The sequence below is a fragment of the Microcoleus sp. AT3-D2 genome, assembly GCF_036705715.1.
Taxonomy (GTDB): domain Bacteria; phylum Cyanobacteriota; class Cyanobacteriia; order Cyanobacteriales; family Microcoleaceae; genus Microcoleus.
On sequence record NZ_JAUBVE010000032.1, the window covers coordinates 1 to 57,671 of the forward strand.

General features: G+C 44.9%; 48 protein-coding genes, 1 tRNA gene and 2 pseudogenes (1 of these 51 running past the window's edge). 21 read left to right on the top strand and 30 right to left on the bottom strand.

The window, feature by feature from the left end:
• A pseudogene (locus QUB44_RS15285) lies at positions 1-154 on the top strand (IS630-like element ISAcma34 family transposase); the annotation flags it as partial.
• A 159-nt stretch (positions 155-313) separates the two neighbouring features.
• Here the strand turns inward: QUB44_RS15285 and QUB44_RS15290 are convergent.
• The 9 genes from QUB44_RS15290 to QUB44_RS15330 form a co-directional block, all read right to left on the bottom strand.
• Positions 314-778: a GNAT family N-acetyltransferase gene (locus QUB44_RS15290; protein ID WP_333368898.1), complete on the bottom strand. Its 465-nt coding sequence runs from the start codon at positions 776-778 to the stop codon at positions 314-316.
• Between the two features lie 18 nt (positions 779-796).
• Positions 797-949 carry a hypothetical protein gene (locus tag QUB44_RS15295; RefSeq protein ID WP_333368902.1) on the bottom strand — a complete coding sequence of 51 codons (153 nt, stop codon included), beginning with the start codon at positions 947-949 and terminating at the stop codon, positions 797-799.
• Between the two features lie 92 nt (positions 950-1,041).
• On the bottom strand, positions 1,042-1,863 hold the full coding sequence (locus tag QUB44_RS15300; RefSeq protein WP_333368905.1) for an alpha/beta hydrolase: 822 nt from the start codon (positions 1,861-1,863) through the stop codon (positions 1,042-1,044).
• A 32-nt stretch (positions 1,864-1,895) separates the two neighbouring features.
• Positions 1,896-3,095, bottom strand: coding sequence for an FAD-dependent monooxygenase (locus QUB44_RS15305; protein WP_333368908.1), 1,200 nt, complete (start codon positions 3,093-3,095; stop codon positions 1,896-1,898).
• Between the two features lie 78 nt (positions 3,096-3,173).
• Positions 3,174-3,770, bottom strand: coding sequence for a Uma2 family endonuclease (locus QUB44_RS15310; RefSeq protein WP_333368911.1), 597 nt, complete (start codon positions 3,768-3,770; stop codon positions 3,174-3,176).
• A gap of 67 nt (positions 3,771-3,837) precedes the next feature.
• Positions 3,838-4,254 carry a VOC family protein gene (locus tag QUB44_RS15315; RefSeq protein WP_333368914.1) on the bottom strand — a complete coding sequence of 139 codons (417 nt, stop codon included), beginning with the start codon at positions 4,252-4,254 and terminating at the stop codon, positions 3,838-3,840.
• 64 nt (positions 4,255-4,318) lie between these two features.
• A complete protein-coding gene (locus tag QUB44_RS15320) occupies positions 4,319-4,858 on the bottom strand; it encodes a GrpB family protein (protein ID WP_333368917.1) in 540 nt (179 codons plus the stop codon).
• Positions 4,859-4,890: 32 nt separating this feature from the next.
• The gene (locus QUB44_RS15325; RefSeq protein ID WP_333368920.1) at positions 4,891-5,541 is read right to left on the bottom strand and encodes an MAE_28990/MAE_18760 family HEPN-like nuclease; all 651 of its coding nucleotides are present in this window, start codon (positions 5,539-5,541) and stop codon (positions 4,891-4,893) included.
• Positions 5,538-6,590, bottom strand: coding sequence for a DUF262 domain-containing protein (locus tag QUB44_RS15330; RefSeq protein ID WP_333368923.1), 1,053 nt, complete (start codon positions 6,588-6,590; stop codon positions 5,538-5,540). The genes QUB44_RS15325 and QUB44_RS15330 overlap by 4 nt, the downstream gene beginning before the upstream one ends.
• A gap of 29 nt (positions 6,591-6,619) precedes the next feature.
• On the opposite strand from QUB44_RS15330, the gene QUB44_RS15335 reads away from it, so the two are divergent.
• From QUB44_RS15335 to QUB44_RS15345, 3 genes are all read left to right on the top strand, one after another.
• Positions 6,620-7,000, top strand: coding sequence for a hypothetical protein (locus tag QUB44_RS15335; protein WP_333368926.1), 381 nt, complete (start codon positions 6,620-6,622; stop codon positions 6,998-7,000).
• The gene (cax, locus tag QUB44_RS15340) at positions 7,001-8,122 is read left to right on the top strand and encodes a calcium/proton exchanger (protein WP_333368930.1); all 1,122 of its coding nucleotides are present in this window, start codon (positions 7,001-7,003) and stop codon (positions 8,120-8,122) included. It begins immediately after the preceding gene.
• 1,116 nt (positions 8,123-9,238) lie between these two features.
• On the top strand, positions 9,239-11,308 hold the full coding sequence (locus QUB44_RS15345) for a serine/threonine-protein kinase (RefSeq protein ID WP_333368933.1): 2,070 nt from the start codon (positions 9,239-9,241) through the stop codon (positions 11,306-11,308).
• Between the two features lie 112 nt (positions 11,309-11,420).
• Here the strand turns inward: QUB44_RS15345 and QUB44_RS15350 are convergent, their stop codons facing one another.
• The 3 genes from QUB44_RS15350 to QUB44_RS15360 all read right to left on the bottom strand — a co-directional run bounded on the left by QUB44_RS15350 (position 11,421) and on the right by QUB44_RS15360 (position 14,599).
• On the bottom strand, positions 11,421-11,972 hold the full coding sequence (locus tag QUB44_RS15350) for a GUN4 domain-containing protein (RefSeq protein ID WP_333368937.1): 552 nt from the start codon (positions 11,970-11,972) through the stop codon (positions 11,421-11,423).
• Positions 11,973-12,020: 48 nt separating this feature from the next.
• Complete coding sequence (locus QUB44_RS15355; RefSeq protein WP_333368940.1) at positions 12,021-13,733, bottom strand: calcium-binding protein; 1,713 nt, start codon at positions 13,731-13,733, stop codon at positions 12,021-12,023.
• A gap of 227 nt (positions 13,734-13,960) precedes the next feature.
• Positions 13,961-14,599 (bottom strand): transaldolase family protein, encoded by a 639-nt coding sequence (locus QUB44_RS15360; protein WP_333368943.1) that lies wholly within the window; start codon positions 14,597-14,599, stop codon positions 13,961-13,963.
• A gap of 437 nt (positions 14,600-15,036) precedes the next feature.
• On the opposite strand from QUB44_RS15360, the gene QUB44_RS15365 reads away from it, so the two are divergent.
• Positions 15,037-15,264 (top strand): hypothetical protein, encoded by a 228-nt coding sequence (locus QUB44_RS15365; RefSeq protein ID WP_333368947.1) that lies wholly within the window; start codon positions 15,037-15,039, stop codon positions 15,262-15,264.
• Between the two features lie 179 nt (positions 15,265-15,443).
• Here the strand turns inward: QUB44_RS15365 and QUB44_RS15370 are convergent, their stop codons facing one another.
• Complete coding sequence (locus QUB44_RS15370) at positions 15,444-16,109, bottom strand: ElyC/SanA/YdcF family protein (protein ID WP_333368950.1); 666 nt, start codon at positions 16,107-16,109, stop codon at positions 15,444-15,446.
• 96 nt (positions 16,110-16,205) lie between these two features.
• Between QUB44_RS15370 and QUB44_RS15375 the strand changes: the two genes are divergently transcribed.
• The 5 genes from QUB44_RS15375 (at position 16,206) to QUB44_RS15395 (ending at position 19,782) form a co-directional block, all read left to right on the top strand.
• Positions 16,206-16,877 carry an aminotransferase class IV gene (locus QUB44_RS15375; RefSeq protein ID WP_333368953.1) on the top strand — a complete coding sequence of 224 codons (672 nt, stop codon included), beginning with the start codon at positions 16,206-16,208 and terminating at the stop codon, positions 16,875-16,877.
• Positions 16,878-16,994: 117 nt separating this feature from the next.
• Positions 16,995-18,461: an anthranilate synthase component I gene (locus QUB44_RS15380; protein WP_333368956.1), complete on the top strand. Its 1,467-nt coding sequence runs from the start codon at positions 16,995-16,997 to the stop codon at positions 18,459-18,461.
• A 1-nt stretch (position 18,462) separates the two neighbouring features.
• On the top strand, positions 18,463-18,849 hold the full coding sequence (locus tag QUB44_RS15385; protein WP_333368957.1) for a hypothetical protein: 387 nt from the start codon (positions 18,463-18,465) through the stop codon (positions 18,847-18,849).
• A 164-nt stretch (positions 18,850-19,013) separates the two neighbouring features.
• The gene (locus QUB44_RS15390; protein ID WP_333368959.1) at positions 19,014-19,388 is read left to right on the top strand and encodes a hypothetical protein; all 375 of its coding nucleotides are present in this window, start codon (positions 19,014-19,016) and stop codon (positions 19,386-19,388) included.
• Positions 19,389-19,542: 154 nt separating this feature from the next.
• The gene (locus QUB44_RS15395; RefSeq protein WP_333368961.1) at positions 19,543-19,782 is read left to right on the top strand and encodes a hypothetical protein; all 240 of its coding nucleotides are present in this window, start codon (positions 19,543-19,545) and stop codon (positions 19,780-19,782) included.
• A gap of 116 nt (positions 19,783-19,898) precedes the next feature.
• On the opposite strand, the gene QUB44_RS15400 is transcribed toward QUB44_RS15395, so the two are convergent.
• Complete coding sequence (locus QUB44_RS15400; protein ID WP_333368963.1) at positions 19,899-21,059, bottom strand: quinone-dependent dihydroorotate dehydrogenase; 1,161 nt, start codon at positions 21,057-21,059, stop codon at positions 19,899-19,901.
• A gap of 230 nt (positions 21,060-21,289) precedes the next feature.
• Here QUB44_RS15400 and QUB44_RS15405 point away from each other — a divergent pair, with 230 nt between their 5' ends.
• Positions 21,290-24,208, top strand: coding sequence for a GAF domain-containing protein (locus QUB44_RS15405; RefSeq protein ID WP_333368965.1), 2,919 nt, complete (start codon positions 21,290-21,292; stop codon positions 24,206-24,208).
• Positions 24,209-24,440: 232 nt separating this feature from the next.
• On the opposite strand, the gene QUB44_RS15410 is transcribed toward QUB44_RS15405, so the two are convergent.
• Positions 24,441-24,914 (bottom strand): ABA4-like family protein, encoded by a 474-nt coding sequence (locus QUB44_RS15410; protein ID WP_333368967.1) that lies wholly within the window; start codon positions 24,912-24,914, stop codon positions 24,441-24,443.
• Between the two features lie 178 nt (positions 24,915-25,092).
• Between QUB44_RS15410 and QUB44_RS15415 the strand changes: the two genes are divergently transcribed.
• The gene (locus QUB44_RS15415; RefSeq protein ID WP_333368969.1) at positions 25,093-26,103 is read left to right on the top strand and encodes a leucine-rich repeat domain-containing protein; all 1,011 of its coding nucleotides are present in this window, start codon (positions 25,093-25,095) and stop codon (positions 26,101-26,103) included.
• A gap of 412 nt (positions 26,104-26,515) precedes the next feature.
• Here the strand turns inward: QUB44_RS15415 and QUB44_RS15420 are convergent, their stop codons facing one another.
• Positions 26,516-28,015 carry an NAD(P)/FAD-dependent oxidoreductase gene (locus QUB44_RS15420; RefSeq protein WP_333368971.1) on the bottom strand — a complete coding sequence of 500 codons (1,500 nt, stop codon included), beginning with the start codon at positions 28,013-28,015 and terminating at the stop codon, positions 26,516-26,518.
• Between the two features lie 70 nt (positions 28,016-28,085).
• Here QUB44_RS15420 and QUB44_RS15425 point away from each other — a divergent pair, with 70 nt between their 5' ends.
• From QUB44_RS15425 to QUB44_RS15435, 3 genes are all read left to right on the top strand, one after another.
• Positions 28,086-29,777 carry a hypothetical protein gene (locus QUB44_RS15425; RefSeq protein WP_333368973.1) on the top strand — a complete coding sequence of 564 codons (1,692 nt, stop codon included), beginning with the start codon at positions 28,086-28,088 and terminating at the stop codon, positions 29,775-29,777.
• 185 nt (positions 29,778-29,962) lie between these two features.
• A complete protein-coding gene (locus tag QUB44_RS15430) occupies positions 29,963-30,958 on the top strand; it encodes a pentapeptide repeat-containing protein (protein ID WP_333368975.1) in 996 nt (331 codons plus the stop codon).
• 88 nt (positions 30,959-31,046) lie between these two features.
• Positions 31,047-32,381: a serine/threonine-protein kinase gene (locus tag QUB44_RS15435; RefSeq protein WP_333368977.1), complete on the top strand. Its 1,335-nt coding sequence runs from the start codon at positions 31,047-31,049 to the stop codon at positions 32,379-32,381.
• Between the two features lie 201 nt (positions 32,382-32,582).
• Here the strand turns inward: QUB44_RS15435 and QUB44_RS15440 are convergent, their stop codons facing one another.
• The 5 genes from QUB44_RS15440 to ndhL form a co-directional block, all read right to left on the bottom strand.
• The gene (locus QUB44_RS15440; protein WP_333369017.1) at positions 32,583-34,991 is read right to left on the bottom strand and encodes an ATP-binding protein; all 2,409 of its coding nucleotides are present in this window, start codon (positions 34,989-34,991) and stop codon (positions 32,583-32,585) included.
• A gap of 1,311 nt (positions 34,992-36,302) precedes the next feature.
• Positions 36,303-36,938: a DUF6658 family protein gene (locus tag QUB44_RS15445; protein WP_333368979.1), complete on the bottom strand. Its 636-nt coding sequence runs from the start codon at positions 36,936-36,938 to the stop codon at positions 36,303-36,305.
• Between the two features lie 891 nt (positions 36,939-37,829).
• Positions 37,830-38,627 carry a tryptophan synthase subunit alpha gene (gene trpA, locus QUB44_RS15450; protein ID WP_333368981.1) on the bottom strand — a complete coding sequence of 266 codons (798 nt, stop codon included), beginning with the start codon at positions 38,625-38,627 and terminating at the stop codon, positions 37,830-37,832.
• Positions 38,628-38,825: 198 nt separating this feature from the next.
• Positions 38,826-39,131 (bottom strand): DUF3007 family protein, encoded by a 306-nt coding sequence (locus tag QUB44_RS15455; protein ID WP_333104690.1) that lies wholly within the window; start codon positions 39,129-39,131, stop codon positions 38,826-38,828.
• Complete coding sequence (ndhL, locus tag QUB44_RS15460; RefSeq protein WP_193972727.1) at positions 39,132-39,347, bottom strand: NAD(P)H-quinone oxidoreductase subunit L; 216 nt, start codon at positions 39,345-39,347, stop codon at positions 39,132-39,134. It abuts the gene before it with no gap.
• A 198-nt stretch (positions 39,348-39,545) separates the two neighbouring features.
• Between ndhL and QUB44_RS15465 the strand changes: the two genes are divergently transcribed.
• Positions 39,546-39,630 (top strand) — tRNA-Leu (locus tag QUB44_RS15465).
• Between the two features lie 274 nt (positions 39,631-39,904).
• Here QUB44_RS15465 and QUB44_RS15470 read toward each other — a convergent pair.
• The 5 genes and pseudogenes from QUB44_RS15470 to QUB44_RS15490 form a co-directional block, all read right to left on the bottom strand.
• Positions 39,905-41,818, bottom strand: coding sequence for an ATP-binding protein (locus QUB44_RS15470; RefSeq protein ID WP_333368983.1), 1,914 nt, complete (start codon positions 41,816-41,818; stop codon positions 39,905-39,907).
• A gap of 142 nt (positions 41,819-41,960) precedes the next feature.
• Positions 41,961-42,818, bottom strand: a complete 858-nt coding sequence (locus QUB44_RS15475; RefSeq protein ID WP_333368985.1) for a PhnD/SsuA/transferrin family substrate-binding protein — start codon at positions 42,816-42,818, stop codon at positions 41,961-41,963.
• Between the two features lie 155 nt (positions 42,819-42,973).
• Positions 42,974-43,537, bottom strand: a pseudogene (locus QUB44_RS15480) (7-cyano-7-deazaguanine synthase).
• A gap of 61 nt (positions 43,538-43,598) precedes the next feature.
• A complete protein-coding gene (locus QUB44_RS15485; RefSeq protein ID WP_333368987.1) occupies positions 43,599-45,374 on the bottom strand; it encodes an ATP-binding protein in 1,776 nt (591 codons plus the stop codon).
• A 236-nt stretch (positions 45,375-45,610) separates the two neighbouring features.
• Positions 45,611-48,325: a DNA methyltransferase gene (locus QUB44_RS15490; protein ID WP_333368989.1), complete on the bottom strand. Its 2,715-nt coding sequence runs from the start codon at positions 48,323-48,325 to the stop codon at positions 45,611-45,613.
• A 164-nt stretch (positions 48,326-48,489) separates the two neighbouring features.
• Here QUB44_RS15490 and QUB44_RS15495 point away from each other — a divergent pair, with 164 nt between their 5' ends.
• The 5 genes from QUB44_RS15495 to ureC all read left to right on the top strand — a co-directional run bounded on the left by QUB44_RS15495 (position 48,490) and on the right by ureC (position 53,599).
• Positions 48,490-49,365, top strand: a complete 876-nt coding sequence (locus QUB44_RS15495; RefSeq protein ID WP_333368991.1) for an urease accessory protein UreD — start codon at positions 48,490-48,492, stop codon at positions 49,363-49,365.
• A 162-nt stretch (positions 49,366-49,527) separates the two neighbouring features.
• Positions 49,528-49,830, top strand: coding sequence for an urease subunit gamma (gene ureA / locus QUB44_RS15500; RefSeq protein ID WP_006635319.1), 303 nt, complete (start codon positions 49,528-49,530; stop codon positions 49,828-49,830).
• Between the two features lie 34 nt (positions 49,831-49,864).
• Entirely contained in the window at positions 49,865-50,182 is a 318-nt protein-coding gene (locus QUB44_RS15505) for an urease subunit beta (RefSeq protein WP_333158442.1), read from the top strand.
• Between the two features lie 337 nt (positions 50,183-50,519).
• Positions 50,520-51,647 carry a glycosyltransferase family 61 protein gene (locus QUB44_RS15510; RefSeq protein WP_333368993.1) on the top strand — a complete coding sequence of 376 codons (1,128 nt, stop codon included), beginning with the start codon at positions 50,520-50,522 and terminating at the stop codon, positions 51,645-51,647.
• A 179-nt stretch (positions 51,648-51,826) separates the two neighbouring features.
• Positions 51,827-53,599 carry an urease subunit alpha gene (gene ureC / locus QUB44_RS15515; RefSeq protein ID WP_333368995.1) on the top strand — a complete coding sequence of 591 codons (1,773 nt, stop codon included), beginning with the start codon at positions 51,827-51,829 and terminating at the stop codon, positions 53,597-53,599.
• Positions 53,600-53,702: 103 nt separating this feature from the next.
• Here ureC and QUB44_RS15520 read toward each other — a convergent pair whose 3' ends face one another.
• The 4 genes from QUB44_RS15520 to QUB44_RS15535 form a co-directional block, all read right to left on the bottom strand.
• Entirely contained in the window at positions 53,703-54,335 is a 633-nt protein-coding gene (locus QUB44_RS15520) for a hypothetical protein (protein WP_333368997.1), read from the bottom strand.
• A gap of 238 nt (positions 54,336-54,573) precedes the next feature.
• The gene (locus QUB44_RS15525; protein ID WP_333368999.1) at positions 54,574-56,268 is read right to left on the bottom strand and encodes a calcium-binding protein; all 1,695 of its coding nucleotides are present in this window, start codon (positions 56,266-56,268) and stop codon (positions 54,574-54,576) included.
• Positions 56,269-56,636: 368 nt separating this feature from the next.
• Positions 56,637-56,969, bottom strand: a complete 333-nt coding sequence (crn3, locus tag QUB44_RS15530; RefSeq protein WP_333369001.1) for a CRISPR-associated ring nuclease Crn3/Csx3 — start codon at positions 56,967-56,969, stop codon at positions 56,637-56,639.
• A gap of 52 nt (positions 56,970-57,021) precedes the next feature.
• On the bottom strand, positions 57,022-57,671 hold the 3' portion of the coding sequence (locus tag QUB44_RS15535; RefSeq protein ID WP_333369003.1) for a DUF192 domain-containing protein. It continues 280 nt past the right edge of the window; the window shows 650 of its 930 coding nt (coding positions 281-930); the start codon falls outside the window, past its right edge; its stop codon occupies positions 57,022-57,024.

Genomic DNA, 57,671 nt, shown 5'->3' on the forward strand with positions numbered 1-57,671 from the left:
CTCTCCAGAATTAAATTTAATTGAAATTTTATGGCGGTTTATTAAGTATGAATGGATTGAGATATCTGCTTACAAGAATTGGGGTACTTTTGTTACCTCTGTGGAAAAAATCCTGAAAGAATTTGGAGAAAACTATGTAATTAATTTTGTCTAGCTACTTATCTTTGTCTAAAACCTCGCGGAGCCGTGCAGTTTCCTGCTCAAAAAGAATCGCCCAATGCGGATCGTACTCGACGATGACGACTTCATCCATTTATTTGCTGATGAACTTTACTACTTAGTCGGCATGGTAGAGAACTAACCTAACACAAAGTCACGCATAGTCTATCTCACTCAATTGTAAATGATGCGTCGTATGGTGCCAATTGGGTTGAGTCTTGAATCCCAATTTTTTATAAAACCTGTCGGCTGTTGGCGTATCTGTTCGCAACGTCAATAACTGGTAATGCAGATTGGCTTCGTAAATCAGCCGCTCGACCAATAAACGCCCCACCCCCTTTCCCCGCCAAACTGACTCAACATACAAATGCCGCAATCGTCCAACTTTTGGATCGTTGAAATAAGGATCTCGATTCAAGCCGCAAATTCCGATCGCTCTTTTCTGCGATGACGCTATAAATAAAGCTTCACCAACCTTCTCGAAGCAGTTATAACCATTACGATAATCTCGAACCAGTCTTTCAACAAACTGAAAACCTTGGGACAGACTTTCCTCAATTAAATGGATAATTAATCCCTCATCAAACTCCAAAATTTTAGCGATGTCAATATGCTGCATACTTTGAAAAAAGATTTGTTAAGTAAGGAGTGCATCGACTTGACCAGATTTATGGGTTCTGACAAAGAACATTGTGATATCGTTCCAATAACCTGCTGCGGTTGAAGCTTCATTTATTTCTGTAAAATATTCCATCTTGCACTGCTGCCACTGTTCATCTGACCATTTCACATTTTGAAGCCCGAATGCACTCTTGGCATTGCCAGTCCACGCAGCTTCCGCATCTTGCAAGTAGAAGCCAAATTACTCAAGCGAGGAGTCATTCATATCGATTCTTTTCCCAAACAGATATCAAGTTCCCTAGCAAAGGCCTCCGGCGCATCCAGCATCAGCCAGTGTCCAGTATCGGGGATCGTAGTTGTCGTCAGCGTGGGACGGAGGATGTGGAGGCTGAAGGGAAAAGTGTTTGAGGGAGCAATAATGGCGTGGGCCGGTGTTCCAGGGGCTGCTAGGTAGCGATCGAGAGCATCAACAGCTTCAAAGGCAAACATCCCGCGATACATTCCACGCAGACAATCCCGTGGAGTCGCCGCCAAGCAAGCGAGTATCCGATCGCGCGTATGGGCCCTGCTTCCTGTCAGCGCCTCATTGAAGCCCGCTTCCACAGCAGCCCGCCAATCCTCCGTCTCCAGAACCCTCTGGTAGGGGACGATGCGTCCCTCGTGCACCTCTGCAGACACCTTGGTAAAATCTCCAGGTGGGTCTACCAGGATTAACTGCGCGATGCGGTGCGGTGCGGCGGCTGCTGTGGCCAGGGCAATAAAAGCACCGAAACTGTGGCCGACGATCGCCACTCGATCAAGTCCCAGCCCATCGAGCACGGCGAAAACATCCGCTACACAGGAGGCGGGCGCATAGTTGCCGTCCTCCGGCGGTGCAGAATCACCGTGTCCCCGCACGTCAAGGGCGATCGCGCGTCGGGTACGGGCGACATGGGCAAGCTGCGCCTCCCAAATGCTCGCGGAAACCGCCATACCGTGGACGAACACCACCGGCAGCGGTTCCGACTCCGCAGCGGTGACAGGGGGGCTGGCTTCGATGATGTGAATAGTGCCGATCGGTCCTTTGATATTTGTCGATCGCATACAATTTTCTCCTAATTTTTAATTTCCTCTTTTCACACAACCAATTTTACCTCTGTTACTCCTTGGCGCAATTCATACTGTCCTTTTACCCAAAATTGTTTAATTTTTTCACCCAAAAACGGAGCAGCTTGCATCATCAATAAACGCAACAATCCATTTTTTCGCAGTTGTTCGCCTTTCCACGCTTCTTGTGCTTGAAGTTGTTGGGCGCGAATAATTTCTGGTTCGCGTTCTGCCTGAATCCGCGATAATGCTAAGTCAATATCCTCGTAATTAGCCCCTGCTTTCAATAAAGGTACAAGGTGATTGGCGGCAACAATTACATCGCGTAACGCCATGTTAATTCCTTGAGCGCGCACCGGAGACATCGGATGTGCCGCATCCCCCAAAAGTATGATTCCTGGTCGATGCCAGCGCGGACAGCGACCAACCACAACAGATAATCGCATCGGAGATTCGATCGTATCGGCACAGTTGCGGAAATGTTCTGCCATCCACGCAGGAGATAGCGATGCGAAAGTTTCTGCCCAGTCTGTGTGTTTCCGATCGGTTTTGTCATCTGCCGATAGCACCCAAGCCAGATGAAGTTTTCCTAATTCTGCCCCATGAAAGACACTAAATCCGCTACCGCCATTCAGGATGGAATAAAATACATTATCCGCCACAAACCGAGGATGAGCGGCAAGTTTAAACCACAGAACATCTATACTATTCTGCTGTTTTACTAACTCTAATTCTGCACGCTGTCGTACAACAGAGTTTCTACCATCTGTACCGATGACAAGTGCAGCAGGAATCTCTCGCCCATCTCCTAGCTTTACACCCGCAATGCGATCGTTGCTGTACAGTAAATCTTTTACGGGAACACCTGGGATAAATTCAAACTCTGGATGCAACTTAGCTTCTGAAATTAGTGTTTCTAGCAAAGGCGGTTGCGATACCAGTGTACAAGGTCTATTTGACCCCATTGGCTCATCAACTCGAAATAGTTGCCGATCGCCCACAACGAACTCCCAGGCATCAATTTGTCGGTGTGGAACACCTTCTAGCATTGTGGATAAGCCCATTTGTGCGATCGCATCCAATCCACTCGGCATTAACGCTTCACCGCGAAACACTCGGTAGGCATCTTTGGCAGCCTCAACCAAGGTTACAGCAATACCTCGTTTCACCAGCAGTAAAGCAAGTGCCGCACCAGTTGGCCCTGCTCCCACAATTACAACTTGCATCATTGCCATTCCCCATTGCTTTTTGCAGATATTGAGATGTCAACAAAGGTGGAAAAAGGAGGCGCAATCCCCTATTCCCAGCTATTTCTGGAGTGCCTGTTGAAAAGTCTTAACTGCATCAACATGATTCACCATATTGATGCAGCGCAACAACAAATCCAAATCGATCCCTTTCACCTCCTCACTACTAGAAACCTTTTCATAATCAAGTGTATTGCCCTCTCCCCGCAGGTGATAAACCTCTAACAATCCATCTTCCCAGAACCACACTTCCTTTATCTTCAGCCGCTTGTATGCCTCCAGTTGGTTGATGCCACCACTGGAAAACACGATCTCGATCGCCAAATCGGGTAGCCTGCGACCAGGAGCAAGTTTATAAGATTTATCGGCCTCTCGCTTGACTTTTCCCGTTTCACTTTCCAGAGTCATTGAGCCAGTTGGAGTAAAGTCAAACCCCGCCATCAGCAGGTACAGTTCCAACAATGCACCAATTCTTTCTTTAACGGTTTCGTGGGGTTCTCCAGGCATTAGTTTAATCTCCAAAACTCCATCCAGGAAAGAAAGTCGATATCCTGGACGGTCTAACAATTGCTCAACTGCTTTGAACTCTCTCCAAGTGAGTTCCTCGAACAGAAGAGGTGATTCTTTTCTGGGTGGTGCGATGATTGCTGCGGTCATTTGATTCTCCAGTCTATTTCCAGATGAGAAACGATCGGGTTTGGAGGGCAATTTGCTTATTATAACTTTAAGTAGCAGCCTCCACTGTAAATCCGATTTCTTGCCCGTAGGATAGTTCCAGCGTGTGACCGTCCGGATCTCGCAAAAAAGCCCAGTAGCCGATCGGATATCCAGAATCTTTTGGTTCTTCAAGCAATACGCCTTCTTGACGTGCTTTGTCGCAGAGTTCGTCCATATATTCGCGACTTTTGCAACCTACTCCGAGGTGTGCAAAGGGAGATAAAACGGGATGTACTGAGTCTGTTTGAATTAGCACAATTACAAAAGGGCGAGTGCGATCGGAGAGCCAGACCACAGCAACTCCAGCTTCTGCATCAATGCGGCGGTGAACGACCTGCATTCCAGCATAGTTGGAGTAGAATTCAATACTGCGATCGACATCAGAAACGGGCAGTGCGATGTGTGTGAGACCGATATCACTCATATGTTATGTTACTCCAGTCATATTAGGTTTAACATCAAGAATTGCCACTTCCCATATCATAATTTTAATGAGATGCTCGCCACTTTGCCGCTTTCATATCCATTGCTTTAATGAACCCATCTTTTCCGTCCATGTACCCCTGAATATTATCATGGTATTTGTTTGCGAGTTCTCGTTTTAGTTCGCTATATTGCTGCGCGTCCTCTGGATGGGAAATCATATAATCTCGAAACGCTAAATGGCGCTCTATCTGCGCTGAGTTCACTTCAAACCCGTGAAGGTGGTGTGTTCTAATTCCTGCTTCATTACCCTTGCGAAAAAAACGACGACCGGATATCCCAAACTCACCCATTGCTTGATAACCTAATGCCTCAATTTCTGAGCTCTGTGTATCGACTTTTATAATATCTTTAACCTCAACTAACATATCGATTATCGGCTTTGCATGAATTTGGGGAATAGCTGTGCTACCAATGTGATGTATAGCAACCACATTTTCCCTAAGTGCAAGTGCAATCAGTTTCGACTCAGTTTCAAAGGCGCTTCGCCAAGTTGGATCGTGCGGGACGACTTCTACTTTTAAAAAATCTAGTTTTCTTGACATGGTTGATAATTATTGGCTCCTGTTGTCATTATCTAAGGTGAATCCCGCCTAAATTTTTTCTGAATAGCAGCATTTTCTATCTGGTTCCGAAATATATCGAGCATTCCTATAATGTGTCTGTGTAGCTCTAGATAGGCATCCCTATCAAACACCGAATACTCACCGTGGGCAATTTCGTTCCTTGTCTTTACAAGCTTGATATCAATTATTGGCGATTTAGTAGAGTATATTGAAAAGTCAATTCCGAGAATATAAGTTATTTCTTTTAAAATGTCAGAAGATAAATTCGATCCAGTAGATATTACATCTTTAGGTAGGATACATCTCTGATTTAATTCGGAAAGAAAGAACTCACAAACAGGTATATACAATGATGGCTTATTTGTCTCTTTTGCCTCTTTAAGTTTTTCTTTCATGGCCAAATCTAAAAAATTACTAGAAAGCTCCTGATACGTAAGCTTTTTTGAGATAACATATTCTAGATAAGAGTTGGCTGCTAGCTTGACAAAACCTTCCCAATGGGAATAGAGAATACATACTCCACTCCGAACTAATACTTTATGTCTTTGGTCAGAAACATTTTTCGCTTCTATCAAAGATTTCATTTCTGACAGTTCCATCTTTCGCCAAGCAAGATCCGTTGCCAATCTATCGCTTAATTCTTGCTCTGTTCGGATGCTCATGAAGGGGAAAAGACCTTTCTACCTAGCGGAATAAGATACGGTAAGCGTCTTGCTGCATTCACTCCAGCTCCCGACCATTGTTTATAAATTGGATCTGACCAAATATTTTTTATACGATTAGGTATTTGGTCTGTTGGAATTGGATTTTGATAGTTGTATCCAATTCCTAGTGCTACCACCTCATATGCAGATAATAGAAACCCTCCCAGGAATTTATCATTCTCCGGTTTATATCGCTTGAAGCTGTCCTCTCCCAGAGCTTCATTAAGCATACTGAATGTCACCTCAAACGCTGTCTCTATGTGGCGGCTATCCAAATCTTTTTTAATAGCCATTTCACGCATTCTAGCCGTTAGGAACTCGCTAACATCACCGCCCAGCGTTTGAATACTGGTATTATCTCGATCGAAGAAAAGAATAAAACGCAATACTAATTCCATATCATACTGTTCTTCATAGAGGCGATCGCTCAAAGCAATGCAGCTTTTAAATGACTCGCGATCGGCAAGTGAACGCATTAAATTATATAAATTTTTATTCAACATTAAAAGAATGCAATTTCTTACTTCTTGCGGTGTAGCAATCGATCCTCCTGTATTCAGCCGCTGAAAGAGCTCATATTTAATCATTTCATCACTTTCTTTTGCAACAATATTGACGTGTATTTTGGCTCGCTTAATCAATAAACGCTGCGCCTGAGTTAAAGAGTTATCTTTATCGTCAGGATCGTTCCATTTTTTACCTTTTAACGAAGGTAAGTAAGTTGTTTCTTGTAAGGCGACAGCAGAAAATGTATCTTGCTCTTGATTGTCTGGTTTCAAAATACCTACAAATTCATATATGGTTGAGAGTCTCTGCAAACCATCGATCACATCCCAAATCCCATCATCTCTTTGACTGACAAAAATTGGTGGAATCGGTATACCTAAAAGAATTGATTCTATAAACCTGGATTTTTGAGAATCCGACCAACGAAAAAACCTTTGAAATTCTGGGTGAATATCAATTTCCTTACTCTCATAAAGACTGATCCACTCGCCAATAGACATTGAGTAGCTATCTGTCCGAATGTCTTGCCTTGTTTTGTCAATCTCTTCTTGTAGAGGCATGGCTGAAGCAGTCCAAAGTATTATGTATAGCTATACTTGCAGAATGGCAATATTTAAAGATTATATCACTAGACGAACATCTGAAAAAACGATCGCCCAGAAATACTCAACTTTGCTCTCAAGACAATGCGGAAGCTGATGCGATCGAGCGGGTAGAATACAAAAATCCATTGAACCGATCGGCTAAACAAATCGCTTTCTTAGTTTGTCACATCTGTGAAAGCGGCAATGCAGCGATCGCCCGATCGCCCACCCTCAGCTTTAAGCGAACACCCAAATCCCAAGCCCTCACCCTTTTTTTCATTTGGTCACAGGCTATGATTGACGGTTGGCAGCTTTTGAGAATCTAAATGCTAAACACAAATACAATAATTTCCAGCCTGCTGTTATTTATCCCGGTTTCCATCGCCGGACACTTTCTCGGCTGGGAACCCTCCACAATCTTCGTCACCTCGGCTTTAGCCATCATCCCCCTAGCCGCGTGGATGGGGACGGCCACCGAAGAAATCGCCGTCGTCCTAGGTGCCAATTTGGGGGGTTTGCTGAACGCTACCTTTGGAAATGCCACGGAACTGATTATCGGCATCGTCGCCCTCAACGCCGGACTAATAGATGTTGTTAAGGCCAGCATTACCGGTTCAATTATGAGCAACCTGCTGCTGGTGATGGGATTGGCGATGCTGCTGGGCGGCTTGCGCTACAAAGAACAAGATTTTCAGCCGACAGTCGCCCGGTTAAATGCTTCAGCGATGAACTTAGCCGTGATTGCCATTTTGGTGCCAACTGCAGTTAATGCCACCTCTATTGGCATCCCCGCAGAAACTATGCAGAACCTCTCTAGCGCTGTCGCTGTAGTGCTGATTGTCGTCTACGTGCTGACGCTGCTGTTTTCGATGAAAACCCACAGTTATCTGTACGATGCAGGGGTGGCAGAAATAGAAATGCTTGAAGATTTAGCCGAAAATAACTTAGCACCAGACAGTCCTGACCACAAAGTCAATCTGCCGTTGTGGATTTCGGTGCTGTTGGCCTGTACCCTGATGGTAGCTGTCGAGTCGGAACTGTTGGTGGGTACTCTCGAAGAAGCGACAGCGCGTTTGGGACTGACATCACTGTTTACCGGGGTGATTTTAGTGCCGATTATTGGCAATGCGGCCGAACATACGACGGCGGTGACGGTGGCGATGAAAAATAAAATGGATTTGTCGGTTTCTGTGGCTGTGGGTTCGAGTTTGCAAATAGCTTTGTTTGTTGCCCCGGTGTTGGTTTTGGCAGGTTTTGTCTTGGGCAAACCGATGGACTTGAACTTCAACCCGTTTGAACTTGTAGCGGTTGCGGTGTCGGTGCTGATCGCCAATTCTATCAGTTCTGATGGCAATTCTAACTGGCTAGAAGGTACTTTGCTGTTGGCAGCTTATACGGTTTTGGCGCTGGCGTTCTACTTCCATCCGGTAATTGAGGGACTTGTTTAAAAGGCTTTCTTGTGCTGAAGGAAGAGGGAAGAGGTTCGAGGGAAGAAGGCAGATTTTTTCACTCCCTCACTCGTTCACTCTCCCACTCTCACTTCTTTCTTCGAGAGTGGTGGTTGCGATCGTACAATTGAAATGTGGATGCTCTCTCGTTATTATTTCTGGTCTGTTTGTACATTATGTGCTGCGATCGGGGATTTGTGACCTCGATCGGCTGTGACAAACAACAAAACCTTTGGCCTCAAGCCGATCGTTAGATCCCACGGCCACCGGTTATACAAAAACACGGGAGGCTGAAGTCTAGCGAGACTAAAGCCTCGCTAGACTTCAGAGACGTTGGAAGATTTCAATCAAGGGTGCTGATGAGTCTTTTACTAGGTGTGCTACGATCGTCATAAGTTGAAAATTGAGTCTAACTAGACAAAGTAAAACCTCGTACTCTTATTGTTGAGTACGTCGTCCCACAAACACCGTGTTGCCGTCTACGAAAACTCGTATTTGAACAAAAACCGAACTAGATTTAAAGAGGACTAATCAAATACGGTATGCCATACCAGAATTAACGATTTTAGAAAAGACACCTCTAATGCGGCTTGAGTAATCTTGTCAAGGCAAGTAGCGCAAGCTGAATCAAAAATCTCACTCACCAAGAGTGCACAGAGGTTAATCTAATCGCTTAATACTTGATTAAACTTCCTCCGAGCTACTTATGACAAGCATATTGACAGAGGCGCAGTTTTGTGCAACATTCTCAGAATAATGCCCAAAATCTGCAGGAAAAATTTTCTGGAAGAGTAAACGACGGTCGATTTAAAACTGGCCAGCCTATAAAAAGGTCGAACGGGATACCACGATTCGTTAAATTGGTTGAAAATAATGGTTAAACAATGGCTAAAAGCTTCCACAATAATAAATAGTTGTAGAGACTTCAAAAATAGGGTGCTGCTCCACCCGAATTTACGCCTGTGGACAAGTAAGAGCCGACTCTCTTGGCAGAAGCAGGAATCAGACCCTCTAGAAAATACTTCTAGTTGAATGGTGAAGCTTAGATAAGTTTAGCCAAGTTTTGTAGAGCAGTGTCAAAGTAAAACTTGATAGAGCAACCTCAATCAGGGTTATGTGGCTTCTGTGAGTTATTGCCTCAATCCCAAATGCCCGAATCCCTCCGATCCAGCCAACTCTGGTAAATCCGTGTGTATCCACTGCGGGTCAGAACTTTTGTTGCAAGGTCGATATCGGCTAGTCGCGCCTCTCGGAGGCGGCGGCTTTGGCAGAACATTTGAAGTGGACGACAACGGCGCCCGAAGAGTGCTCAAAGTCCTGCTCAAAGAACATCCCAAAGCTGTAGAACTGTTTAAGCAAGAAGCCGACGTGTTGGTCAGGCTCAGACATCCAGGTATTCCAAAAGTCGATCGCGACGGTTATTTTATATTTACGCCCGCTCACAGCACAGAGTCTTTTCACTGCCTCGTGATGGAGAAAATTGCTGGGGCCAATTTGCAAGACTGGCTGAAACATCGGGGCCGCCCCATCAGTCAAGAACAAGCTGTGAACTGGCTCAAACAACTGTCGGAAATTTTAGACCAAGTTCACCGCCTCAACTATTTCCATCGGGATATCAAGCCGCATAATATTATGTGCAAGCCAAACGGGCAGTTAGTGCTGATTGACTTCGGGACTGCTCGGGAAGTTTCGGCTACTTATTTCGCTAAGGTGGGTCAGGGGCAAAATGTGACTGGTATTGTTTCCCCCGGCTACACGCCGCCGGAACAAACTAATGGTAAGGCTGTTCCCCAGTCGGATTTTTTTGCTCTGGGGCGCACTTTTGTTTATTTGCTGACTGGAAAGCCACCAACTGCGTTTCCAGAGAACCCGCGCACGGGCAGATTAATGTGGCGCAAAGGAGCTCCTCAGGTTTCCGACTCCGTGGCTAATGTAATCGATTATCTGATGGCGCCTTTTCCGGGAAATCGACCTCAAAGTCCCCAGATGGTTTTGCAGTGCTTGGAGGAAATTAATCTCGACGGCGCGGAAAGTCAGTTGCCCACTCAGTTGCCGACGACGGGGCAAACTAAAATTCGCGCAACTGCCGGGCCGTCTGGGGCGAAGAAGCAGAGTTCCATAAACCGCCTCAGACCTCTGAATTCGGGATTGAACAAGACCGAGAAAGATGTTTTTGATTGGAAAAAGAAGTTGCTGGCGGGCACGGCTGTTTTGATGGTGAGTATTGGCGCGTCTCAAATTTACGGTTCGCTGCGTTACGGGGTGTTTCCAGCAAACCCGGTGTGGCTGCTTTCTACTTTACCTAGCACTCAATTTTTGCAAAGAAGTTTGGATAATGTCGGGAGTGTAAATGCGATCGCCCTGTCGCCTGACGGTCAAACTTTGGTGAGCGCAAGCTTTGGGACGATTAGAATTTGGAATGTGAGGACGGGACGCCTGGTGCAGACTCTCAATTCGGTCCATTCTAAAAAATCGGTCAAGACGCTGGCGGTGAGCCCGGACAGCTCGATTTTGGCCAGTGGGGGCGACGACAATAATGTGATTCTCTGGGATTTGAAGACGGGGCGACGGATGCGGACGATTGCCGCTCACAAAGCCACCGTCAACGAGATCGCTTTTAGCAGGGACGGTCAAACTCTGGCTAGCGGCAGCGATGACAAAACTGTTCGCTTGTGGAATGTCAGAACCGGCAGCAGGTTGCGGACTTTGAGCGGCCACGCCGGAGGAGTAAACGCGATCGCTTTGAGCCGGGACGGTAAAACTCTGGCTAGCGGCAGCGAGGACAAGACTGTGCGTTTGTGGAATCTCGGCACCGGAGAAGTCAGAAGAATTATCACAGGTCACCGGGGCCCCGTTACTGCTGTGGCTTTTAGCCCGAACGGGAAAATTGTGGCTAGTGCTAGCACCGACAATACGATCCGTTTGTCGAACGTGCAAAACGGGAAGCGCACCCGCACTTTTAAAGGACATTCGAGCTGGGTGAGGACGATCGCCTTTAGCCCGGACAGTCGCACTTTGATCAGCGGGGGCGGAGATATTATAGTTTGGGATTTGAAGACAGGAAAAGAAAGAAGCACTCTTTCAGGTCACAGTAAGTTTGTGAGTTCTGTTGCTATTGCCAGAGATAGCAAGACTTTTGTGACCGGCAGTCCCGATCGCACTATTAAAATTTGGCGAATGCCATAGTCCTACTATTTTAGATTTGAGATTTGAGATTTTAGGTTGAAAAGCCGAGGCGATCGAGAAATCCCATCCCGACTCCGACGTGGAAGTCTGGGCATTGCCCGCCCTACAACTGTTACTTGCCGCAATTGGCAAAAGCAGAAAACAGGTTAAATTCTGTAACCCTCCACGCTTGCCATGTCTGCGCGCCCGCAAAAAGACTGTACCTTGTTATGCTTTTATCGCTGTCAACATAACTTTGCCAACTTAATGAAGCAACAGTTGGATACTGGGCTGGAAACTCCCCTGGTATAGGACTTACTTGCGAGCTCATGTTCCATCCTACTTGCTTGCTAAAATCTTGAATTTGACCTTCGCAAGTTCGACAGTTAGAACCGCCCACTTTCTGCCAAATCTCTAACTGTGGAGTCAATCCATACTTGCCATTGCTCGATCGCATCCACATTTGATCGATCGCCCGGAGGTTCGGACAAGACAGATTAGCGGAGTTGTTGCGGATCAGAGAGACTGTTTCTTGATCCGCTTCGTACCATTTTTTGGCTTCTAATAAGGATTGAAGTTTGCTAAATTCGCTGTTGCTTTCTTGTGAATTAGCGGTAAAAGCTGGTTGCAAAACTGCAAGAAATGTGCCTATTAATGCGAGTGATTGTTTGCGAAGTTTAAACATGATGTTTTTCTGAGTAAAAGTGATTTAACAAATGACTGTTTACCATCTCTAGACCGAGATGAGATCTTCAGAGCCAATAAAATTGGGAGCAACGCCTGTCAAAGAAGCTAAAACTTCACCGCTGCTGGCTACTCTAATTAATGTGCCGTTAGTTCCAGAGGAAATTGATAGCTGTCCGAAGGTCAAGCCATTGATTAATTGAATGGCATCTTGAGAGTTGGTGAAATCAGAGATTGTATCAATTCCCAATCCGGCACCTAAAACAAATACATCGTTGCCCGCGCCGCCGACTAGATTATCGTTGCCCAAGCCACCGTTGAGAGTGTCAAAACCTTTGCCGCCATACAGGATATCGTTACCGTCGCCGCCATTTAAGACATCATTAGCCCGCAAACCGATCAGCACGTCATCACCTTCCAAACCGTTGATGATATCGTTGCCACTGGTGCCAGTCAGGTTGTCGTTGCCGGGAGTCCCGTTGATGTTGTTACTAGAAGTATTGATAACGCCTGGAATGTTGGTTAAGTCAACAATAAAGAGGTCTGAGCCATTGTTGGTATCTCCCGGCACGAGGTTGGAGGCCTTAGATGAAAACGCCACTTTCTGCCCGTTGGCGGAGATGGAGGGGCTGTAGGATTCGCCGTTCCCCTGATTGCCCGCCCCTGAAACAGAGACGCGAGTGGTGGTATTGGTTGACAAGTCGCGCACGAAGATGTCAGTGCTATTGTTCGTGTCCCCCCGCACGAGGTTGGAGGCATCAGATTCAAACACCACAAACCGTCCGTCGGCGGAGATCGAGCTATAGTCGGAGGAGATCGAGCTATAGAGGGAGGAGTCGTTCCCCGGATTGCCTGCTGAGTCAACTGAGACACAGGTAGTGGTATTGGTTAACAAGTCGCGCACGAAGATGTCGCCGCGATTGTTAATGTCCCCCGGCACGAGGTTGGTGGCATCCGATGCAAACGTCACAAACCGCCCGTCGGCGGAGATGGAGGGAATGCCGGAGGAGTCGTTTCCCTGAATGCCTGCTGAATCTACAGAGACGCGGGTAGTGGTATTCGTTAACAAGTCGCGGACGAAGGTATCGCGACTATTGTTAGTGTCTCCCGGCACGAGGTTGGAGGCATTAGATGCAAACCCCACAAACCGCCCGTCGGCGGAGATGGAGGGGAACTCGGAAATGCCGTTCCCCTGATTGCCTGCTGAATCTACAGAGACGCGGGTGGTAGTGTTTGTTAACAAGTCACGCACGAAGATATCACGGGTATCGTTAGTGTCTCCCGCCACAAGGTTGGTGGAATCCGATGCAAACGTCACAAACCGCCCGTCGGTGGAGATGGAGGTCAACAAGGAATAGGAAATGCCGTTCCCCTGATTGCCTGCTGAGTCTACAGAGACGCGGGTAGTGATATTCGTTAACAAGTCGCGGACGAAGATGTCGGCTCTACCGTTAGTGTCCCCCGGCACGAGGTTGGAGGCATTAGATGCAAACGCCACAAAGCGCCCGTTACCGGAGATGGAGGGGAGTACGGACAAGGCGTTCCCCTGATTGCCTGCTGAGTCTACAGAGACGCGGGTGATAATATTCGTTAACAAGTCGCGCACGAAGATGTCATCGGTATTGTTAGTGTCCCCTGGCACGAGGTTGGTGGCATTAGATAAAAACGCCACAAACCGCCCGTCGGCAGAGATGGAGGGGATCTCGGAGTCGCCGATCGCCTGATTGCCTGCTGAGTCAACTGAGACGCGAGTAATCGTCATAAGCCCTGACATTTAAGAGTAGAAGTTTGGAGATGCCGTGCGGTTGATTGAAATTATTCAATAAGCAGCTCTCAAAGTCAATTCATAAAAGTCATAACCTTGACTTCATAAAAGTCATATTTATCAACAACTGTTGCCGACAGTAGACAAAATAGCCAAACTCATATGCAGTCAGCGAGCGAATGATACTTACTCCAGAATTAAAGAAGTTTTCTGTATTGCAAAATCTAATAACTAATTCCCCGCCCATTTTTGGCAAATTCATCAACAGTTTGCTGCGATAATTCATGAACTGCGATCGCCTGCAACAGGTCAAAAGGCAATGTCAAATGATGTGCTCCAGCTAATAAAGTCTTTACCGCTTCTTCCGGCGATTTAATGCTAGCTGCCAAAATCTCAGTATTAGTTCTCTGCAACACATTGGCCATATCCCGCACTAACGCAAAACCGTCTCCCAACAATCTGGTGGCGCGATTCACATAGGCGATCGCATATTTGGCCCCCGCTTCTGCTGAGACAACTGCTTGTGATGCGCTGTATATCGCCGTCACCGCGCAAGGAATGGACGGTGACAAATGTGCTACTGCTTGGAAACCAGCCGCCGTTGCTGGAACTTTCAACACTGTTTGCTGTCCAATTAATTCAAAAGCCGCTTTTCCTTCTGCTACCATGCCATCAACATCAGATGCCATTAGCTGATAATACACTTCCCCAGGAATCAGTTGTGCCAGTTGTTTAAGGGTTTGCTCAGGAGATAACTCACTTTTTGTCAAAAGTGTCGGATTAGTAGTAATTCCCGCTACCCATCCGAACTTGCTCGCCCGTGCGGCTTCCGCTACAATTGCAGTATCAACATAAATTGCCATCGGCTCTACACCTTCAGTTTGTTAAAAATTTCCAGACGGTTGCTTGCAGATTGAGATAAATCCGAGCAAAATTAATTGTTAAGCTTTAACAATATCAGAATCTCGGAAATATTACTGTTAAGTAAATATAACAATTCAGTGATGTGCATCATCGGTAGTAGTGTGTGAGTTTTGAATTTAACAGGACTTAGGCTCAGAAATCCCGTTTCTTACAAAAAATTGGTGGAGGACGACCTATCTGTGAGTAAACCTCGTTTTTGAGGAAAATTGGGTAAGTGCGATTTAAGATAGCTAACAACTGACATCAAAACTTTTAAGTCAGTTGGTAACTGCGATTGTCGGGTACGGGAAACTTGACTCGCCAAATCCCGGATACAAATAAATTACATTTGTATTAAGGGTTATGTATGCAATAACTCCAGGAGGTGACTCAGAAAATGACCGAAGAAAAAAATCAGCAGCCACAAGTCAGCCTTGAGACATCTTCTGAACAACCTCAGTTGGAAAAACCAGCAGAAACTGCTGAAGAATTGTCGAAAAATCTTAAGTCTGAAACTCTGTCTCAAACGATTGAAAATAACGCCGAAGAACGTTTGAAGGCTCTAGGCCGCTTAATGATGGTGAGCCTAACTTGGTCGCTGGCTGGTCTTTCCAAACGCGAGTAAGTTATGGAACACTACCGCAACGGGCCAGCTATGATTTGTGAGTTTTGTTGTAAGTTTTGTTTAACTCAAAACTTACAACTCCCGGACTTACCTGATGTCCGGTTAGTTGTAATAAAACCCGTTTTTAGTGAAGACTTTAGTCCTTAAAGCAAGGACTAAAGTTTTCAACAGACCACTCATCACTTTTCTTTAATTCCTTCAAACGGCCCCAAAAAAGTCGGTTCGGGACGGGTAACGCGCACTTCCCAAAGCGCTTTAATTACTGCCAAAAATTCGCGGAAAGTGTAGCGAATCATGCCCTTTTGGCGAAATTTGCCCCAATCCGGCGTTCCTAAGCCGATCGCCTGTATGCCCAACCGGCGACAGGTATAAACAGCGCGGGCTAAGTGAAAGTTTTGGGTAACTAAAACAGCCTGCGTTATGCCAAAAATCTCTTTCGCCCGGTAGCAACTTTCATAGGTACTAAATCCGGCATAATCGAGAACGATATTATTAATCGGTACGCCTTGGGCTTCGGCGTAGTCCTGCATTGCTTGGACTTCGTTGTAATCGACGGTGCTATTGTCTCCTGTCATCAAAAGTTTGTCCACTCGCCCCGCTTTGTACAAATCGACGGCTGCTTGCACTCGATCGGCTAACATGGGGCTTGGAGTGCCGTCTTCCCAAACTCCGGCACCAAAAACTATAGCGATGGATTCAGCAGGCACGTTAGCTATATCGCTGTGGCGGTAGTTGCGGGTAACAAATCGGACGTAGTAGTTGAGGGCTAGCGGTGTGAGCACTGAGGTTAATATTAACAGCCCGATGGCAAGGCGCCATGGAAATATAAAGGATTTAGGCAACATAAATTCAAGTTATCTTCCTATATAATTACACCAACAGACCGCTGCGCGGGTCTAAAAAATGTCTAGTTACCGAATTTACATTATATTGAAAAAAATATGATTCAACAACAGCCCAACTTTGAATTGCTGGAATCATTTTTATGGGAGCCCAAAAACGGCTATTTTTTGCTAGACAGACATCTTCAAAGATTAGAGCGATCGGCTGATTATTTTAATTTCCCTCTATCGCTAACAGAAACAAGCAAAGCTTTACAAGCATTAAGTATGACTTGCGGGTCTGTCAAACACAAAATACGGTTAACAATATCTTGTGATGGTAAAATAACATTACAAGCTCAGACACTAGATAGCGGTATCTTAAAAATCGGTGCATCTGTGGGAATTGCCCGCAAACCGATCGATTCTCAAAACCCATTTCTTTACCACAAGACAACTTACCGATTGCCTTATACAATGGCTTTGGAGTCGCAGCCCGAATATCAGGATGTCTTGCTGTGGAATCAAGATGGAGTTATCACCGAATCCACGATCGCCAATATCGCGATCGATACACCCGCAGGTTTAATCACACCTCCCGTCAAGTGCGGTTTATTACCGGGGACGTTTCGTTCTCAACTTTTAGAGGAGGGAAAAATCCGAGAAAAATTAATTACCTTAGATGATTTGCACAGTACCCAAACTCTATTTCTCATTAACTCCGTTAGGGGTTGGATACGCCTCAAAAAAGAGGCAAACCGAGATGTTTGGAAAGTTGTAAGTAATGGCTGAGATAACGCTTTCAATCGATTTTAGGAGGGTGCGAACTGTGCACCTTACTACTACAGATTGTGTCAAAATTGACTCGTTGCGTAAGTCCTGAAAGTGTTAACTATAGTGCAATCAATTATGAAACCAATACAACCTTGGCATTGGCGAAAGCTTCCCCTAAATCAGCGCAGCGGAGCTGAGATTTTTCAAATTTTATTTCTCGGTAAAACTGCCGACAGTGCAAGCTCAATATTGGATTGTTTCCCCCGCGATATGGCTGTTCTGCTAGAAAGTCCAGTTGCATCTTCTACTAACTTGGCACGATATTCTATTTGTGCAGGTTCTCCCCGGATAATTGACGGTCAATCTCAGCTATGGACACCGCCAGTCGGTGAAATTTTACCTTTTTTGCGCGCTCTTTTGGACTCTCAAAAGCAAAATTTAGTAGTGAATGTACCGCCGGAAATTCCTTTTAGTGGGGGTTGGTTGGGATGGCTAGGTTATGATTTAGCATGGGAAATTGAACGCCTGCCCCAACTCAATACCGATCCGCTTCCTTTCCCGGTTAGCTGTTGGTACGAACCAGAATCTTTTGCGGTTTTAGACCGTCAAACGCAAATTCTCTGGTTGGCTGCGAGTCAACCTTCTCACCTCGATGTTATGCAGCATCAATTAGAGCAAACCCAGCGAGAAATAATCCAGAATAATTTACCGGAAAATTATCAACAAAATTCCGCTACTCCTATTTTCCAATTATCTCAGAGTGAGTATAAAGAAATAGTGCGAAAAGCTCAGAAGTATATTCATGCTGGCGATATTTTTCAAGCTAATTTATCTTTGCGGTTTGAAGCCCGTACAGATTGCAGTAGTTGGTCAATTTACCGCGCTTTGCAACGGATCAATCCTTCGCCTTTTGCAAGTTATTGGCAAACTCCGTGGGGGGCGATAGTTAGTTGTTCGCCGGAAAGACTCGTTCAATTATTAGGAAAAAAAGTGGATACTAGACCGATCGCGGGAACGAGACCGCGAGGTTTAACCTGCATTCAAGATGAGCAGTTAGCACAGGAATTAATAGAGAATATCAAAGAAAGAGCCGAACATATTATGTTAGTTGATTTAGAGCGCAACGATATCGGGAGGGTGTGTGAATGGGGGTCGGTAAAAGTTAACGAATTTCTGACTATTGAACGCTACAGTCACGTGATGCACCTCGTCAGTAATGTTATCGGTACATTAAGACAAGATTGCGACGCGATCGACTTAATTCGAGGGGTATTTCCGGGCGGTACGATTACAGGTTGTCCGAAAGTGCGCTGTCTGGAAATCATCGAAGAATTGGAACCCGTGAAGCGCAATTTATTTTACGGTTCCTGCGGTTATTTGGACTGGCGCGGCAACCTGGATTTAAATATTTTGATTCGCACCCTTTTATATGCACCAAAAAGTGACGGTACGACGGGAGGAGTTGTTTGGGGACAAGTGGGTGCGGGGATTGTTGCTGATAGCGATCCAGAAAGGGAATGGCAGGAGTCGCTGCATAAAGCTCAAGCTCAAGTTAATGCTTTGAAATTAGCGGAAATATTTGATTATAGGCTTTCTCAGTAACATGAGGTGTTCTTGGGCATTGGGCATTGGGCATTGGGCATTGGGCATTGGGCATTGGGCATTGGGCATTGGGCATTGGGCATTGGGTATGGGGCATTGGGCATGGGGCATGGGGCATTGGGCATTGGAAGAGTACCTGACTTTGCTGAGAACCGCTATAGTTTTTTTTAGCGATCGCACTGTGAGTCAGATTCTGGGTGAACTCATGGATATTAGAGGAGACTGCCAAAGCTGGTTAGCTGCTGGAGAAGCTGACTATCACGATCGGAAAGGAAAAGCACAAGCAATTAACAAAGCTCCTCAACTGCAACAGTCCTGTAGAGAAAAAAGTCCCTTTCTGTACCAAAAATTGCAAGTGGCCCAAGCTCTGAAGCAAAGCGCGGTATGACAAAAGTTCGATTCCAAGCTGATGGCGTAAGTGTCACACGCTCGCTCAACTGGTAGGGTGCGTCAGACGGAGTTATAGAAAAATTATTAGAAAATTGGGAATCTGACGGACATTTATGCTATGATATTTTTATAATAAAATGCTTTTTCACCCTTTAATTCTCGATGTTTGACTATTTAACAAGATTGGAGCAATATGCTCCTGAAGCTTATGATAAAATTCGCAGTTATAGTAACGATGTAGAAGAGATTGCACGCAACACAGGTTGGTTACAGTTTCGCATTCAGCGCATCAAAGAGCACCTATTTTATCGCAAACACCAATTAGATGACAGAGTTGGATTTTTCGATGCAGATCCAGACATTGCTGATGCGTGGACAAGATTGTACGAGAATCAATATAACTCTGAGGATATACGATTACTTGAACATGAATACTTTGAGGCCAGGTTTGAGAGCATCTTCCGCACGAACTGGCGCAGGGCACACGAAGCAACTTTACACTCCGGTCGCTCCTGGAATCCACCACCGCAGCCATAGCAGAAGGTATTGACTTAAATAGGACTTGCGGATTACTACTAAAGGTAGCGTCTGGTCAGGTAGTCTGCGTAAGTCCTAGTACAGTGTTACGCTGTCAGCAAACCAGTTCTGTTAGGGTAGAATTATAAGAAACTAACTCACCACAGAACGAAATATGGCTTTTTACGTTTTACTTTTGAAAGAACAAGAGGATGATACTGCCGTCATTTACCACTTCGGACCAGATGAAGATCATCTTGGAGCCTTGTGGCTAGATAAATCCAGCGGAGCAGTCAAAGAACTTAAAAAAACACCTGTTAATAATTCAGAAGCATTTTTCCCGCGAGCTGCAGTCAAGGTTCGCCAACATTGGAAAGCGGGAATGTTTCCGCCAAAAACTTGCTGGGCATCGTGAGGCTGCAACTGAATAATGAGTTCTTTAATAGGTTCTTCAATGGGTTTTCCAATTTGATACTGAATGATAACCATTACTCCTATGACAACTGAAAGACATGATGGGTTTTCTCTTACCTATTTATTCCCGCAACCTACTGCCTCAGAAATCGAACTAAATCCGCGTTCTTCTAACTTTTGCAACAAACCTTGGAGAATCCGACGCACCATCCAAGGCCCTTCGTAAACCCAACCAGTGTAAACTTGAATTAAACTCGCACCGGCGGCTATTTTTTCCCAAGCATCTTCGGCGGTGAAAATGCCGCCAACTCCAATTATGGGCAATTCGCCTTTTGTATATTGCCAGATAAATCGGATTACTTCTGTCGATCGCTCTCGCACTGGAAGCCCGCTAATTCCCCCGGCTTCTTCGGCGATTGGTTTGCCTGTTTCTCGCAATATTTGTGTTTTCAATCCGTCGCGGCGGATGGTGGTATTTGTGGCGATAATTCCTGCTAGTTGGTAGGTTTTTGCTAAGTCGAGGATTGATACGATCGCCTCCGACTCCAAATCCGGCGCAATCTTGACTAAAATTGGCTTGATTCCCTGATTTTCTTGTTGCAAAATTTCCAAAATTGTGCTAAGCCCAGCAGCATCTTGGAGCGATCGCAACCCAGGCGTATTCGGAGACGAAACGTTCACTACAAAATAGTCGCCCCAATCTTTCAGCAGCTTAAAACTCTCCAAATAGTCGGCTGCTGCCTGCTCTAACGGTGTTACCTTAGATTTACCGAGATTGATGCCCAAGGGGAACGGAGACTGAGCCATGGGGCGCTGGGCATCGAATTTTGACTGTTTCTGTGCTGCCTGAAACCGGGCTGCCATTGCCGCGGCTCCTTGATTGTTAAATCCCATGCGGTTGAGGGCTGCACTGTCCTCCGTCAAGCGAAACAAGCGAGGTTGAGGGTTTCCCGGCTGCGGTTGACAAGTGACAGTGCCAAGTTCGGCAAAGCCAAAGCCAAAATTTGCCCAAATGTCAGCAGCTACGCCGTTTTTATCAAATCCGGCGGCCAAGCCGACAGGATTGTTAAAGCTCAGTCCCCACAAAGATTGTTCGAGGCGAGAATCTTGGACTCCCAAAGATTTCTGCAATCGGGAGAGCATTTGGCTGGTTGCGGGGTTTGACTGGGTTCTGGCTGCGAGTTCGAGAACTTGGAGAGTGCGGTTGTGCAGCCACTCGGCATCGGTTTTCAATACGGAAAACAACAGCGGGCGTACACTTGATTGATAAATATCCAATGATTTGTACTGGGGCAATTTACAAATTAGAAATGAGAAGGGAAATAAAAATATTCACGAGCAGACAGCGAAGGCGAAGTTTTTACTTCAACTTCGATCGACTTTATCCAATGTTTGAGATTGAAGGATAAGTGAGACGATTATATTATAAGTTGATTCTTTGGCATTTTATTTTTTTGAACATTTAAGTTAGTAATTTTAAATTAGACAAGGTGCGGGGAAGCTTGGAAATGGGGCAGCAGCAAAGACCGAAGGATTTAGACGAACAAATCGCGACCCTAGAGCGCGTTCTCCAGACTCTCCGAGAAGAGGAGAATGTTGAAGTGCTACTTTCGACCACACTCGGTTACTTGCAAGCGGAATTTGACTGGCGGTTGATTTGGATCGGGTTGTACGATCGACAGGCGCACAGATTGTTCGGGAAAGGCGGCATAACTCCTAACGGCGACCAGTCTTTTCTCAAACAGCGGTTTGCCCTCAGCCCAGGAGATTTGCTCGAACAAGTGGTGATTCAGCTCCGCCCGGTGGGAGTCCCGGATTTGCGATCGGAAAGTAGAGCCGGAGAATGGCGCAAAGCAGCTCAAACTTTCAATATTCAAGGCACGACTCTGTTTCCCCTGCGCTACAAAGACCGCTGCTACGGCGTGATTTTGCTCGGCACTGAGGTATGGGGAGCGTCGCCAAAGTCCGGGGAAAAAACGCAGTTGGCGATCGTATTTGGAGCGCTGGCAACTGCTCTTTACCAAATAGAAAAAGACTGGCAGCGACAACAAGTTAAACACCCAGATGAGTCTCTTTTAGCGCTGATTTCGCAGTTGGGGGAATTGCGATCGCTCGACCAATACTTGCAAGCTGTTGTCGAACAAACTCATGAATTTATCGAGCCGACACGCACCAATGTTTATTGGTTCGAGCGAGAGCGACGCTATTTTTGGCGCCGAGTCAGCAACCGCGAAGTTACTCCGGGTTTGGGCGGGCCGGCCCGACCGGCTTCGGGCATCACCGTCCAAGACTTGGGCGAATTTTATCAGGCTTTGGGCAGGGAAGAAATGGTTTGGATCGGTGAATCTCAAAGTTCTCTGAAAACTGAGCTAACGGGGCGGTTGATGCAGCAAATCCGCGCTCGCTCTCTGTTGGCGGCGCCGATTGTTTCGGAAGGGGAATTGTTGGGATTTTTGGCAGTCGAAGCCGGCGAACCCCGGATTTGGCAAGACAATGAAAAGCATTATCTGCGGGGAGTGGCGCAGTTAGTGGCTCTGACGGCTCCTGTCTCGGAGATGGAGGAGAAAATTCAGCAAATTGAGATTGATCGAGATTTAACTGCCGGAATAGCTCACGCCATCTACAGCGATGCTGACTGGGAGGCGACTTTGAAAAATACCGCCGAACAGTTGTGCGATCGGCTCAAATGCGAATACTTTTTGCTGCTGCTGTACGGCGAAGAACAAAATCGCTTTGAAATTGTCTGCCAAAATCTGCCCCGCAACCGCAGGTCAGTGCCGTCGCCACTCAACGCCCTCGATGTGGCTGACGTGGGGCTGTTGGAAGAAAGTGCACCTCTAGCTATTGAAAATTGGGAGGAAGACGAGCGGTTGGGCGCTTGGCGGGATGTGTTGGGGGAAGCGGGGGTGCGATCGCTTTTGGCATCGAGCACGAGGGGGAAAAAGAAAGACGGAGAAAACCCCAATCTAAAATCGAAAATCGCCAATGGCAAATCGATCGAGGGTTTGCTGGTTGTCGGACACAATGCAACTCGCACTTGGAGGCGATCTGAGCAAGAATTAGTTCGGCTAGTGGGCGAACAACTCGGATTGATCCTGCACTCGTGGCAGCAGAGTTCGGCAATCGACAAATATCAGCAATTTGAGCGATCGCTCAAATCGGGTTTGGCGGTTTTGCACCATTATCCTGATGAGCAATCTGAGCAAGAGATAGCTGCTGCTTCACCGACGATGTTCCCAGAGTTGCCGCTACAAAAGCTTGATCGTAACTTTGCTCAACACGTTTCCCAGACAATTTCCTGTCCTTTAGTAGCCGTAATTACTTGGAATCCCGGTGACGAGGAAGGTTCCATCGTGGCGACGGTAGCTGCCAATCCCGTATTTGCCCTCAATCCCGAGGCGGTGATTCCTGTCAAAACAGATGCTTTGATCCAACAAACCCTGGCTGCTAACTCCGTGGTGCAACAGAGCACGAGCCAACTGCCACTGGCGACGAAGCGGTGGCTCCGCAGTCCGGGAATTGGCGAGATTCTGACGGTGGCGCTGCGGACGGCCCCAGAACACGCTCCGGCGGGCATTGTGGTGGCTGCGGACGCTCCGGGCCGCCAGTGGTCGGAGTTGTCGGTGAGTTTACTCAGCTCGATGGCGTCTCAGTTGGCTTGGTGGCGCAGGTATTTGGCGGTGCAATCGATCCAGGAGTCGCAGCGATTGGATCTGGAGTTGCTCAACTGGTACAAACAGCGCCGTTTTGAGGAGTTTTACCGCACGGTGGGAGCGGGGGTGAAGGAGTTGGGGGAGTTGAGTCAATCGATTTTGCAGTCGGCGAAGGAACAAAAGGATGCTCTGAAAATTTTGCGCTACCAACAGGTTTTGCGGCAAATGGGCAATGCTTTGGGGTCAACTCATTTGCTGCTGAAACAGGAACATTGGCGGCTGCAATTCGGACAAGATGCGGTGCCTGTGAGCGCTTGGCTGAGGCGATCGCTCGATCGAACTGCCTCCCTGGTCAAACAGTCGAAAGTCTTGCTGGATGTGCACAGAGAAACTGCTGTGTCGATGCCTGCGGGTCAGACTTTGAGCGTTCGCGGGGACAGTATCAAGCTGGATTTGATCCTGTGCGAATTGCTGGCGACGGCTTGCAGGCGCTCTGCTGTTGGCGCCAAGATTGAGATTCGCTCTCAGTTGTTGGGGGAAGATTTGCTAGAATTGTCTGTGATCGATAGCGGCGCGTGCGATCGACAGTTAATTGCTGCCTTCAACGGCGGTTCCGAACCCGATATATTAGCGGTTTCTGCAAATAGGTCGATCGTGCAAAATCTTTTAATTTGTCAGCGAGCAGTACGCTTAATGGGGGGAAACTTTTCTATAGAAATGTTAGAAAACAATTTAATTGTGGCTCGTTTAGTGCTGCCCCTAGCCAATTCTTAATATGGTAAAATTTTGTAAAAGTTCCAAGCTGCGATCGAGGATTGTAGGGGCGTGTTTCACCAACAATAATTGCCTAAAACCCATAATTTCATAAACCCGCCCCACCCAACAGTAAACCGCCATCTACCTCTTTCAAAATACAAGGAACTGGTTTAGCTACGATCTATATTGTTATTGATATCTTGCGCCATGCTTAGGGACGAACGGGCCAGAGAGCCCGTTTCCCAATACATCAATTTTCTTGTGGGTGAACCGGAGAACCCGCCCCTGAAAGACTTTCAGAACTTGGAAAAAACCTTTGAGTAATCCAAGCAGTTAAAATATGAGAAAGCAATCCCATCGGCCCCGCAAAAAAGCACAAAGCCAAAGAATGAACCGTCCAAACTCCTGTCCGCTGTCCTTCCCAATAAATCCAGCGCCCCACAAACAAGTCCATCACTAAAAAATGTATCCATCCCGTAGCTGCCGCCGTTTCCTCCCCCAGAAACTTAGCAATATCTGCTAACTTAGGATTGGACAAAGCAGCCGCATTTTCCGCAGTTAGACTGCTACCAAACAAATATATGTACAAAACGGCGAGCACTGCAAACGGAATAAAGGAATTCATCACTTTTCGGGTAATTCCCCAGTTGGGTAATAAAATCATAATTGCCCAGAAAGGCACAACGAACAGATTACCGACATTAAAAATTAGTTCTGGTGTCATAGCTGGCTCTTGGCTCCTGCGAAGGCAATGCAATTAAGGATGTTAAGATTACTTTACACAATTTTTGCTGAAATTTCTCAAAACCCGAAAAAAATCTCATTCACTAATGAAATAGAATTGCTATACTTATCTAAAATTTCCAATCTCCCATCTAGAATCGATTAAGGCAGCACAGCCCATGACAACTTATAATAATTTTTCCGAGTGGTGCAAGCAGAAAGAAAACATCTCTCCCGGCGCAAAACATACGGTAGAAATACTGTTGCAAATATCAGATACCTCAGAGTGCGATCGAGCCAACGAACTGCTTTCTAATACAAAAGAACTTAACCTCAAAAATCTTCAAATTACCGATATCAGCCCCCTCTCATCTTTCACTCAACTTACTAATCTCATCCTCGGCAGTAATCAAATATCTGACATCGCTCCCCTGCAATCTTTAACTAACCTGAAAACTCTGGTTATAGATGTCAATCAAATATCAGATATCAGTTCGCTTTCCTCTCTAAAAAATCTGACTATACTCGTTCTCGATACGAATCAAATCTCAGACATCAGTCCCCTAGCAGGTCTAACTAATCTTACCGCACTTGTCTTGTTTGACAACAAAATTTTCGACATCACTCCGGTGAAAAATTTAACTAACTTAAATGCGCTGATTCTATACAAAAATCAAATTTCCGATCTCGCTCCTCTGGCAAATTTAACTGAGCTCCAGATACTCTACCTTTACAATAATAAAATATCGGATATCACCCCGCTGGCTTCCTTGAAAAATCTCAAGACGCTGTTTCTCTTCGGCAATGAAATATCTGACCTTACTCCACTGGAATCTCTAACAAACTTAAATAAATTGGTTTTATTCCAAAATCAAATATCCGATATTAGTCCTTTAAAATCGCTCACTAATTTAATTGAACTAAACCTGGGTAACAATCAAATATCAGACATCAGTCCGCTGAAATCGTTAACTAACTTGACTCAACTTTATCTGTTCAACAATCCGATTTCGGATAGCAGCGCGCTACAAGCTTTAAATAATTTATTTTTACTAGACTTGTACAACAATCAAATCTCTGATATCAGTTTCCTGCAATCTTTGCAAAAGTTGACTACACTGGACTTGCGCGGGAATCCCATTGTTAATAAAATTTGTCCTATCAATCCTGAATCTATATGTAGGTTTTAATTAATTATTAAGGTCGAGGCAAGATTGCGGTTTATAGAGTATAATGTCAAAGGTCAATATCAGGAGAAAGTGATGAGCGGACACGATGCTTTAATGTTAGGATTGCTGCTGTTGCCAGGTTTGGCTTTGTCGATCGCAATTATGGGCGCTTTTGCCGCTGGTGGATAATCAGTGTCGGGAACAGGCAGATTTTGTAAAAAGTAGTTTTTCCCTCGTTTTCCTCCTTCCCTGGCTCTGGCTGGGAACGCATTTCACTATTGCTCTGCCTCCTGTTTTTTTGCAAGCGAGGCAGAGCCTCTGGATCTCGGTTTCCAGCCAGAGGCTGGGAACCAGTTAATTTCCCTTCTTCCTTCTTCCTGACATCCGTTACATCCGTTACATAATCCGTTGCCGAACTTCCTTCTTCCTTTGCTTACAAAAATTGTGCTGTAACATCCGAATTTACCAAAGTATTGGCGCACAAAATACCCGATGCTGCGACAGCGGGCACGCCAATTCCGGGCATGGTGCTGTCTCCCACCCGATACAAGCCTTTGACTGGTGTTTGCGGGCCGGGAAATGTGCCTTTTCCGGCGGCAATTGCAGGCCCGTAAGTTCCTTGATATCGGCGTAAAAATCGGGCGTGGGTTAGCGGTGTGCCGATCGACTCTAAGACTATCCGCGATCGCAAATCGGGTATAATTCTTTCTAAAGCTTGAAACAGAGATTGCGCTCGCTCTTGCTTTTTCGGCTGATACAATTCGCCATATTCCCAACCTTCGTAAGGCTCCAATGTATAAGCGTGAACGGCGTGATGTCCGGGCGGCGCGAGAGTTGCATCCCACACTGTAGGAATCGAAATCATGCAAGTATTTCCGGGTACTGTAATGTCACTCTTGCTGTCGTGAACGACGACGTGGTGGCCGGTCAAACCTTCGAGCCCTTCGGCTTTAATTCCTAAATGCAGGTGCATGAAACTGTCTACTGCTGGCATCGACAAGGCGCTTTTTCGATAGCTTTCTGGCAAATCTTCAGGCCGCAGTAATTTTGTATAAGTATCCCAGATTGTGGCATTTGAAATGACAATTGGGGCGCGGATAACTTCACCATTTTTCAAGCGAACGCCGGTGGTTTTGCCGGATTCAACTAAAATTTGCTCGACGGCAGATCCCAGGCGCAATTTTCCTCCCCAGCGCTGCAAACCTCGAACTAAAGCATCGACGATCGCACCGCTGCCACCTACAGGATATTCGATCGCACAGCGCGATCGTTCGCCAATCATAAAAGCTATTTCCGGCGCGACAGTTCCGTGCGCTTTCAAACCCGACAGCAAAAAGCACTCCAAATCTATCAAACGTCGCACCCAAGGGTCACGCACGTCCCGATCCATCAAGGAACCTGCTGAACCCGCGATCGCACCTACTAGCGGCAACAGCTTCAGCAAAGCAGGCGAGTACCGGGACAGCAAAACAGGTATTAACTGCCAGTCGGATCTCAGCGCTAAAGCCGGAATTCCACGCAAAGCTTCATACAAAACCAATAAGTTTTGTTGAAATTGCTGTAATTCTACAGCACCTTGCGGTGCGAACTTAGCTACAGCATCTAAGTAACTTCTGGCATCAGCATAAATCGGCAAACTTCCCTCTGGAAAATGGTAATGCCCTAGCGGATCGTAGGAAATTGCTGCGATCGATTCCTCCAAAACATCAAAAACTTGCCGCAGAGGATTGAACGACCGGGGGTCAGTCAAACCGCAATAAAAAGAAGGCCCCGAATCAAAGTGAAATCCTCGGCGCGAAAAGCTGTGAGCTGCCCCGCCCGCTATAATGTGGCTCTCGCAGACGAGAACCCGCTTGCCGTAACGAGCTAGCATCGAGCCGGCGACTAAGCCGCCAATACCGCTGCCAATTACGATCGCATCAAAGTCTTGCATTTATCAAATGTGGTATAATTGTATTATTTCTTGCTGAGTGTTGACAGGGTATTTTTATGGGAGGAAAACTATGAAAGCTTTATCTATTTTAGATGAAGTTGTTCGCGAATTAGAACAAGACGTGAATCTCTCGCGCATTAAAAAAATAATATTTTTTGCTTGTAAAGAGTTCTGGGAAAACGACCCCGCCCAACTCGCCAGCGCAGATGTAAGAATTTTAATTGAAGAACTGTGCGCCAAATACAGCAGGTTAGAAGACATTGAAGCTGTTTTAAATAGTATAGTCTCTAAGGTCAATAAAAAAACCGAGTATGCTTTAGTAACAGATCTCATAGTATGTCAACTTAGCAGGCTGTATGAATTTGAAGATTTCACCAAATTAGAAGTAAACATATCTAGTTTTGGCGGTCAGGAAGCTCCCGCATTTGAAGAACACTTTAGTTCGGAAATACCCAGCAGCGAAGAAAGGGCAAGAAACCCCGGCAAATTATTTGATGTCAGACAAAAAATTTTGCAGCAAACAAATCCGCTGAGGGCAAAAATCCTAATTTTTTCTACTCTTTATCACGAGTTTACTTTTAGCGATCGCGACTGGCTACTGCTGAAAACTCAAGAACTTGACAATCTACTGCGACAACTGTTTAATGTCTGTGGTAGCCTAGCCGAACTGGAATCTCATTTGTACAGAACTGCTAGCAATCTTGACAACAGAGATGAAAACGACCAAGCTGCGAGCGTAATCATCAAAGCGATGAATCCTTGTTACGCAAAAATGCAACAGGAAGAATCTTATGAAGCCGAATCTTCGGCTAGCGAAGATTACGATCAGACACATTTAAACAACAGTGTTTATGAAGAGAGCGAGCTGGTGGACAGGCGCACCGATTATTTTGATCCAGGCGAGATTACTCACATCCTTCAAGCTGCTCCACCTCATTATCATTATGATCCTCAAAAGAGTTACTTAGTGCCGGACACGGCAGAAAATCTACCGTTTAAAGAACCCGAAACCAGCAATAATTATGCTACCGAGTTCAAACAGGAAATCGTAGAAACATTCCCAGTTGCAGAAATGCCGACTATTATCGAAATTTTAGAACCGGCGGCTCCTGTTATTATAAATATTAGCGATTCCATCAAACGCAAGTTGGGATTGGAAGAAGAAATGACAGAATTAGTCACTCACAGTGCTAACTCCGCAACGGCGCAAATAGAAAATATATTCACCCAGTTAGAAGCTGCTTTGAACGGAAAATTTTCTACGGGAAGTGTAGAGGAGCGTTTGTACTGGAAATATAAAAATCTTAGAGAGTATGTAGGTAAAGTTCAGAAGTTTACCGATAAATTGCTGGAAATTTTGAGTGAATTGGAGTCAAAAGAAAGCGAAAAATATCCTTCTGAAATCACAGGCAACCTAGTTGAAAATATTTCAGACATACCGCAGGAAAACTCTAGCCATAAAGCAAATCAGTATCAGCTTCTGGAAATGGCAAAGCAAGGCAAACCAAAGGCGATCGCCCAATTGATTAATCAATTGCTACAGCCTAAAGGAATTACTGCTACAGTAGGATTTAAAGACGGTTGGCTCCATGTGATTCTGGAGTCTGCGGAAGTACCAAACCAACAGGCTACAGCTACCTACATTCACAAAAAACTGTGTACTTTAAAATCAAAATATCTTACTCATGTGAAAATTCATGGGCGACAGTTAGGTAGCAAAACAGTCTTTTGGACTCAAGAATTTGTCAATCCAACTCATTAAATACCCCGACTCAGGTCTGAGGCTACACAAAAAAACTAAGTCGGCCTGCGCCAACTGAAATTTAAGAAATTTCATCAAATTTCTCAGACTCAAGTCTGGCGCTACAAAAACTAAGTCCGCCTGCGCGAACATAAATTTAAGCAGTCTAGAAATAGCAGATTGTACCTAATTCACAACAAAAAAATATGAATGCCAGCGAAATTTTAAGGCGATATACATCAGGAGAACTAGATTTTCAAGGTATGAATCTCAGAGGCGTATACCTGAGCGGTGCCGATTTAATTGGCGTCAATTTAAGCAGTGCTGACCTCTGGGGTGCAAACTTAGCGATGTCGTATCTGAGCAGAATTAACCTTCAGCGCGCAAATTTAACTAATGCAAAGCTGTGTGGTGCTAACTTAAATCAAGCAAACTTGAGCGGAGCAAATTTGTCCGATGCAGACTTCCACGGAGCGACTTTGCAAGGTGCAGACTTTCGCAAAGCCAACATCTCTTTGGCCGTTTTTATTGATGCAAATTTGAGCGATGCAGATATGCGAGGTGTGAATTTGCAAGGTGCAGATATGCGCGGTGCGTGCTTGCGGGGTGCAAATTTGCGGAAGGAGCCGCGGATTTTTGAGGGTGCAAATTTGCGGGGTACAAATTTGCAAGGTGCAGATTTGCGGGGCGTCAATTTGCAAGGTGCAGATTTGACTAAAGCTAATCTCAGTCACGCTAATTTGACTGAAGCATTTCTGGGAGAAGCAAATCTGACTCAGGCGAATTTGAGCGAAGCTATTTTAGATGGCGTATTTTTGACTGAAGCAACTTTGGTAGAAACAAATTTTTCCTGGGCTGTAATGGCTAATGCTAAGTTGGAAAGAGCTGTGTTACTTGATGCTGAATTAGCTGGCGCTAACTTGCGAGGTGCATTTATGACTGATGTTAAGTTGAGCAATGCTAATTTAATTATGGCTGACTTGAGTCGAGCTAATTTGGTGCGGGCTGATTTGAGTCGAGCTAATTTGAATCAGGCAAATTTGAGCGAAGCTGATTTGACTGATGCTTACCTGGCTAGAACAGATTTGCGGGAGGCAATTTTGCACCGCACAACTTTGATTAGGGCAGATTTGAGCACTGCTAATTTATCAGGTGCTCAGTGGCGCGGTACAATTATGCCGAATGGAGAAATGCACGGGTAATTACTTCTAGTAGCAATTTAACGCTCTCCGCAAAATAGTTAATTTAATAGTTAAGGAAATTCCCTATAAAAAAAAAGAGGGCAATGCTGTGTTAAATCCAGGAAAAATTTTACAAGAACGTTATCAATTGCAACAGCGTTTAGGACGCACAGCGGCGGGTCATCAAACTTGGCTAGCAGTAGATTTAGAGTCTCAAGAACAGGTGACGCTGAAAATGTTAGCTTTTAGCCCGGAAATGCAGTGGGAAGAACTCAAGCTTTTTGAAAGAGAAGCACAAGTTTTGCAGGCGCTAAATCATCCCCGCATTCCTTGCTATCGAGATTATTTTTCCCTGGAGCGGGAAGCCGGAGCAGGATTGCCTTGGTTTGGGTTAGTGCAAGATTATATTCCGGGATTTTCACTTCAGGAATTTTTAGAAAATGGTCAGCATTTTTCCGAAAAACAAGTACGAAAAATTGCCACTGAAGTGCTGGAAATTTTAATTTATTTGCATGAATTGAGTCCCCCGGTTTTGCACCGAGATATTAAGCCGAGTAATTTAATTTTGGGGGAAGATCAGCAGGTTTATCTAGTAGATTTTGGTGCGGTACAAGCTCAAGCGGCGGTGACAGGCGTAACGTTTACAGTGGTAGGAACGAGTGGCTATGCACCCTTAGAACAGTTTTGGGGGCGGGCGGTGGCGGCTTCGGATTTGTATGCTTTGGGAGCTACTTTAATTCATTTGTTAACGGGGGCGACACCTGCGGATTTACCACAGAAAGATTCTCGGATTCAGTTTAGCGATCGCGTGAGTGTCAATCCTACTTTGGTAAGCTGGATTGAGAAGATGACGGAAATCGGGTTAGAAAAGCGTTTCAGCAAGGCTAGAGAGGCTTTAGCAGCTTTGAAATCGGGCAACATACAAGGGGCTAATCTTCAAATTGAGACTGTGAGGAAAATTGCTAAACCGCCTCACAGTCTCATTCAAGTTAGCAAATCAGCGACGGAGTTACACATTAAAATTCCGGCTGTCTTAGTCAGAAAGCCTTTATTATCTGCTTATCTAGGAACAGTAATGCTAATGACATTTATCCCGACAATTATCCCCTTTTTAACAGGAAAATTGAGCATAGGGGTAGTAATTTCGGTACTTATAATAGGTTTATTAGTTAAGGTTATTTTTGAGATAAAGCAAGTTAAATTTAATCGCAAATTTTTTAAAATAACACATCAGGTATTGGGGTGTAAATACTTACAAGAAACAGGAGAAATATCAGAATTCTTGGGTGCTTTCATTCACAATAACTCTCTTTCGGGAAACCAAATCAAGATTCGTGCCGGTAACGATATGGGAACTTACTTTTATGTTTTAGGAAAAAATTTGACAGAGATTGAGGCGGCTTGGTTAGCGCAAGAAATTCAAGATTGGTTAAATTTAAGATAAATTTTTGTAGGCGAAGCCGTGGTGATTAATTTTTTGTATAATAGACATCTCCCAACTAAAAATGGGTGACGAGCTCACTTATAGGGTGTCTAAAATACAACTTTAAAAGAGTTATGCCAAGGCTTTCAAAAAAAGACCAGAATTAAAGTCAGTATATCTTATTACGCGATCGCCCAAAAAACATTGAATTTTAATTCAAATTTATCCCTTCACAGGCAAAACGATCGCAAACTCAGTCCCCATTCCTAGCTCTCCATTCACCTCGATGCTTCCGCCATGTTTCTCTACCGCAATCTGGTGGACAATTGCCAACCCCAATCCAGTTCCTTTTCCGACACCTTTCGTCGTGAACAAATGGTCAAATATCTGCTGTTTAACTTCCTCTTTTATCCCAGTGCCGTTATCAGCAATGTTTATTTTAATGTACCCTTCGCCGACTATATCCGTGCAAATCGTGATGCGGTTGGGATTGGCGGTAATTTCGCTAAAACTGCGTCCTATATTTGACTCTTCTAAGGCATCGATCGCATTGGCAAGCAGGTTCATGAAAACTTGATTCAATTGACCGGGAAAACATTCAATTTTAGGGAGATTGCCGTATTTAGTTATCACTTCGATCTGCGGGCGGTGTTCGTTTGCTTTGAGGCGGTGTTTCAAAATTAAAATAGCGCTATCAATGCCTTCGTGAATATTAAAAGGAACTTTGTAGTCTTTGTCGCCTCGCGAGAAGGTACGCAAACTGTTGCTGATGCTGCAAATGCGCTCGCACCCAAGTTGCATTGAATCAATCATCTTCGGTAAATCTTCCAAAAGATAATCGAGGTCTATCTCTTCGGCGTGGTCTGCTATTTCCGATGGCGATGCAGCGGAGCGATACAATTCTAAGTGTCCTATAACATCTTCCAAACTCCTTTTACCTTCGCTTAAATTGCCAGAAATAAACCCAATCGGATTGTTAATTTCGTGGGCGACTCCGGCGACTAAATTGCCCAAAGCCGACATTTTTTCGTTTTGCACGAGTTGCAGTTGCGCTTGCTGTAAATCTTTTAAAGTTTGTTCTAGCTGTTGGTTTTGCTCTTGCAAAAGTTCCGCTGCTCGCTTGCGATCGGTGGCATCAACACCCAAACCAATAATCCCGATCGTGTCACCTTGGCAATTTTTTAGCTGCACTTTCGTGACTTCTAAATAGTGTAGTTTACCATCAACAAATCTGAGAGATTCGCTGGAGTAATGCGGCAAATCTTGGGCAAGGCAGGCGGCATCTGAAACCAGACACCCCGCTGCATCCTCTCCCAGTATATCTTTGTAATGCTCGACAGCTAGGAAAGCGCTCACAGGCACGCCCACATTTTGAGAAAAGGTTTTGTTCAAAAACTGTACTTTACCACTGGGATTCACCATCCAAATCCAAATCGGAGCGACATCAAGAATCGCTTGGAGCATTTTTTTCTGATCGGCAAGCTGAGCTTCGGTTCGGCTAATTTTTACTAGCGATCGCTCTAATTGTAGGTTGTAATCCTGATATTTTTTGTAGAGCAGAGCATTTTGCAAACAGATGGCTGCCTGGGAACACAGGAGATTGAGAAGCTGCAGGCGATCGCGGGTAAAAACTCTTGCGGTTAAGCGATTTTCCAGATACAAAATTCCGACTAATTTGCCTCGATCAAGAATCGGCCAACACAACAGGCTCTGCGGTTGGTATTTGAGGATGTATGAATCGGAATCCCAATCACGTTGTTGAGCGAGATCCCGAACAATCACAGGTTTCAATAAATTTTTAACGCAGTCAACAATTTGGAGGGGCAAGATATCGCTGTTGTCATCGAGTTTTGCGGATGATAAGTCGATCGCCCACTCGGCTCCCGAATTGTCTATCGTGCTTGTAGCCGCGATTTCCCATTGATTGCCGTTTGGCAAAATCAGCGCTCCTTTGCCAGCTCCTGTATTTTTCATCGCCAGTTGCATCAGTTTGGCAATCAGTCGATCGAGTTCTCTTTCACTAGAGAGGGCTTGACAAGCTTTTAGCAGTGTTGAAAAATTCCCGAAATCTGAGACACTCGCCGAAACAGACGGAGGAATGGATGGATGAATGGATGGATGAAGCGATGGATTTTGCCCAGGTGTTGGAAAATTTGCTAATGGATTTGCAGGGAGTTTTGCGGGTTCTAAAATCGGTTTTAATAATTGAGGATAACGTTTTTCTAAGTCGTCAATTTTTGCTCTATCTCCCCAGCAGACATAGCAATCATAAGCATCTATCATGTAGATTCGGGCAATTTTTTCTCTTCCCAATGACAGGTAAAACTTAGCAGCGAGTTCGCAGGCAAGAGCTTCTTCATTGACATATTCGTTAGCTTTAGCTCCGGTAATAGCTCGATCATACAGTTCCATTGCTTCTGCTGTCTGTCCCAAAACCCCCAGCAATTCCGCCTCAACCAGATCGAACTTGTGTTGGTAATTGATCGGCGTATGGTGCGCGAATTCTTTGAGTTTTTTCTGACTAGCACCAACGCGCTTAAGGATTTGTTGGCGCTCCGCCGGTGCGGCATCTGCATAGATTGCCAAATCTGCCAGCGCATCATAAAAGTCGTGCATCATCGTTACTAGCATCAAAACACAATTCCCAAGATAAGGTTTGCCTCCATTTCCCCTGTCGCTTGGCTACGGATTACGGCTCGAATATATCCCGAATCCGTGGCCTCTTTTTGCTAAATTATTTATACACCTCCATCTGGCAGATAACAGTCACGATTAATTGAAAAATTGGAAGGTTTAATGTATTTGTAAATAACCGGTCTGCGTTCAAGTTCGTCGAGAATGTCTGTTTGGTTGAGGAGTATTTCTCCCGATGCAATTAACGGTTGCTAATGCAACTTTTTTGGATTGTAGTAGCACCGCGTCCCAGAAATCCTCGGCCACAACGAGGTAGGTTTGAGAATTTTAGCAGCTATCGATCAGTCTTTCTCGCGCACGAACCGATCGATAGCCGATCGAGAATCTGTGTACAATTGCGCGATCGGGCGATATCCCGGCATCACCGCAGTCAAATCTACTACATCTACTGTTGCGTCCATATCGGCTGACCTCAACTCCGACATTAGCTTGACAAAACTTAGTGTATCTATCTTAGGGCATAAACCGCATAATTTTTGTTTGAGCGCCAGATCGAAAATTCCAATTATCTGTTAAGGAACAACATTTTATACTTGGGCGATCGGGATTAAAGCTTTTTACTTACGTATAAGTTTCTCCTGTTAATCTCAAATGCGATGACAATGAACGCGAAATACCGTATAAACACCGCAGTATCCTGTCTTGAAAAATACAATGGGTAATTAATTGAATTTAATATAGCTCGATCGCCTAAATTTCCGCTACGCCGATAAAAAAGTGAGTACCTTAAAAAGTTTAAATACAATCTATAGAGATCATAAAGAATCCGTCGTGAAAGGAGGGGCACTCCAGTCCCCCCTAGAAAAGCACAGGGTCGTTGCATTGTGGTGAAACTCCCCCTCTACTCTGCTTCCTGCCTAATAGCCCTCCCAGGGGTTAAAACCAAATCAAATAGTAATAGGCAGTAGTCTTCATCTGACCGAAACCATCCAGGATACAAGCCCCCGGAGTCATTCCGAAAGCAGACTCAGGAACCAGAAATAAAAAACCTGTATCCGATGAAACTTGCCCCCCGAATTTATCCGTGGGGTCAATGTTAAAATCTAAAATCTAAAATCTAAAATCTAAAATCGATTGACTTTACCTTGATTCCGACAGGGGTTAAAACCACTGTCGGAATCAAGCTTCCACAAAAGGAAACAGCCTTATTTGAGATTATTCGTCTGTCGCTCTTTCTGGGCCTCGTTGAGTTCAGTCAATATCTCCATTCACTTTCTAGAAAATATTGTCTGAGGCATCTTGAGCATTCTATCTTGCATCTCGTGCTGCATCATTGATATTTTCTTGGCCACCGCTGGTACCATATCTCAGAGACTCAGTACCCTCTGATACTCTTTCTTTTGCTCCCTGGGTGGCTTCTTTAACAATTTCTTTTGCTCCCTGCAAGCCTTCGCGAGTGTTTTCTTTAAGATTAGAAAGGCCTTGTTTGGTTTTGTCGCCAAAGTCATCAGCTTTGCGCTGAGCCGTGCGAGCATCCTCCTTCACCTTTTCACCAGCTTGGCCGAGTTTGTCAGGCGCGTCATCCGCTACCCGCCGTACATTTTCCCCTACATTGTTGCTAGATTTCGTGTCAATGCGGTGCTGCGCTTGCTCTTTGAGAAGCTCAGCTTTTGCTTCTGTTGTTGTCATCTTTTTGTTTCTGGGATCGACATCGGGGTAGTCGTTCATGCCGCCTTTGTATTCGGAAGTTACAGCCCCGGTCGGCACTTCTTCTCTAATTTGGTCGGCAGTTTTTCCTTTTCCTGTCATGACATCAGTTTTTCCTGCCATAATATCAGGGGCGCTGCTGCATGCCGTACTCACAAATACTAAAATGCCAGCCAGAAACACTGTTAAAATTTGTACAGCTCGAATTTTTTTCACAAATGCAGTTAGTCTGTTCATAAAAATGCTCGGTAAGTGGGAAACAAGCGTGGCTTGAGCCCTGAGAGGGAAACAACGCGGCGGTTTCAACCGCTTTGAATCCCTTTTCGGGGTTGGAGAGGTATGGTTGCCACTCCGATGGAGATATGGTTGTCTCCTTTCTCCCTTGCGGGGTAATGTTCGCCTCGACCTGGTTATAAAGGCTTGTTAGACCTGCAACACTGTTTCAGTGACTTTAAAACTGTTTAATTGCAGATGACAGAGCGGAAAACTGGCGTCGCATTCGCCGGTGTCGTGACCTAAATAACGTCTCCGCCATACGGGGGGGTCTGGTCAGAACAGCTTGCAATTTCTTACAAGCTCAGTAGCACTTAGCCCTGAGTTCCTGACAAAAATGCTCCTTTCTATTGTGAGATGGTCGTCAAATGCCTGGTGGTTCTGTAGATGGCTAGCCTTACCAAATTAGGCACTTAAACACTTTTTAAGTATAGGAATAGAAACCGTAGCTTTTCATCTATCCCAAGTTACATTCCTTAAGTTATAGAAGAAGGAAGAAGGAAGAAGGAAGAAGGAAGAAATAAGAAATAAGAAGGCTCTTCGGCTTTGCGAGCGGATAGAAATCAGCAATCAGGAAGAAGGAATGGATAATCCTCCATCTTCTACCAATTATTAAAAGTCGCAGCACCCCGCACCGGACAAGGCAATGTCGTTTCCCTAGATAGCTGTTTGGTTCTCCATGCGCGCACTATGTTGAAATGTTGTGCGTGTTCGGCTCAAAAAAAAACCTTCTAGTCAGGAACTAGAAGGAAGGTGGTGTATGATCTCAAGTACAACAAGGTCTTTAATCGCAATTGTGGCGACACATCCCGATCGCAAACATCTGTCTAATGGCTGAAAGTATCTGTACAGTTACTAAGGATTTTGAATCGCTGTTTTTAAACTCTTACAGAATTCGCCGATCGCCTCTAAACCCTGTTCTGGAGTTCCTTGGGCCAAACGTTTGACAAAAGCACTGCCAACAATCGCAGCATCTGCACCCCATTCTTTCACTTGGCGAGCGTGTTCGGGTTGCGATATACCAAACCCGACGCCGATGGGTTTGTCGGTGACGGCGCGAAGTTCTTGCAGCAATTCTTTTGCTCTCGTTTCTAAGCCTTCGCGTACTCCCGTAACCCCCGTCACACTGACTAAGTAAATAAATCCTTGAGACTGACGAGCGATCGCTTCTATGCGACTTTTGGGACTTGTCGGAGCAACTAATAATGTTAGTTCAATCCCTAATTTGTTGGCAGGTTGGATGAGACTGTCGGCTTCTTCTAAGGGCAAGTCTGGTACAACCAATCCCTGAACTCCAGCACTTTTGATTTGCTGCAAGAAGGTTTCTCTACCTCGGTACAAAATCGGGTTGTAGTATGTGAAGAGAATGATGGGCGATCGCAAATTCGGACTAACTTTCGCTACCATTTCCAGCACCGAATCTAACCGCGTTCCCCGCTGTAGAGCCCTTGTAGCAGCGGCTTGAATCACCGGCCCGTCAGCTAGCGGGTCAGAATAGGGAACGCCAAGCTCGATCGCATCTGCACCGTTATCATCCAAAATTTGCAGTGCTTTAGCCGTTGTCTCCAAATCTGGGTCGCCCGCAGTAATAAAAGGAATCAATGCACATTGGTGGTTCTTGCGTAACGTTTCAAAACAATTAGAAATAGTCATTAGTTATTAGTCATCAGTCATTGGTCATCAGTCATTGGTCATCAGTCATTAGTCATTGGTCATTAGTCATTAGTCAGCAATCATTACTTGGCGGTCTATATTCCTCTTCCTTAGCTTTTAGTCGGCAGTCATTATTTCACCGTTTCTTGCTAATAACTAATAACTAATGACTAAGGACTATTGACTAATGACTAATGACTAATTATCTTTTTCCTGCTCAATTTCGGCTTGAAGTTTGGCTAATTCTTCAGGAGTGAGTGCATCTAGCTGCTTCTGCAAGACAGCTTCTTTGTAGTCTTGCAATTGCTGGCTGTAGGTCATATTTTGAGTCAGTGCTCGAAATAAATAAGTCACCAGCCAGCCAATCAAGCCGGCGACCAAAAATAACTGACTCCAAATCCCTGCATTCATGCTGTCGAGTCCGGCAAATTGCAGTAGCAAGTAGACAAACCCACCTGCTACAAAAAAGCCGACACTGATTCCAATTACGTCAATACGTCGCATTTAGGCTTCTATCTGCCGCCGTTTGGGCCGAAAATTCAAAAACGGAGCTAGGAGAAACATACCTGGGAAGAAGAAGAACATCAAGAAGTACATGAAGCCGCGCTCAAAAGAGGTAGCGACGTACCAGCGGCTGTTCAGGTAAGCGTAGGTGGCTGCGGGTACTACCAGGAGGTAGGCTCCTGCCAAGACGGCGTAAAGCAGTAAGGTAATATACATAGATTTGCTTTAGGGGAATAATAACACGGGTAAGTCAGTTGACACGCTCCGTTAGCTGGTTAACTATTGTACCGCTTGGGGAGATCCAGCGCGACTTTTGGGAATTTTTTGATTAGGGGTTGCGTAAATTGGGGTTTTGGCTGTAGAATAAAAGGCTGTTGCTGTTAGTGGCTCAAAACCACAGCAGCTTGACCAAAGGGGGGCGTGGCGGAATGGTAGACGCTACGGACTTAAAATCCGTTGACCCGAAACGGTCGTGTGGGTTCAAGTCCCTCCGCCCCCATCCATTTCAATCATTTGTGATTCAACGGTTTCAGATTTCTTGTCACCAAGACTTCTGTTATCCGTTCAATTTTCGCGCTAATGGTTTTCTACTATGTCCAAAAGCGCCTCTATATCTGCCCAGTTCGCCCCGGACTTTTTGCGTCAGGCTTTCAACTCCTTGAGCAAATCGGCTGCTTTGGGAAATTGGGCGGCTGTCGGAGCTGAGTTTAAATAGCCTAGTAACAGATTATGTGCCGTCGTTAACACATTAATTTCCTCATAATAGACAATATCTAGCTTCTAGTTTGAGATGAGGCGGGGAGTGCGATCGCAAACTCTGCTCCCCCTCCCAAAGATGAAATTACCTCTATTTTGCCCCGATGTTTTTCCACAATCTGGTAGCAAATTGCGAGTCCGATACCAGTCCCTTTTCCGGGTTCTTTAGTGGTAAAAAATGGGTCAAATAGCTTGCTTTGGAGTGCGAGGGAAATGCCAGGGCCGTTATCGCAAATTCGCACCATAATTTGGCTACTCTCCAACTTTTCGGTCTGAATTAAAATCTGAGGATTTTTCCCTTTTTTAGAGTCATGGGATGATTCTTCTAGTGCATCTATCGCATTTGCTATAATATTCATAAATACTTGATTTAGCTGTGCTGGGTAACACTCTATTTCGGGCAATTCTCCATAGTTTTTGACAACTTCAATTCCCTGCTTGAGCCGACTGTTCAAAATCAACAGTGTATTGTCAATGCCTTCATGGATATCAACTAATTTCATTTGAGATTCATCTAAGCGAGAGAAGTTTCGCAAAGACAAAACTATTTGCCGGATGCGTTCTGAACCTATTTTCATAGATTCAAGAAGTTTTAGTAAATCTTCTGTGAGAAAGTCTAGTTCTATTGCTGCGATTTCTTCTGCGATCGCCTCTGTGGGTTGCGGGTATTCCTGCTGATAGAGACGAAGTAAATGCAGCAAGTTTATAATATACTCGTTGGCGTATTCTAGGTTGCCGTGAATAAAGTTAATAGGGTTGTTTATTTCATGAGCTACGCCTGCCACCATCTGCCCTAAACTGGACATTTTTTCGGTTTGGATTAACTGGGTTTGGGTGTGTTTTAGTTCGTGAAGCGCTGCTGTAAGCTCTTCTGTTCTTTCTTCTACTCGCTCTTCCAAAGTTTGGCGAGCCAGCTCTAATTCATGGGTGTATTCTGCTACCCATTGAACTAATTGATTGATGGATTTTGCTAAGGTTCCTACTTCATCTTCTGTGGTGACAGGTGCTTGCAAATCAAAATTTGCTTGTTGAGTAATAGTTTTAGCAACGCTGGTTACAGCTTGGATAGGAATGGCGATCGCGCGGCTGGTACAGGTGGCTAGAAAAGTAGCGAGCACAACTGACACTAACATACTCACTACGATGATTTGCACTCGCAATTTCTCAGCTATATTAAAATTAATGTAGGCTTGTCTTTGCTGTGCCTTAGCTACTTCTGTCATCAAGCTCAAACTCTCTGACAGCCGCTCAAAGTTAACATCGAGCTTAACTGCTCTATCCCCTCTGATTAAATCCAATACCTGCTGCTGTGCCTCTTTAACTTCATCTGGTTTTAGTGAAGAGGGAGCTATTTCTTGCCAAAAAGATTTGAGCAATTGAGAATACGAATCTGTCGCAGTTGTGTAACCGTTTAACAATTGCTTTAGTTCAGCAGAATTTACTGCTAATTCTGTGGAATGTTCTTCCGTAAATAAAGCTAGTTCTGCAATATTGTTTTTTACTACATCAACATCTTTCAAGAACTTAGCAGTTTCATATTCAAACCAGATTGAATCTCCCAAGACAGAGATTAGCCGTTTGGGATGTGACTGCACTGCCTGCACGGAATATTCTAAATCACTGAGCAAATGTTGTTGCTCGTCGGCGAAGGTTAAAGCTTGGAAAGCTTGCTTTTGGTAATAGTCTCCACAGATCATGCCCCCTGTGGTTCCTAGTACGGCTATGCCAATTGCTAGGGAGTAGCCATAATTAATTTTTTGGGCAATGCTTAAGCGAGAAATGAAGCGATTAATTGCAGTCAAGGGAGTTTTTTTGAAAGGATTTTTGATGTCGCGAGATCCTTCAGTGACAGCGGCATTGTTTTTTCGTCTATTTAGGATAAGGTTTTTGAACCTCACAGCCCCATTATCTCCCTGTTCAAACTTTTGCATACTGGCAACCTGAGCTAAATTTTAACAATTTTATTAGTAAATGCACATAAAGTCTCTTATTCGTAGTAGGCAATATTTCCTAAAGTTTATGGATTAAGCGCTAAAGCCATACTACAAACTCAGGATTAGATAAAATTTAACCTTAAAAGACATTCCCCTGACCAATGGCTTTATAAACTTCACGAATCATGTTATAATCAGTGTCGTTTGCTGCCACCAGTTTAGCTCCTTGATACTTATCATTATCTTTCCCCACTAAAATTGCTTCAATTAGCTTATCTTGATTTTCTACCAGGCGATCGCGGATATTTTCAACAAGAGTATTAGGCAGGTTGCTACTAGCAACAAACAAATCACTAGGTAAGGGCTGCCCTGTGGCAATAATTCTAAAATCATTGGTTGATAAACCGTCGGTTTTGAGTAAATCTTTGTATCTATTCACACCAATTGCTAAGGCATCAACTTGGTCTGTTTTGAGAGCCTGCAAACCCTTTTCCCCCAACATTGAGGTTTTGAAGTCAGATTGGGGATTTAAGCCAGCTTCCAGGAGAATTTTAATCGCCCCTAGATGACCACCAGTTGCACCTATTTTCCACATAGCTATTGTTTTACCTTTCAATTGTGCTGGTGACTTAATCTCACTATTGGCCCGAACAAGAATAAGTGAGTGATAGTCCGGGCGGGTGATGGCAATGATGGGAACAGCATTTGTCCGGGCCCGCATAATCACATATTCCGATGGCCCTGTTAGAGCTAATTTTAGCTGACCCGACTGGAGAGCTACGGCTGCTTCTATATAGTTATCGACTGGGAACAATTCAATTTTTTTCTCCAAAACTTCCCCAAGAACAGTCCGAAAGGTTTGATAATTTTGCTGCAAATCTTCTGCTCCCTGAACATCAGTTACAGCAAATTCAAGGGTTTCTGGTTCACTTACGGCTAAATTGGAAAAAGTTCGATTAGATTGATTTACTGTTGTAGAACAGCTTGTTACAAACAATAGAGATAACCCAACAAAATTCCGCCGCTTCATAATTTTTAGGAGTTTTAGTGGTAGTTGAAAATTGTATAGTTATTATAAGCTATTTGGAATAAGCTTTCATTAAGATAGATTATCCGTTGGTTAAGCTTCAGTCAACTGTTGTGGCAAAATTATTAAGAAAATTTTGATCGCTCGGTTTTATGGTTGGGAGCATAAGGCAGCAGATATTGTAAACCTAACTCATTAAACGCTGCCAGCCTTAACTCACAGGAATCGCAAACGCCGCCAGCAACTTTACCGCCGCCGTAACAAAACCAAGTTTTTTCGCAAGGCACTCCCCCATTATTGCCTAATTTAATGATTTCTGTCTTTTTTAGCTCAATCAGATGTATTAAGATAGAGAGTGCGTCGCGTTCTATCCCCTATTGTGCCCCTATCCGAAATACTTCTTGCATGGCTTGAATATAATGGGGGCGACAGTCTTGATAGCGGGAATAATCTAAACTCTTGATACTAATGTAAACGCGATCGGCGTTGAGAGTTTCGGCCCCGGCGATGCCAAAACTTAGAAAAATTGTATTGCGATCGAGAACGTAGGTGATAGGCAGACTTTCGGACATTCGAGCGAGGGTGCGATCGCGCTCAAGCGTCTGGCTATCCTGCAACAACTTTGAAGGGAGCGATCGCCTCAACGGATCTCTGATGGGGTACAATCCCGTATCACCAGCACGCCTCAAGAGGACTTTGATTGTCTAATTTTTGCACGTCCAAACAAAAACGAAGTCGTCCCGCGTGATATTACGCAGCAACTGGCAAAGTAATCACAAATTCCGTACCCTGTCCTATTTGAGAATTTACCTCAATTTTGCCGTGATGCTTGGCAAGGATTTGATAGGAAATAGCCAATCCCAATCCAGTACCTTTGCCGATCGACTTTGTAGTAAAAAATGGGTCAAATATCTGTTGGGCACAGGCGGAGGCAATTCCCGGCCCGTTATCTCGAATCTTGACGGTGACAGTATTGTCGGCTGTAATTTCCGTGCTCACCCAAATCGTTGGCGAATAGCCTTTGTCTTCCTTTTTCACCTCCTCCAACGCATCTATTGCATTACTAATAATATTCATAAATACTTGATTGAGTTGGGCTGGATAGCACTCAACCGCAGGCAACTTGCCGTATTGTTTAATAACTTTAATACCTTGTTTGAGCCGGTGATTGAGAATGACGAGGGTGCTATCTATTCCTTCGTGAATGTCGGCTGATTTCATTGTTCCGTCGTCCGATCGCGAAAAATTCCGCATGGATACGACAATTTCGCGAATGCGATCGGCTCCCATTTTCATCGAAGAGAGGGTTTTTGGTAAATCTTCTCTGAGAAATTCCAGTTCAATGTCTTCGATGCGCTCTAGAATAGCATCTGGTGGGTTGGGATAATATTCTTGATAGAGAGTTACCAAATCTGCCAAATCTTGGATGTATTGGTTGGCATAGTCAATGTTGCCGCCGATGAAGTTGACGGGATTATTGATTTCGTGGGCTATCCCTGCAACCATTTGACCGAGAGATGACATTTTTTCGGTCTGAATTAATTGGGATTGAGTTTGTTTGAGTTCTTGTGTATATTCGCTAACTCGCTGAATCAATTGATTGAAAGACGCCGCTAAAACTCCAATTTCGTCGTCTGTTGTGACTGGTACTTGCAGGTTGAAGTTCGATTCGCGAGTGACTTGCTGAGCGACATTAGTAAGGGTTTCTAAGGGTTCGCCGATCGCGCGGCTGGTTTTGTCCGCTAGCGTAGCGGCGATGAGTGCTGAAATTAGCATACTCCCCAGAATAATTCGGTTTCGCAAACTTCCAGCTTCTTCTAATGCTTGGGTTCCTTGCTGTTTGTTAAGTTCTACTGTAGAAATTAGGTCAGTTAAACTTTGAGCAAGGTTCTCTAGTACGATCGCCTCTTGACCGCTGCTAGTCCTCAACATTTGTAGCTGTGCGGACTCAATGCTGCTGGGTGGCAAGTTCCCAACATCCGCTTCTTTTAACTGCAATTTAATTAGCTTACCGTAGTAATCAATGACGAGGGCAGATTTCTTCAATATAGCGTGCAATTCTGCCTCTTCTGTTGCTAGTCTCTTGGGATGTTCTCGTGCGAAAGATTCAATTTCTGAAATCAGGATTTTCGCCTGATTGATTTGCCCGAAAAACCGCTCTTGTTCGTATTTCAGCGCCACAGTGTTTCCCAAAACGACTGGCAATCTCGCCGCGCGCGATCGGGCTTCAAATACAGTATTTTGCAAATTTTGCAGCAGTTGCTGCTGCTGCCCAGCAACATTCACCTGAACTAAAGCTTGCTTGCGGAAGTAGTCTCCCAATTTCATTCCCGCACCAGTCCCCAAAATCGCTATGCCGATAGCTAAAGCATAACCGTAGCTAATTTTTTGGCTGATTCGCAAATGGTTGCATCCTCGCTTTAGCCCTGTTAGATTAATACTTGAAGTCGGTAAAATTTTTTTTTGAGCATAGTGCTCTTGCTCTACTTTGCTATTTTTAGACTGACTGTGGTTAAATAATAACATTGGAAGTTCCTCCCAAACAAATCAGGAGTAATTGAGCGAAGAAAAGCAGAATGCACTTATGCTGAAGGCGGAAAGCAGTTTTGAGTTTTTAATTTGGAATTTGGAAATCTTTAACTCAAAACTTAACTCTTCCCCTAGTATCTCTGTTTTTATACTAGAGTGTTTGTGATCTATATCAACAATTTATGTGATTATACGCAGATTTACAACATTTATGGTAACAACGATTAGTATTTTTAGTCGGTTGGGGCACAAGGCCCAACTACGGGTTCTCCCCGTTTTTCTTTTTCTGCCAGTTCTAGGTTTAGTTCCAGCACTTTTGCTAAAATATCGTCGCTGTCAGTAAATCCGTAAGCTGCATTACATTCGCGATCGAGCTTAGCATGAAGTTTATAAAGTTGACTTGTTGGCTCATTAAAAAATTTATTGTAAAGTTGAGTAATTCCCCACTGCTTTGCTGACATTTGTTGAGTGCGGTATTGATGCAATTCGACCGCCGTTGCCCGAATTTGCTCTACTGATTGACGAGTCGGTGTCTGCGGAAATGGGAAAGTTTCAAAGCAGGTATTGTGGGTGTAAGCTGTTCTGTCCTCAAGTGTAGATTTTTGAGCGTGCATCCAAATTCGGTGAATTTTAGATAAAAGAATGCCCAGAATATAAAAGTCTTCTGAGGCAACAACTACTGATTTGTCTCCCGGCAGCCAACTAACGGGAGCGGGAATGAAGACAGCCCACTTTGAGACTCTCGGTACGGTAAAGTAGTGAGATAAAGGTGCGATCGCCTTTCTCATTTCTGAACGCAATCGCAAAAAATTCCACCAATAAATTCGGGATCGTGCATCTCGATTATTATCCCGTTCAGGCTTGACATGAGCTTTCACATACTCAAAAGGCAGCACATATTCACTCGCTTCTTCAATGTTCATATCATTGAAGTCAATAATCCAGCGTTCCGGCATACCGTTAGGATTCTTTGCTAGATTTGCACCCATTGAAAAAAGTTTAAGAACCTCTTGATTTTTAGCATCTTCTTTAATCCAATCATTAACCTGCTGTTGACTAACAATAAATCCCATTCCCACTGGAATTACACCTTGAAAGCATGTGTTTAAATTCGCTGACAACCGGGCAGCTTTAGAAACATCAATCGTAGCTTGCAGCGAAGAGTTGATACTAGAAACCGCGAGATTATCTAAATAGTAAACTTTCGGCTTTTCCTTGCTCCAGTTAATCAAGCTGACATGAACCTTAGCTTGCCCAGACCAAGGCTGAGTAGAAACGGCTGCATAAATGTGACCGCCATTTTGCGCGACATAATCTAAAGCAGCAGCACGACTTTTACCTTGACTAATTGAATTAGTACCAACTAAACCCGCCCTGCCATTTAGTTCTAAATTATTGTGAGCAATGCGAAACCAATAAGCACAAAAATCAACCGAATCTTTCACATCAGGAAAGCGTTTAAACACGCGCTCAACATATTCATCTCCCAGGGCAATCCTCATGTGCTTTCCGCCTAAAAACGGAGGATTGCCGATAATCGCGTCAGCCTTCACCCAATCAGTAAATAAAGCATCCTTACAGACAATATTTTTATCCAAAGTATCTAAAGGCAGAGAAGGTTCTTTCAATCCCAAATTATCGATCGCCACCTTGCGGCCAATCATCAAAGTCACCCGCGCCAACTCCACCGCAAACGAGTTAATATCCATGCCGTAAAATTGCTGCGGCGTGACTAAATTCATATAACCTCTTGTACCGTCGAACTCGTTTAGCTTATCTAAAAGTAACTTTTCAACTTGCTTGAGTTCCTGATAAGCTACATAGAGAAAATTACCCGAACCGCAAGCCGGATCTAGGACGCGATAGCGACCTAATTCTTGGTGCAGACTTTGCAGTTTGGCTACGGTATTTGCAGCGTTAATTCGCTCTTCCCAGTAATAGCTAATTGTGGGCAGAACAATGCGGCGAATGTCTCCCTCTGTAGTAAAGTGAATCCCGTAGGCGCGGCGCTGTTTTTTATCTGTTTTCAAAGCCGATTCAAAAATATTCCCAAAAATAGAAGGGCGTACCTGACTCCAGTTTTGTTCTGCACAAACTTCTAATATTTTCAACTCTCCCTGTTGCAGTTCAATGGGGTGTATTTCCGAAAATAATCCGCCGTTGAAATACTCGACTCCTTCATAACGTCCTTCCGGCGTGACTCCCTGCTGATTCATTGCTTGAAATAAGCCGCCCAAGACATCATAAGAACTTGCTCCTTCCAAACAATCTTTGACGCAGCGAGTAAATAGTGCCGGCGGCAAAAGTCCCCTATCTTCGGCAAACATTGCTAAGACGCATTGCAACACAAATCGCTGTGCCTGAAACTGATTAAATTTAGCAAATTTGCGCTCTTTGCCGCGCTCGATTAGCATTTCCAGCAGCATCCCCATTCTGCTAGCAGCTTTTTCGGTAATCTCGACTTGGTTGTTTTTGAATATGGGGCGGCGGCTAGTAGATTCCATGAAAGCAAAAGCGGGCGATCGCGCGGGCAATTGCTTTAGGGATATAATGTCTACAGGCTGATCCGGCTGAAGGTCGAAATCGTAAATGTGAAACTCGTCAAAATTGCACATCATCACGTAGCGCGGGCGATCGTCTTTTTTGAGGCGAATATAATAGCGTTCTGTTTGCGTGCGGTGTTCTCTTTTAGTCAAATCTTCACCGCGCTTTTTCATTTCAATCAAAACGTGCTTTTTCCACACCAAATCAGCAAATCCCATTTGACCTTTTTTGCTGCTTTTTTCTATGCGTTCCTCATAGGCTGCGCCTGCTTCTAATGCCCCATCGTGGCCGAAAGCCCGAAAGAAGCGGTCTAAAAATACCTGTGCTTGTCCTTTTTCATCGCCTGTAATGTGTTGTTGGCAGTAGGTAACGAATTTTTGGAGGCTTTCAGGGGTGGCTGGCATGGGAGGATAATTTAAAACGCATATTAATTAGTATAATCTGCTATCTTGTATTATGGTTATCTTATGTCATAGACCGCCAGGGAATGAATTCCCTGGCGGAATGTTGGGTAGCGGGTAGTAATACCATATTGTTAATAATCTTTATTATTAACTTCTAAAAAGCTGTGATTCAAAACTCGACTGAAACACCTACAAATAACATTCAAACTGGATGGCACGGCCGCCTAGATTTAGCCTACGCTAACCGCAGCGGTGCAACTCAAATCATTTATAATCAAATGCAAGCACCACTGAAGGTGCAGCGCCCGTTTTATCCTGAAGGGAAAGAGATTTGCCACAGCGTCATCTTGCACACGGCTGGAGGAGTTGTCGGGGGCGATCGACTTTCCAGCAATTTTCACCTCCAACCCAACGCCAAAGCCTTGATTACCACGGCAGCCGCTGGTAAAATCTATCGTAGCAGCGGACTAGAATCACAACAAAATATTGACATTCAGCTAGATATCGGTGCTAATTTAGAATGGCTGCCACAGGAAACAATCGTTTTTGACGGCGCAATATATCGGCAAAATTTGCGGGTAGAATTAGCACCAACAGCGAGGATTTTACTGTGGGAAATTACCCGATTTGGACGCACTGCTAGGGGCGAAAAATTTGCGTCTGGAGAATGGCGATCGCACACCGAAATCTGGCAGCAAAACAGCCCTTTATGGATTGACAGACAATTGCTCAAAGGTGGAGAAAAAATGCTCGAAAGTCATCACGGTTTAGCAGGAAAACCCGTAGTGGCCACCCTCGCTTGGGTAGGCGAACCCGTAACCACAGAACTCGTGGAAAAAGTGCGAGATTTGCCATCTGAGGCAACACTTTATCCTGGTAATTCCACCGTCGGCGTGACTCGTATTCCTAACGGTTTGCTGTGCCGATATCGCGGTACATCCACCACCGCAGCGAGAGACTGGTTTGTCAACATTTGGCACTTGCTGCGCTTATCTTTTTCACAACGCCCTTGCTGTTTGCCCAGAGTTTGGATAAAATAGGATGATCTTTGAGGTTCAATGTATAGTTGCCCTCCCAATTAGATTATTCATCTCTCTCTTCTCTGACTCTACGCTCTCTGCGCCCTTTGCGGTTAAATCATTCAGAAACAACCGTAAACGATATCATAATCAAATAATGCGATCGCACTTACAAGAATAAAAATGCAACTCACCCCCCAAGAAAAAGACAAACTGCTGATTTTCACCGCCGCCCTAGTAGCAGAGCGCCGCAAACAAAGAGGTTTAAAATTAAACTATCCAGAAGCACTCGCCTACATTTCCGCCGCCATTTTAGAAGGAGCGAGAGATGGCCTCACAGTCGCCGATTTAATGAGTTATGGAACAACTCTCCTGACGCGGGAAGATGTGATGGAAGGGATAGCAGAAATGGTGCATGAAGTCCAGGTTGAGGCGACTTTCCCCGACGGAACAAAGTTGGTAACAGTGCACGATCCGATCCGTTAAAAACTCAACCACAGATACTCAGAGGAGGAAAAAAATGATTCCCGGAGAAATGATTGTTTCAGCAGGCGAAATAGAATTAAATGCCGATCGCCCAACGGTGCGGTTGCTGGTAGGAAATAAAGGCGATCGACCCATTCAAATTGGTTCACACTATCACTTTTATGAGGCAAACGAAGCCTTAGAATTTAATCGAGAACAAGCAAAAGGAATGCGGTTGGATATCCCCGCAGGTACAGCAGTCAGATTTGAACCGGGAGATGAAAGGGAAGTGCAATTAGTGCCGTTTGTTGGTAGTCGTCAAGTCTACGGCTTTAATGGAAAAGTGAACGGTCATCTGGATGCTGAAGTATGAAGCCAGATGACCGTTCACGATTGTTGATTTGGGAATTTGAAACTTTTTAACTTAAAAGTCCTACCAGTTTCAAAACATAATGCAACTGTAGGCTCTCTCCACACTATCATAGTGATCACTCATCCCAATCCCAAATGGAAAATCGCAAATAGTATCATTTCCAGCCCTATGCCTGGAGAATGATAAAGTAAGATAAAAACTTTTTCTCTGCCTTCTGTATAAGTGCCTTCGGGCTTTTTTTGTTAGTTCAATCTCCTACTTTTGAGCGAGTTAAAATCTGCTGTTTGCGGTCTAATGTGGTTGTAAAAACTGCAAAGATATACAGCAAAAGTGCGTGATGAACCCAAAATTAGTTGACCAGATCAAACAGAAATTGAAGCAGAGCTTGCTGGCAACATCAAGGCGTGTCTGGAGAACCCCGTTAGACCGACGCACCAGTATCAAATTGTTAGATGACAGCATCGTTTATAAAAAGCAGCACCAACCTATCCATATACCCGCATTAACCTCTGTAAAAAAAGTGCCTTCTAGGTTTTTTGCCACGGAAAAAGCCGTGTCTTTTGACCCAGATTATGTGTGGAAGATTTCCCTGAATCAAAAAATAAATTCTCTAACTATTTGTACGTCGGGCAACACCCTGCTGAATAAAAAGTTGCTTTTAGACTTGGATTTTCGGATTAGCGGTGCCGGCATTCTGGAATGGCCTTACAAACCTAACCAAATTACCTATCCGCTGGTAGTTGCTCCTTGGTCGCATTTGTGGTGCAGTTATTATGATTATGTGATTTTTGTGCTGGCTAAACTTTGTCGAATTGAGGAGGCTTTAGGTAAGGAAATTTGGCAAGAAGCTAAAATTTGTTATCCTTTACGACATACAGATTTTGAGTTGGGCTTTATGACCAAACTCGGTATTCCTGAAAGTTCACTAATCGACACTCAGGCTAGAGATACGGGATATCATGCAGAAAGTGTGGTGGTGGGAAACAATCAAGACTGGTATTTTCCCAGTCCTTACGATATAGAGCTTTTGCGGAAAAAATTCTGTCTTAAGGAAAAGGTAAAGCCTTATAGAAAACTTTATCTGTCTAGAAGCGGCCGGCGCAAGGTTAAAAATGAAGTACAAGTGCGAGAGGTTTTGAAAGAGTTTGATTTTGAAATTTTGGAAGATATCTCGCGCAGTGTTGATGAACAAATTCGTCTGTTTGCAGAAGCGGCGGTGGTTGTCGGCCCTCACGGGGCAGGTTTTACAAATTTGCTGTGGTGTCAGCCGGGAACAAAAGTATTAGAATTCTTTTATGGAGGATACACTCCGCCATATTTCTATTACATTTGCCAGCTATTGGGATTAGAATACTCTCGCATGGTTGATGACAACAATGTAGCGGAAGATTGGAGTTTCATTGGCATGGATATGACGGTGGATGTGGAGATTTTAAAAAGGCAAATCCAGAAAATGATGGAGTAAATTTGCCCCTTTATACCATTGGTGATTTTCGATTGGCAAGAATTGATGCCTATCGGGGTTTTAAAGCTTGCCTAATGTTGTATTTTTTTTTACTGTTTCAGATTGACGAACTCGTCACATACTATAATTCAAGTAGGTCTAAACTGCCAACTAAAAATTTATTAATATTAGGAGTGAGCATGAGTTACAGAATGGATCGTCGCGCCTACGCGGAAACCTTCGGGCCGACTGTGGGCGATCGCGTCCGGTTAGCCGATACAGAATTATTCATAGAAGTTGAAAAAGACTTCACAACCTACGGGGATGAAGTTAAATTTGGCGGTGGCAAAGTCATTCGCGACGGCATGGGACAATCGCCGATTTCTAATGCAGACGGCGCTGTTGACACGGTGATTACTAATGCTTTAATATTAGACTGGTGGGGAATTGTTAAAGCAGATGTCGGTATTAAAGACGGCAAAATTTACAAAATTGGTAAAGCCGGAAATCCTTATATTCAAGATAGGGTAGATATTATTATCGGGCCTGGTACTGAAGTAATTGCGGGTGAAGGAATGATTCTCACCGCCGGGGGAATTGACAGTCACATTCACTTTATTTGCCCGCAGCAAATTGAAGTGGCGATCGCCTCTGGAATCACGACAATGATCGGCGGTGGCACTGGCCCTGCAACGGGTACAAACGCCACAACTTGTACTCCCGGGCCTTGGCATATGTACAGGATGCTGCAAGCTGCTGACGCTTTCCCCGTAAATCTAGGGTTTTTAGGTAAAGGAAATAGCAGTCAACCTCAAGGATTAGTCGAGCAAATTTTTGCCGGTGCAATGGGTTTGAAACTCCACGAAGATTGGGGAACTACACCAGCAACGATCGACACTTGTTTGAGTGTAGCTGAGGAGTACGATGTGCAAGTTGCAATTCACACCGACACTCTCAATGAAGCGGGATTTGTGGAAGCTACAATTGCCGCATTTAAAAATCGGGCTATTCACACTTACCACACCGAAGGTGCTGGCGGCGGACACGCACCGGATATTATTAAAGTGTGCGGACAAGCTAATGTTTTGCCCTCGTCAACTAACCCGACTCGCCCTTACACTGTCAATACTTTAGAAGAACATTTAGATATGTTGATGGTTTGCCACCATTTGGATCGAGGCATTCCTGAAGATGTGGCTTTTGCTGAATCGAGAATTAGAAGGGAAACTATTGCTGCTGAGGATATTTTGCACGATTTAGGTGCGTTTAGTATGATTTCTTCTGATTCTCAGGCGATGGGAAGAGTTGGAGAGGTGATTATTCGGACTTGGCAAACGGCTCATAAAATGAAGGTTCAAAGGGGGATTTTACCCCCCCTAACCCCCCCTTACCAAGGGGGGGAAACAAGAGGGATAACCCCCCCTTACCAAGGGGGGGAACCAGGGGGAGAAAATGATAATTTTAGGGTGAAGCGGTACATTGCGAAATATACAATTAATCCGGCGATTACTCACGGAATTAGTCAGTATGTCGGTTCAGTGGAAGAGGGGAAATTGGCGGATTTGTGTTTGTGGCGGCCGGCTTTTTTTGGGGTGAAACCGGAACTGGTAATTAAAGGAGGGGCGATCGCCTATGGGCAGATGGGAGATGCTAACGCCAGCATTCCGACGCCGCAACCGGTGCATATGCGGCCGATGTTTGGCAGTTTTGGCGGTGCGATTGGGGCGACTTGTCTGACGTTCGTTTCCCAAGCTGCGCGCGATCGAGATATTGCCGCACAGCTCGGTTTGCAAAAGCCCACTGTAGCAGTTTCCGGCACCAGACAAATTAGCAAAAGAGACATGAAACTCAACGATTATTTGCCACAAATGGAAGTCGATCCAGAAACTTATGAAGTCAGGGCGGATGGGGAATTGTTAACTTGCGAACCGGCAACAGTTTTGCCAATGGCGCAGCGATACTTTTTGTTTTAACCGATTATACAATCATGTAGGGGCGGGTTTTACCAACAATATTTGCCAAAAACCGACAATCTAAAAAACCCGCCCCCACCCTACGGCAAATCTTCATCTTACTTCATTCTGGATGTGATTTCCTGTTAGAAAAATTGAGCGATCGCACTATCAAACCCTGACACAAAAACCAAAAATAAAGTGCTATATTAATCCCGCTCAACAGCTTCGGTATTCCCTCCAGCAAGCTCGAAATTATCTCGTTTTTTAAAGGCAGCGCTTCTGCAAAAAATGCAACAAATAACAAACCAACGCCACTCAGCAGTAAAGCATAGGGAGTCGAGCGAATTTGTCTCCGAAAAGCTAATCCGTATGCAATTGCCAGCACCGCGTAAAATATGACAATTGTCACTTTCGGGAAACCCGCACGTCCCAGATGAACGTGGGTGCGAAAAACTTCATTGAACAGAAAGCAACCTGCAAACAGTGCCGAATATAAAATAAATCGATTTTCTGGGCGCTCTGGTTGAATAATTCTCAGCAATCCAAAGGTAAAAGCGCACACCATTACCGATAAATAAAATAACATTTGAAACGCCAAGAAAAAGAAACCTGCACCCGGATACGTGGCAGAGCAAGGCGGCAAAAATAACCCTTTTACCGACGAAGAACCGAATAAACTCAGACACGCCGTCACTAGCCCAACTAGCACTAAAGTTAAACTATTGAACAACAATATAGTTCTGTAATTTGCCATAATTAATAACTAAAAGCTAAGAACAGTATATTGCGCGTCAAACCATTTTTTGCTAGGGCTTGTACACGGGGGTTCAGAAACCGGGTTTTTTACGAAAATACTGCGTTGTGACCTGCAGATTCGGTAAAAAACCAGATTTCTCTGTCTGTCGGAGTGCGTAATTCGCGATCGTGTTCTTTGAGTAAAGGTGAGATATTCGGTGAAAGGACAAAGCAGACAATTGAGAATCGGCAGATATCTAAACAGACACGAAATCTTCAGGGCCAATGAAATTGGGAGCAACGCCTATCAAAGCAGCTAAAACTTCACCGCTGCTGGCTACTCTAATTAATGTGCTGTTAGTTCCAGCCGAAATTGATAGCTGTCCGAAAGTTAAGCCGTTGATTAATTGAATGGTATCTTGAGAGTTGCTGAAATCAGAGATGGTATCAACTCCCAATCCCGCACCTAAAACAAATACATCGTTGCCCGCGCCACCGCCAAGATTATCGTTTCCCAAACCGCCGTTGAGGGTGTCAAAACCTTTTGCCCCAGACAGGTTATCGCTGCCGTCGCCACCATTGATGATATCGTTGCCCCGCAAACCAGTCAGCACGTCATCGCCTGCCAAACCGTTGATGGTGTCGCTGCCGGGAGTGCCAGTGAGCACGTCGTTGCCGGGAGTGCCGTTGATGAGGTTTGGAGGGTTATTGATGCCGCCTGAAGTGCTGCCGATGTCAGAAACAAAGACATCCTGAGCATTGTTCGTGTCTCCCGGCACGAGGTTGGAGGCATCAGATGCAAACACCAGAAACCGCCCGTCGGCTGATATTGAGGGCCCAAATAACGCGTCGTCATTCTGCCCCCGATCGCCTGCTGAATCTACAGAGACGCGGGTGATAGTATTGTTTGACAAGTCCCGCACGAAGAAGTCCTGTTTATTGTTAGTGTCTCCCGGCACGAGGTTGGATGCCTGAGATTGAAACGCCACAAACCGCCCGTCGGCTGAGATGGAGGGGTTGAAGGAGTTTTCGTCCCCCTGAATGCCTGCTGAGTTTACAGAGACGCGGGTGGTAGTATTAGTTGACAAGTCCCGCACGAAGATCTTAAGTTGGTTAAAAAAATTGTTAGTGTCTCCCGGCACGAGGTTGGATGCCTGAGATTGAAACGCCACAAACCGCCCGTCGGCTGAGATGGACGGACTGAAGGAGTCGCTGTTCCCCGGATTGCCTGCTGAGTCTACAGAGACGCGGGTGGTGGTATTGGTTGACAAGTCCCGCACGAAGATGTCGTTGCGATTGTTCGTCTCTCCCAATCGGTTGGAGGCAAAAGAAATAAACGCCACAAACCGCCCGTCGGCCGAGATGGAGGGGGTGAGGGAGTCGCTGTTCCCCTGATTGCCTGCTGAGTCTACAGAGGCGCGGGTGGTGGTATTGGTTGACAAGTCCCGCACGAAGATGTCGAACTGATTGTTCGTATCTCCCGGCACTAGGTTGGAGGCATAAGATTGAAACGCCACAAACCGCCCGTCGGCAGAGATGGCGGAATTGTTGGACAAGGAGTTCCCCTGATTGCCTGCTGAGTCTACAGAGACGCGGGTGGTGGTATTGCTTAACAAGTCCCGCACGAAGATGTCCGGTTGATTGTTGGTATCCCCCGGCACTAGGTTGGAAAAAGATGCAAACGCCACAAACCGCCCGTCGGCTGAGATTGAGGGATTGAAGGAGTCGTTGTTTCCCTGAATGCCTGCTGAATCTACAGAGACGCGGGTGGTAGTATTGGTTGACAAGTCCCGCACGAAGATGTCGTTTTTATTGTTAGTGTCTCCCGGCACGAGGTTGGATGCCTGAGATTGAAACGCCACAAACCGCCCATCGGCTGAGATGGAGTAAGCGTTGGAGTCGCTGTTCCCCGGATTGCCTGCTGAGTCTACAGAGACGCGAGTAATGGTCATAAGTCCTCACACTAAAATTGCAAATTTGCTAAATTGACGAGTGTTCGATCGCCCCTAGCTTCTGACAAAACAGATTCGCGCGGTTGTAGGGCGATCGACTAATGTTTCTGAATACACTTGTCCAAAAATTATATTATTGTGGTACAGGCATCCTGCCTGTTCAAGACTTGCATTTCTGGATCGGCATTCATAGCTGGATAGTCTGGTACACAATAGTCTGGACTATTCACTTAACACGCTCTAATTTAATCGCGACTCTCCTGGATTTGTGGTGGAAACAGTAGTTAGCCTCTCGCTAACGCAGGTAATATGCCCCCACCACGGGAAGTTTTATTTTTATTTATTATCACCTAAAACTCAGGAGAGTCTTAATCGCTGGGTAAACTCAATTTTAATACCTGTCCAACAGATACCTCGTGCTTGTGCGTCGCTACTACCACTGCACCTTCTAATCGCGGATCGTAACATCCAACCCAAGCTGCAGGATGACATTCGTGTACTAAATACCCATACAGCCAAATTGCTCCTCTACCTTCAATGACAATTCCTTGGCTTAATTGAACGTCTTGAGGAAGTTTCAAACCTTGTAAATCATGTGGTGTGATGATACCGTCTTGAGTGGTAATTCGTAAGCGCAAATGTTGGTAAGCTAAACCGTCTTGAGTTTGATGGGGGATTATTTTTAATTCAATAGGATTCATTGGATTCATTGGATGCAAAAATGTTGAATGCTGCGATAAAATCATATACCTTTTAGGGTAAATTGGGAATCCGATCGCCAACTTTGAGTCCCAATTGGGCCGCCCTTCCGCCTCTGAGTTCAATAACTCCGTCAACGGGAACATCCGGGCCGTAGTTGGGGCAGGTTTCGCTCAAACACGGCGGTACGTTAGGAATTATCGCCTGCACTACGCCTTCCCGCAGAAAAACCATATCGAGCTCAATAAACACGTTTTTCATCCAAAAACGCACGTTTCGCGCGGGTTCGATGGGGAAAAGCATTCCTCTGTCGTCTGGCAATTCTGTGCGAAACATTAAACCTGTCGCTTGTTCTTGGGGAGTTTTCGCCACTTCCAGTCCGATCGCGCGATCGGCTATAATCGTGTTAACAGAAATTGGCAAAAGCTGACCGCTATCTAGTCCGCCAAACAGCGAGATAAAGTTTGATTCAATCAGATTAGAATTTCCCAAAACAACTCCTAAATAATTACCAGAGTTTTTATCTTTCATAATAGTTTGGTTATCGGCAACAGAAAGCTCTAAATCGCTAAACTTCATGCCTTCTGTCAAGACAATTTTATCATTGCCGTTGCCAAAATCTGTAATTATATCGGCTTCAGTAATAGTAGAGGCGGCGGCGGTTTTTTCCATCACAAATAAATCCTCCCCCGCGCCTCCTGTCA

Bases quoted from the DNA above. Each gene is read 5' to 3' on its own strand.
- QUB44_RS15290 (WP_333368898.1), bottom strand. From the start codon at position 778: ATGCAGCATATTGACATCGCTAAAATTTTGGAGTTTGATGAGGGATTA.
- QUB44_RS15300 (WP_333368905.1), bottom strand. From the start codon at position 1,863: ATGCGATCGACAAATATCAAAGGACCGATCGGCACTATTCACATCATC.
- QUB44_RS15305 (WP_333368908.1), bottom strand. From the start codon at position 3,095: ATGATGCAAGTTGTAATTGTGGGAGCAGGGCCAACTGGTGCGGCACTT.
- QUB44_RS15310 (WP_333368911.1), bottom strand. From the start codon at position 3,770: ATGACCGCAGCAATCATCGCACCACCCAGAAAAGAATCACCTCTTCTG.
- QUB44_RS15315 (WP_333368914.1), bottom strand. From the start codon at position 4,254: ATGAGTGATATCGGTCTCACACACATCGCACTGCCCGTTTCTGATGTC.
- QUB44_RS15320 (WP_333368917.1), bottom strand. From the start codon at position 4,858: ATGTCAAGAAAACTAGATTTTTTAAAAGTAGAAGTCGTCCCGCACGAT.
- QUB44_RS15325 (WP_333368920.1), bottom strand. From the start codon at position 5,541: ATGAGCATCCGAACAGAGCAAGAATTAAGCGATAGATTGGCAACGGAT.
- QUB44_RS15330 (WP_333368923.1), bottom strand. From the start codon at position 6,590: ATGTCTATTGGCGAGTGGATCAGTCTTTATGAGAGTAAGGAAATTGAT.
- cax (WP_333368930.1), top strand. From the start codon at position 7,001: ATGCTAAACACAAATACAATAATTTCCAGCCTGCTGTTATTTATCCCG.
- QUB44_RS15350 (WP_333368937.1), bottom strand. From the start codon at position 11,972: ATGTTTAAACTTCGCAAACAATCACTCGCATTAATAGGCACATTTCTT.
- QUB44_RS15355 (WP_333368940.1), bottom strand. From the start codon at position 13,733: ATGACGATTACTCGCGTCTCAGTTGACTCAGCAGGCAATCAGGCGATC.
- QUB44_RS15360 (WP_333368943.1), bottom strand. From the start codon at position 14,599: ATGGCAATTTATGTTGATACTGCAATTGTAGCGGAAGCCGCACGGGCG.
- QUB44_RS15365 (WP_333368947.1), top strand. From the start codon at position 15,037: ATGACCGAAGAAAAAAATCAGCAGCCACAAGTCAGCCTTGAGACATCT.
- QUB44_RS15370 (WP_333368950.1), bottom strand. From the start codon at position 16,109: ATGTTGCCTAAATCCTTTATATTTCCATGGCGCCTTGCCATCGGGCTG.
- QUB44_RS15375 (WP_333368953.1), top strand. From the start codon at position 16,206: ATGATTCAACAACAGCCCAACTTTGAATTGCTGGAATCATTTTTATGG.
- QUB44_RS15380 (WP_333368956.1), top strand. From the start codon at position 16,995: ATGAAACCAATACAACCTTGGCATTGGCGAAAGCTTCCCCTAAATCAG.
- QUB44_RS15385 (WP_333368957.1), top strand. From the start codon at position 18,463: ATGAGGTGTTCTTGGGCATTGGGCATTGGGCATTGGGCATTGGGCATT.
- QUB44_RS15390 (WP_333368959.1), top strand. From the start codon at position 19,014: ATGTTTGACTATTTAACAAGATTGGAGCAATATGCTCCTGAAGCTTAT.
- QUB44_RS15395 (WP_333368961.1), top strand. From the start codon at position 19,543: ATGGCTTTTTACGTTTTACTTTTGAAAGAACAAGAGGATGATACTGCC.
- QUB44_RS15405 (WP_333368965.1), top strand. From the start codon at position 21,290: ATGGGGCAGCAGCAAAGACCGAAGGATTTAGACGAACAAATCGCGACC.
- QUB44_RS15410 (WP_333368967.1), bottom strand. From the start codon at position 24,914: ATGACACCAGAACTAATTTTTAATGTCGGTAATCTGTTCGTTGTGCCT.
- QUB44_RS15415 (WP_333368969.1), top strand. From the start codon at position 25,093: ATGACAACTTATAATAATTTTTCCGAGTGGTGCAAGCAGAAAGAAAAC.
- QUB44_RS15420 (WP_333368971.1), bottom strand. From the start codon at position 28,015: ATGCAAGACTTTGATGCGATCGTAATTGGCAGCGGTATTGGCGGCTTA.
- QUB44_RS15425 (WP_333368973.1), top strand. From the start codon at position 28,086: ATGAAAGCTTTATCTATTTTAGATGAAGTTGTTCGCGAATTAGAACAA.
- QUB44_RS15430 (WP_333368975.1), top strand. From the start codon at position 29,963: ATGAATGCCAGCGAAATTTTAAGGCGATATACATCAGGAGAACTAGAT.
- QUB44_RS15440 (WP_333369017.1), bottom strand. From the start codon at position 34,991: ATGCTAGTAACGATGATGCACGACTTTTATGATGCGCTGGCAGATTTG.
- QUB44_RS15445 (WP_333368979.1), bottom strand. From the start codon at position 36,938: ATGAACAGACTAACTGCATTTGTGAAAAAAATTCGAGCTGTACAAATT.
- trpA (WP_333368981.1), bottom strand. From the start codon at position 38,627: ATGACTATTTCTAATTGTTTTGAAACGTTACGCAAGAACCACCAATGT.
- QUB44_RS15455 (WP_333104690.1), bottom strand. From the start codon at position 39,131: ATGCGACGTATTGACGTAATTGGAATCAGTGTCGGCTTTTTTGTAGCA.
- ndhL (WP_193972727.1), bottom strand. From the start codon at position 39,347: ATGTATATTACCTTACTGCTTTACGCCGTCTTGGCAGGAGCCTACCTC.
- QUB44_RS15470 (WP_333368983.1), bottom strand. From the start codon at position 41,818: ATGCAAAAGTTTGAACAGGGAGATAATGGGGCTGTGAGGTTCAAAAAC.
- QUB44_RS15485 (WP_333368987.1), bottom strand. From the start codon at position 45,374: ATGTTATTATTTAACCACAGTCAGTCTAAAAATAGCAAAGTAGAGCAA.
- QUB44_RS15490 (WP_333368989.1), bottom strand. From the start codon at position 48,325: ATGCCAGCCACCCCTGAAAGCCTCCAAAAATTCGTTACCTACTGCCAA.
- ureA (WP_006635319.1), top strand. From the start codon at position 49,528: ATGCAACTCACCCCCCAAGAAAAAGACAAACTGCTGATTTTCACCGCC.
- QUB44_RS15505 (WP_333158442.1), top strand. From the start codon at position 49,865: ATGATTCCCGGAGAAATGATTGTTTCAGCAGGCGAAATAGAATTAAAT.
- QUB44_RS15510 (WP_333368993.1), top strand. From the start codon at position 50,520: ATGAACCCAAAATTAGTTGACCAGATCAAACAGAAATTGAAGCAGAGC.
- ureC (WP_333368995.1), top strand. From the start codon at position 51,827: ATGAGTTACAGAATGGATCGTCGCGCCTACGCGGAAACCTTCGGGCCG.
- QUB44_RS15520 (WP_333368997.1), bottom strand. From the start codon at position 54,335: ATGGCAAATTACAGAACTATATTGTTGTTCAATAGTTTAACTTTAGTG.
- QUB44_RS15525 (WP_333368999.1), bottom strand. From the start codon at position 56,268: ATGACCATTACTCGCGTCTCTGTAGACTCAGCAGGCAATCCGGGGAAC.
- crn3 (WP_333369001.1), bottom strand. From the start codon at position 56,969: ATGAATCCTATTGAATTAAAAATAATCCCCCATCAAACTCAAGACGGT.